Origin of the sequence: Sodalis sp. RH22 (assembly GCF_047324165.1) — a bacterium.
Lineage (GTDB): Bacteria > Pseudomonadota > Gammaproteobacteria > Enterobacterales > Enterobacteriaceae > Acerihabitans.
Genome location: NZ_CP178731.1, coordinates 5,522,482 through 5,580,152, shown reverse-complemented (window position 1 = coordinate 5,580,152; position 57,671 = coordinate 5,522,482). Strand labels below are relative to the sequence as shown.

Annotated in this window: 49 protein-coding genes, 7 tRNA genes, 3 other RNA genes and 1 pseudogene (2 of these 60 only partly in view); 23 read left to right on the top strand and 37 right to left on the bottom strand. The window is 54.0% G+C overall.

What is annotated here, in order from left to right; genetic code table 11:
• From ACL2XN_RS25445 to prmB, 4 genes are all read right to left on the bottom strand, one after another.
• Nucleotides 1–342 carry the start of a sulfite exporter TauE/SafE family protein gene (locus ACL2XN_RS25445; RefSeq protein ID WP_413729729.1) on the bottom strand. It extends 456 nt beyond the left edge of the window, so 342 of the gene's 798 nt are visible here — the first part of the coding sequence; the start codon lies at nt 340–342; its stop codon lies off the left edge, out of view.
• Between the two features lie 101 nt (nt 343–443).
• Complete coding sequence (gene mepA / locus ACL2XN_RS25440; RefSeq protein ID WP_413731028.1) at nt 444–1,274, bottom strand: penicillin-insensitive murein endopeptidase; 831 nt, start codon at nt 1,272–1,274, stop codon at nt 444–446.
• Nucleotides 1,275–1,278: 4 nt separating this feature from the next.
• Nucleotides 1,279–2,364 (bottom strand): chorismate synthase, encoded by a 1,086-nt coding sequence (gene aroC, locus ACL2XN_RS25435; protein WP_410014174.1) that lies wholly within the window; start codon nt 2,362–2,364, stop codon nt 1,279–1,281.
• A 37-nt stretch (nt 2,365–2,401) separates the two neighbouring features.
• Nucleotides 2,402–3,334 carry a 50S ribosomal protein L3 N(5)-glutamine methyltransferase gene (gene prmB, locus ACL2XN_RS25430; protein ID WP_413727931.1) on the bottom strand — a complete coding sequence of 311 codons (933 nt, stop codon included), beginning with the start codon at nt 3,332–3,334 and terminating at the stop codon, nt 2,402–2,404.
• 205 nt (nt 3,335–3,539) lie between these two features.
• On the opposite strand from prmB, the gene smrB reads away from it, so the two are divergent.
• Nucleotides 3,540–4,070, top strand: coding sequence for an endonuclease SmrB (smrB, locus tag ACL2XN_RS25425; protein ID WP_410014172.1), 531 nt, complete (start codon nt 3,540–3,542; stop codon nt 4,068–4,070).
• A gap of 6 nt (nt 4,071–4,076) precedes the next feature.
• Here the strand turns inward: smrB and sixA are convergent, their stop codons facing one another.
• The 12 genes and pseudogenes from sixA to ccmA all read right to left on the bottom strand — a co-directional run bounded on the left by sixA (nt 4,077) and on the right by ccmA (nt 13,384).
• Nucleotides 4,077–4,559 carry a phosphohistidine phosphatase SixA gene (gene sixA / locus ACL2XN_RS25420; RefSeq protein WP_410014171.1) on the bottom strand — a complete coding sequence of 161 codons (483 nt, stop codon included), beginning with the start codon at nt 4,557–4,559 and terminating at the stop codon, nt 4,077–4,079.
• 519 nt (nt 4,560–5,078) lie between these two features.
• Nucleotides 5,079–5,375, bottom strand: a complete 297-nt coding sequence (locus ACL2XN_RS25415) for a YfcZ/YiiS family protein (RefSeq protein ID WP_410014170.1) — start codon at nt 5,373–5,375, stop codon at nt 5,079–5,081.
• A gap of 110 nt (nt 5,376–5,485) precedes the next feature.
• Nucleotides 5,486–6,247, bottom strand: a complete 762-nt coding sequence (gene mlaA, locus ACL2XN_RS25410) for a phospholipid-binding lipoprotein MlaA (protein WP_410016760.1) — start codon at nt 6,245–6,247, stop codon at nt 5,486–5,488.
• Between the two features lie 34 nt (nt 6,248–6,281).
• Complete coding sequence (gene ccmI, locus ACL2XN_RS25405; RefSeq protein ID WP_413729727.1) at nt 6,282–7,496, bottom strand: c-type cytochrome biogenesis protein CcmI; 1,215 nt, start codon at nt 7,494–7,496, stop codon at nt 6,282–6,284.
• On the bottom strand, nt 7,493–7,951 hold the full coding sequence (locus ACL2XN_RS25400; protein WP_413731027.1) for a cytochrome c-type biogenesis protein: 459 nt from the start codon (nt 7,949–7,951) through the stop codon (nt 7,493–7,495). The genes ccmI and ACL2XN_RS25400 overlap by 4 nt, the downstream gene beginning before the upstream one ends.
• An 8-nt stretch (nt 7,952–7,959) precedes the next feature.
• On the bottom strand, nt 7,960–8,511 hold the full coding sequence (locus tag ACL2XN_RS25395) for a DsbE family thiol:disulfide interchange protein (protein WP_413729726.1): 552 nt from the start codon (nt 8,509–8,511) through the stop codon (nt 7,960–7,962).
• Nucleotides 8,508–10,475, bottom strand: a complete 1,968-nt coding sequence (locus tag ACL2XN_RS25390) for a heme lyase CcmF/NrfE family subunit (RefSeq protein ID WP_413729725.1) — start codon at nt 10,473–10,475, stop codon at nt 8,508–8,510. The genes ACL2XN_RS25395 and ACL2XN_RS25390 overlap by 4 nt, the downstream gene beginning before the upstream one ends.
• A 140-nt stretch (nt 10,476–10,615) precedes the next feature.
• Nucleotides 10,616–11,065: pseudogene (gene ccmE / locus ACL2XN_RS25385) on the bottom strand (cytochrome c maturation protein CcmE); the annotation flags it as partial.
• A complete protein-coding gene (gene ccmD, locus ACL2XN_RS25380) occupies nt 11,062–11,295 on the bottom strand; it encodes a heme exporter protein CcmD (RefSeq protein WP_410014166.1) in 234 nt (77 codons plus the stop codon). The gene ccmD and the pseudogene ccmE, both read right to left, overlap by 4 nt.
• Nucleotides 11,292–12,029, bottom strand: a complete 738-nt coding sequence (locus tag ACL2XN_RS25375; RefSeq protein ID WP_410014165.1) for a heme ABC transporter permease — start codon at nt 12,027–12,029, stop codon at nt 11,292–11,294. Before ACL2XN_RS25375 ends, ccmD begins: the two co-directional genes overlap by 4 nt.
• Before the next feature lie 60 nt (nt 12,030–12,089).
• Complete coding sequence (gene ccmB / locus ACL2XN_RS25370) at nt 12,090–12,749, bottom strand: heme exporter protein CcmB (protein ID WP_413729724.1); 660 nt, start codon at nt 12,747–12,749, stop codon at nt 12,090–12,092.
• Nucleotides 12,737–13,384, bottom strand: a complete 648-nt coding sequence (gene ccmA / locus ACL2XN_RS25365) for a cytochrome c biogenesis heme-transporting ATPase CcmA (protein ID WP_413729723.1) — start codon at nt 13,382–13,384, stop codon at nt 12,737–12,739. Before ccmA ends, ccmB begins: the two co-directional genes overlap by 13 nt.
• Before the next feature lie 299 nt (nt 13,385–13,683).
• On the opposite strand from ccmA, the gene ACL2XN_RS25360 reads away from it, so the two are divergent.
• Complete coding sequence (locus tag ACL2XN_RS25360; RefSeq protein ID WP_413729722.1) at nt 13,684–14,625, top strand: formate/nitrite transporter family protein; 942 nt, start codon at nt 13,684–13,686, stop codon at nt 14,623–14,625.
• Between the two features lie 150 nt (nt 14,626–14,775).
• Nucleotides 14,776–14,850, top strand: a tRNA-Arg gene (locus ACL2XN_RS25355).
• 852 nt (nt 14,851–15,702) lie between these two features.
• Here the strand turns inward: ACL2XN_RS25355 and ACL2XN_RS25350 are convergent.
• Nucleotides 15,703–17,889, bottom strand: a complete 2,187-nt coding sequence (locus ACL2XN_RS25350) for a hypothetical protein (protein WP_413729721.1) — start codon at nt 17,887–17,889, stop codon at nt 15,703–15,705.
• A 320-nt stretch (nt 17,890–18,209) separates the two neighbouring features.
• Here ACL2XN_RS25350 and ACL2XN_RS25345 point away from each other — a divergent pair, with 320 nt between their 5' ends.
• A complete protein-coding gene (locus tag ACL2XN_RS25345; RefSeq protein ID WP_413729720.1) occupies nt 18,210–20,261 on the top strand; it encodes a hypothetical protein in 2,052 nt (683 codons plus the stop codon).
• Nucleotides 20,262–20,876: 615 nt separating this feature from the next.
• On the opposite strand, the gene ACL2XN_RS25340 is transcribed toward ACL2XN_RS25345, so the two are convergent.
• Nucleotides 20,877–21,140, bottom strand: coding sequence for a hypothetical protein (locus ACL2XN_RS25340; RefSeq protein WP_413729719.1), 264 nt, complete (start codon nt 21,138–21,140; stop codon nt 20,877–20,879).
• Entirely contained in the window at nt 21,137–23,248 is a 2,112-nt protein-coding gene (locus tag ACL2XN_RS25335; protein ID WP_413729718.1) for a hypothetical protein, read from the bottom strand. Before ACL2XN_RS25335 ends, ACL2XN_RS25340 begins: the two co-directional genes overlap by 4 nt.
• A gap of 318 nt (nt 23,249–23,566) precedes the next feature.
• On the opposite strand from ACL2XN_RS25335, the gene ACL2XN_RS25330 reads away from it, so the two are divergent.
• Entirely contained in the window at nt 23,567–25,390 is a 1,824-nt protein-coding gene (locus ACL2XN_RS25330) for a glycosyl hydrolase family 28 protein (RefSeq protein ID WP_413729717.1), read from the top strand.
• Between the two features lie 374 nt (nt 25,391–25,764).
• On the opposite strand, the gene ACL2XN_RS25325 is transcribed toward ACL2XN_RS25330, so the two are convergent.
• Nucleotides 25,765–27,882, bottom strand: coding sequence for a phage tailspike protein (locus ACL2XN_RS25325; RefSeq protein WP_413729715.1), 2,118 nt, complete (start codon nt 27,880–27,882; stop codon nt 25,765–25,767).
• A gap of 659 nt (nt 27,883–28,541) precedes the next feature.
• On the bottom strand, nt 28,542–29,261 hold the full coding sequence (locus ACL2XN_RS25320; RefSeq protein ID WP_413729714.1) for a LuxR C-terminal-related transcriptional regulator: 720 nt from the start codon (nt 29,259–29,261) through the stop codon (nt 28,542–28,544).
• A 416-nt stretch (nt 29,262–29,677) separates the two neighbouring features.
• Here ACL2XN_RS25320 and ACL2XN_RS25315 point away from each other — a divergent pair, with 416 nt between their 5' ends.
• Nucleotides 29,678–30,385 (top strand): SOS response-associated peptidase family protein, encoded by a 708-nt coding sequence (locus ACL2XN_RS25315; RefSeq protein ID WP_413731026.1) that lies wholly within the window; start codon nt 29,678–29,680, stop codon nt 30,383–30,385.
• Nucleotides 30,386–30,483: 98 nt separating this feature from the next.
• Here the strand turns inward: ACL2XN_RS25315 and ACL2XN_RS25310 are convergent, their stop codons facing one another.
• The gene (locus ACL2XN_RS25310) at nt 30,484–31,110 is read right to left on the bottom strand and encodes a glycoside hydrolase family 19 protein (protein WP_413727922.1); all 627 of its coding nucleotides are present in this window, start codon (nt 31,108–31,110) and stop codon (nt 30,484–30,486) included.
• Between the two features lie 465 nt (nt 31,111–31,575).
• Between ACL2XN_RS25310 and ACL2XN_RS25305 the strand changes: the two genes are divergently transcribed.
• Complete coding sequence (locus ACL2XN_RS25305) at nt 31,576–31,770, top strand: hypothetical protein (RefSeq protein ID WP_413729713.1); 195 nt, start codon at nt 31,576–31,578, stop codon at nt 31,768–31,770.
• Nucleotides 31,771–32,181: 411 nt separating this feature from the next.
• Here the strand turns inward: ACL2XN_RS25305 and iraP are convergent, their stop codons facing one another.
• Entirely contained in the window at nt 32,182–32,484 is a 303-nt protein-coding gene (iraP, locus tag ACL2XN_RS25300; RefSeq protein WP_413723355.1) for an anti-adapter protein IraP, read from the bottom strand.
• Between the two features lie 327 nt (nt 32,485–32,811).
• Nucleotides 32,812–34,044: an alanine transaminase gene (gene alaC, locus ACL2XN_RS25295; RefSeq protein WP_413723356.1), complete on the bottom strand. Its 1,233-nt coding sequence runs from the start codon at nt 34,042–34,044 to the stop codon at nt 32,812–32,814.
• Nucleotides 34,045–34,440: 396 nt separating this feature from the next.
• Between alaC and ACL2XN_RS25290 the strand changes: the two genes are divergently transcribed.
• The gene (locus ACL2XN_RS25290) at nt 34,441–36,120 is read left to right on the top strand and encodes a LytS/YhcK type 5TM receptor domain-containing protein (RefSeq protein WP_413723357.1); all 1,680 of its coding nucleotides are present in this window, start codon (nt 34,441–34,443) and stop codon (nt 36,118–36,120) included.
• A gap of 34 nt (nt 36,121–36,154) precedes the next feature.
• Nucleotides 36,155–36,889 (top strand): LytR/AlgR family response regulator transcription factor, encoded by a 735-nt coding sequence (locus tag ACL2XN_RS25285; RefSeq protein WP_413723358.1) that lies wholly within the window; start codon nt 36,155–36,157, stop codon nt 36,887–36,889.
• A gap of 83 nt (nt 36,890–36,972) precedes the next feature.
• Here ACL2XN_RS25285 and glk read toward each other — a convergent pair whose 3' ends face one another.
• Nucleotides 36,973–37,950, bottom strand: coding sequence for a glucokinase (gene glk / locus ACL2XN_RS25280; protein ID WP_413729711.1), 978 nt, complete (start codon nt 37,948–37,950; stop codon nt 36,973–36,975).
• Between the two features lie 135 nt (nt 37,951–38,085).
• Entirely contained in the window at nt 38,086–38,778 is a 693-nt protein-coding gene (locus ACL2XN_RS25275; RefSeq protein ID WP_413729710.1) for an aspartate/glutamate racemase family protein, read from the bottom strand.
• A gap of 321 nt (nt 38,779–39,099) precedes the next feature.
• Between ACL2XN_RS25275 and mgrA the strand changes: the two genes are divergently transcribed.
• Nucleotides 39,100–40,089, top strand: a complete 990-nt coding sequence (mgrA, locus tag ACL2XN_RS25270) for an L-glyceraldehyde 3-phosphate reductase (RefSeq protein ID WP_413729709.1) — start codon at nt 39,100–39,102, stop codon at nt 40,087–40,089.
• A gap of 177 nt (nt 40,090–40,266) precedes the next feature.
• Here mgrA and ACL2XN_RS25265 read toward each other — a convergent pair whose 3' ends face one another.
• On the bottom strand, nt 40,267–41,505 hold the full coding sequence (locus tag ACL2XN_RS25265; RefSeq protein ID WP_410014144.1) for an Nramp family divalent metal transporter: 1,239 nt from the start codon (nt 41,503–41,505) through the stop codon (nt 40,267–40,269).
• Nucleotides 41,506–41,888: 383 nt separating this feature from the next.
• Between ACL2XN_RS25265 and ACL2XN_RS25260 the strand changes: the two genes are divergently transcribed.
• Nucleotides 41,889–43,073: a NupC/NupG family nucleoside CNT transporter gene (locus ACL2XN_RS25260; RefSeq protein ID WP_410014143.1), complete on the top strand. Its 1,185-nt coding sequence runs from the start codon at nt 41,889–41,891 to the stop codon at nt 43,071–43,073.
• 155 nt (nt 43,074–43,228) lie between these two features.
• On the opposite strand, the gene ACL2XN_RS25255 is transcribed toward ACL2XN_RS25260, so the two are convergent.
• The 3 genes from ACL2XN_RS25255 to gltX form a co-directional block, all read right to left on the bottom strand.
• A tRNA-Ala gene (locus tag ACL2XN_RS25255) sits at nt 43,229–43,304 on the bottom strand.
• 66 nt (nt 43,305–43,370) lie between these two features.
• Nucleotides 43,371–43,446 (bottom strand) — tRNA-Ala (locus ACL2XN_RS25250).
• A gap of 126 nt (nt 43,447–43,572) precedes the next feature.
• Nucleotides 43,573–44,982 (bottom strand): glutamate--tRNA ligase, encoded by a 1,410-nt coding sequence (gltX, locus tag ACL2XN_RS25245; RefSeq protein WP_413723362.1) that lies wholly within the window; start codon nt 44,980–44,982, stop codon nt 43,573–43,575.
• A 247-nt stretch (nt 44,983–45,229) separates the two neighbouring features.
• Here gltX and ACL2XN_RS25240 point away from each other — a divergent pair.
• The 7 genes from ACL2XN_RS25240 (at nt 45,230) to ACL2XN_RS25210 (ending at nt 46,158) form a co-directional block, all read left to right on the top strand.
• Nucleotides 45,230–45,305, top strand: a tRNA-Val gene (locus ACL2XN_RS25240).
• Between the two features lie 56 nt (nt 45,306–45,361).
• Nucleotides 45,362–45,437 (top strand) — tRNA-Val (locus tag ACL2XN_RS25235).
• A gap of 41 nt (nt 45,438–45,478) precedes the next feature.
• Nucleotides 45,479–45,554: transfer RNA gene (locus ACL2XN_RS25230), tRNA-Val, on the top strand.
• 17 nt (nt 45,555–45,571) lie between these two features.
• A tRNA-Lys gene (locus ACL2XN_RS25225) sits at nt 45,572–45,647 on the top strand.
• A 44-nt stretch (nt 45,648–45,691) separates the two neighbouring features.
• Nucleotides 45,692–45,817, top strand: a non-coding RNA gene (locus tag ACL2XN_RS25220) — RtT sRNA.
• Between the two features lie 45 nt (nt 45,818–45,862).
• A non-coding RNA gene (locus ACL2XN_RS25215) (RtT sRNA) lies at nt 45,863–45,988 on the top strand.
• Nucleotides 45,989–46,032: 44 nt separating this feature from the next.
• Nucleotides 46,033–46,158, top strand: a non-coding RNA gene (locus tag ACL2XN_RS25210) — RtT sRNA.
• A 38-nt stretch (nt 46,159–46,196) separates the two neighbouring features.
• Here the strand turns inward: ACL2XN_RS25210 and ACL2XN_RS25205 are convergent.
• A complete protein-coding gene (locus ACL2XN_RS25205; protein WP_413729708.1) occupies nt 46,197–47,099 on the bottom strand; it encodes a LysR substrate-binding domain-containing protein in 903 nt (300 codons plus the stop codon).
• Between the two features lie 117 nt (nt 47,100–47,216).
• Between ACL2XN_RS25205 and ACL2XN_RS25200 the strand changes: the two genes are divergently transcribed.
• From ACL2XN_RS25200 to ACL2XN_RS25185, 4 genes are all read left to right on the top strand, one after another.
• Complete coding sequence (locus ACL2XN_RS25200; RefSeq protein WP_413723364.1) at nt 47,217–48,053, top strand: enoyl-CoA hydratase/isomerase family protein; 837 nt, start codon at nt 47,217–47,219, stop codon at nt 48,051–48,053.
• An 18-nt stretch (nt 48,054–48,071) separates the two neighbouring features.
• Entirely contained in the window at nt 48,072–48,479 is a 408-nt protein-coding gene (locus ACL2XN_RS25195; protein ID WP_413723365.1) for a nuclear transport factor 2 family protein, read from the top strand.
• A gap of 2 nt (nt 48,480–48,481) precedes the next feature.
• On the top strand, nt 48,482–48,895 hold the full coding sequence (locus tag ACL2XN_RS25190) for a carboxymuconolactone decarboxylase family protein (RefSeq protein ID WP_413727914.1): 414 nt from the start codon (nt 48,482–48,484) through the stop codon (nt 48,893–48,895).
• A gap of 622 nt (nt 48,896–49,517) precedes the next feature.
• A complete protein-coding gene (locus ACL2XN_RS25185) occupies nt 49,518–50,486 on the top strand; it encodes an alpha/beta hydrolase (protein ID WP_410016758.1) in 969 nt (322 codons plus the stop codon).
• 63 nt (nt 50,487–50,549) lie between these two features.
• Here the strand turns inward: ACL2XN_RS25185 and ACL2XN_RS25180 are convergent, their stop codons facing one another.
• Nucleotides 50,550–51,374 (bottom strand): SDR family oxidoreductase, encoded by an 825-nt coding sequence (locus ACL2XN_RS25180; protein ID WP_410014141.1) that lies wholly within the window; start codon nt 51,372–51,374, stop codon nt 50,550–50,552.
• 110 nt (nt 51,375–51,484) lie between these two features.
• On the opposite strand from ACL2XN_RS25180, the gene ACL2XN_RS25175 reads away from it, so the two are divergent.
• Complete coding sequence (locus ACL2XN_RS25175) at nt 51,485–52,405, top strand: LysR family transcriptional regulator (protein WP_410014140.1); 921 nt, start codon at nt 51,485–51,487, stop codon at nt 52,403–52,405.
• Nucleotides 52,406–52,423: 18 nt separating this feature from the next.
• Here ACL2XN_RS25175 and ACL2XN_RS25170 read toward each other — a convergent pair whose 3' ends face one another.
• From ACL2XN_RS25170 to ACL2XN_RS25150, 5 genes are all read right to left on the bottom strand, one after another.
• A complete protein-coding gene (locus ACL2XN_RS25170; protein WP_410014139.1) occupies nt 52,424–53,947 on the bottom strand; it encodes a DHA2 family efflux MFS transporter permease subunit in 1,524 nt (507 codons plus the stop codon).
• Between the two features lie 12 nt (nt 53,948–53,959).
• The gene (locus ACL2XN_RS25165) at nt 53,960–55,180 is read right to left on the bottom strand and encodes an efflux RND transporter periplasmic adaptor subunit (RefSeq protein WP_410014138.1); all 1,221 of its coding nucleotides are present in this window, start codon (nt 55,178–55,180) and stop codon (nt 53,960–53,962) included.
• Between the two features lie 10 nt (nt 55,181–55,190).
• Complete coding sequence (locus ACL2XN_RS25160) at nt 55,191–56,654, bottom strand: efflux transporter outer membrane subunit (protein ID WP_410014137.1); 1,464 nt, start codon at nt 56,652–56,654, stop codon at nt 55,191–55,193.
• A gap of 15 nt (nt 56,655–56,669) precedes the next feature.
• Nucleotides 56,670–57,116 carry a MarR family winged helix-turn-helix transcriptional regulator gene (locus tag ACL2XN_RS25155; protein ID WP_410014136.1) on the bottom strand — a complete coding sequence of 149 codons (447 nt, stop codon included), beginning with the start codon at nt 57,114–57,116 and terminating at the stop codon, nt 56,670–56,672.
• Between the two features lie 210 nt (nt 57,117–57,326).
• Nucleotides 57,327–57,671, bottom strand: the final stretch of a protein-coding gene (locus ACL2XN_RS25150; RefSeq protein WP_413723370.1) for a 4'-phosphopantetheinyl transferase family protein. The gene runs 390 nt beyond the window's last position; the window shows 345 of its 735 coding nt (coding positions 391–735); its start codon lies beyond the right edge, outside the window — the gene reads right to left on this strand; the stop codon is at nt 57,327–57,329.

The following is a 57,671-nucleotide window of genomic DNA, read 5'->3' as shown; positions in this document are numbered from 1 at the left end:
TATCACCAGCAGCGGCAATACCTGGCGCAACAGGTCGGCGCGCAGATGCTGGATCAGTATCGCGCCGGTCATCGAGCCGATAAACGTCATGGCGATGGTCAGCTTCTGGTTGCCGATATCCACCGCCCGCTGGCGCACAAAATAAAGACTGGCGGAGAAGGAACCGCCCACCGACTGCAGTTTGTTGGTGCCCAGCGTCTGCGCCGGCGACAATCCCGCCGCCAGCAGCACCGGCAGGGTAATTAACCCGCCGCCGCCGGCAATGGAGTCGATAAACCCCGCCAGCATGCTGACGAAAAACAACAAGGCAAACACCAGCGGGGAAACCGCTAACCAATCCATGAATGAATCCAGTGGTAAAAAACCCATACCCGCCCGGCATGAAGCCGGGCGGCGCCAACCGGCGCCCGTGCCGGACGCTCCCCGGCCCGCGGCGGCATCGGTTATTGCGTGATCAGATGGCGATCCAATAGCGCCTGACAGGATGCCGGCAGCGGCGGCGGCGTTTTTTTCACCGGCGGCACGCCCGGTTTCGGCGGCAGGAACCAGCTGTCGAGCTCGGCGCCGCAGCCGTCGCCGGCGGGCGGCGGCGCCTGCTCACGGCATTCCAGGCTGTCGGCGGGACAGCGCAGGCGCACGTGCATATGGGCGCGATGGCCAAACCACGGGCGTACCTTGGCCAGCCAGCCGCGATCATCGCCCGCCACCCGGCACAGCTGCTTTTTAATCGCCGGGCTGACAAAAATCCGCGTGACCTCGCTGTCTTCGGCGGCCAGTTTGATCAGCATCGCGGTTTGCGGCTGCCATACCGCCGGATTAACATCGCGGCCGTTAGCCGTCACCAGATCCAGGGGCTGCGGTTTGAGCAACTGCTGCGCCGTCCAGCGCTGGCGCGGCAGCTGCAGCCAGATATCCACGTCCAGGCCCGACTGATGGCTGGCGTGGCCGCTGCCGAAACGGCCGCCCGCGGGCATGGCCATATCGCCCACCAGCAGCACGTCGCCCAGGTTGAGATGGCGGATCTGATTGCTCAGGCGCAGGATAAACATCAGCAGATCGGGATGGCCGTAAAAGCGCCGCTGGTCCGGGCGCAAGACCTGGTAGTTGGCCGCCTGCAGCTGCAGCGGCTGCGCGCCGATAATGCAGCCGTTGGCGAACTCGCCGATGGCCTGCGCCGGTCCGGGAACCGGATGATTGATGCTCTGCCACGGCGTTGGCGCCGCAAACACCTGGACGGAGGCCAGGGCCAGTAATCCGACTATCCATTGCCGCATCATATTACCACTGAGGAAGGGTTGAGTTGACATCGCCGCACTGCGCGCGCTGGCGCAGGAAGTGGTCCATTAATACCATCGCCATCATCGCCTCGGCGATGGGCACCGCCCGGATGCCCACGCAGGGGTCATGGCGGCCGCGCGTCACCATTTCCACCTGCTCGCCGGCGCGGTTAATGGTCTGGCCAGGCACCATGATGCTGGAAGTGGGTTTCAGTGCCAGATGGGCGAGTATCGCCTGGCCGCTGCTGATGCCCCCCAATACGCCGCCGGCATGGTTGCTGGTAAATCCCCGCGGCGTGATTTCGTCGCGGTTTTCACTTCCCCGCTTGGCCACCACCGCAAAGCCGTCGCCGATTTCCACGCCCTTCACCGCGTTAATGCTCATGAGGGCATGGGCCAAATCGGCGTCCAGACGGTCGAACACCGGCTCGCCGAGGCCCGCGGGCACATGCTCCGCCACCACCGTGACTTTGGCGCCGATGGAGTCGCCCTCTTTCTTCAGGGCGCGCATCAGTTCGTCCAACGCCTCCAGCCGGTCCGGATCGGGACAGAAAAACGGATTTTGCCCGACCTGGTCCCAATCTTTCAGCTCGCAGGCGATGTCGCCCATCTGCGCCAGGTAGCCGCGCACCGTCACGCCGAATTTTTGCGCCAGGTATTTTTTAGCAATCGCACCCGCCGCCACCCGCATGGCGGTTTCCCGCGCCGACGAGCGGCCGCCGCCGCGATAATCGCGCACGCCGTATTTCACCTCGTAGGTGTAATCGGCATGGCCGGGACGGAAGACATCCTTGATGGCGCTGTAGTCCTGCGAGCGCTGATCGGTGTTTTCAATCAACAGGCCGATGCTGGTGCCGGTCGTCACCCCCTCGAACACGCCGGACAGGATCTTCACCTGATCCGCCTCGCGCCGCTGGGTGGTATAGCGCGAGGTGCCGGGCTTGCGCCGGTCCAGATCCTGCTGCAGGTCTGCCTCGGTCAGGGGCAGGCCCGGCGGCACGCCGTCGACGACGCACCCCAGCGCCACCCCATGGGATTCACCGAAGGTGGTGACGCGAAATAATTGGCCGATACTATTCCCTGCCATCAGGACGCCTCTCTCAATGTGTTAACACGCATACCGGTTAATCCTGGAATATTGTAAAGCAATCGCTGCAGGCCACAAGCTGTTCGCGGGTCAGTGAGAATACCCCCTCGCCGCCGTGGTCAAACGTCAGCCAGTTAAACGGGACGTCGGGGAACTGCTCGATCAGATGCACCATGCTGTTGCCCACTTCGCAGATCAGCACGCCGTCGTCATTCAGGTACTGCGGCGCGCAGGCCAGGATGCGGCGCACCAGCTTCAGGCCGTCGCGGCCCGCCGCCAGCCCCAGCACCGGCTCGGCGTGGAACTCCTGCGGCAGGTCGTTCATATCCTCTTCATCCACATAAGGAGGATTGGTGACAATCAGATCGTAGCGCAGGGCCGGCAGTTCGCGAAACAGATCGGAACGCAGCGGCGTGACCCGTTCGTCGAGTCCATACGCCTGGATATTGTGCTCGGCCACCGCCAGAACGTCGGCGGAAATATCCACCGCGTCCACTTCCGCCTCCGGAAAGGCAAAGGCGCTGGCAATGGCGATACAGCCGCTGCCGGTGCACATATCCAGGATATGGCCGGGCGGATGCGGCAGCAGGTCGCGGTAGCGATCGTCGATAAGCTCGCCGATGGGCGAACGGGGGATCAGCACCCGTTCATCCACATAGAATTCCAGGCCGCAAAACCAGGCTTTGTTGGTAAGGTAAGGCACCGGGATACGTTCATTTATCCGGCGCACCACCCGCTCCACGATGCGGTAGCGCTCGCTGGACGTCAGCCGCGACCCATACATGTCCTTCGGCAGGTCCAGCGGCAGGAACAGGCTGGGCAATACCAGCTGCAACGCCTCGTCCCAGGGATTGTCGGTGCCGTGACCGTAGAAAATCTGCGCGGCGTTAAAACGGCTGACCGTCCAGCGCAGCAGATCCTGAATACTGTGCAGTTCGGCGACGGCCTCATCCACAAAAATTTTGTCCAATTATTTCACCCCAGGGCATGATGCGGTTCTAAGGACATAGTTTGCCATGAAGCGCACGACAAAGCAGCAGGCATCGCCCCGTCATGCCGCGTGATGGCCGACATTTTTTACCGCTGGGGGAAAATGGCGCCGGAAATGGAAAATTTCGCCGGAAAATGACAAGACGGGGTAAACTTGCATAAAAGCAGCAAACGCAGAGCAGGGAATGAAAAAAAGATACCAACTGGCCGATGAAGAACGCCATCTGTTCCGGGAATCCATCGCCGGTACGCGCCCGTTGCGCCAAGATACCGTCAAGCCCCCCAAGCCGCGCCGCAGCAGGGCCGTCCTGCCCGCCCGGCGCTTGATGCAGGAACAGGTGGACGCCAGTTTTTATTTTTCCGATGAGTTCCAGCCGTTGCTGGACAGTGAAGGGCCGGCGCGTTATGTACGCCCGGACGCCAGTCCCTATGAGGTGAAAAAACTGCGGCGCGGGGATTATACCCCCGAGCTGTTCCTCGACCTGCACGGGCTGACCCAGGCGCAGGCCAAAGAGGAACTGGGGGCGTTGATTGCCGCCTGCCGGCGGGAACATGTGCACTGCGCCTGCGTCATGCACGGCCACGGTAAACATATCCTGAAACAGCAAACGCCGTTATGGCTGGCCCAGCACCCCGATGTGCTGGGCTTCCACCAGGCGCCGAAAAACTTCGGCGGCGACGCGGCGCTGCTGGTCCTGATTGAACTTAGCGCATAACGCGCCTTAGACTTTCACCAGCAATTGCGCCGGGCTGACCTGCCACTCCAGTTTGCCCTGGCCGCTTTCGCCCTCCAGGGTGACGCAGGCCACCGCCGAGGTGGCGAACATCGGCGCCTGCTCGTCGGGGCATAAATCAGCGACCAGGTAGCCCACCAGCGGCAGATGGGAAACGATCAGCACCGATCCCAGACCTTCATTCGCCAGCGCCTGCAGATAACAACACACCAGGTCGACGTCGCCGCCCGGCGTGAGTTCGGGCAGGCTTTCCTCGCCGTCCGGCAACACCAGTTCGTCACGCAGCACGTCCAGCGTTTGCCGGGCGCGCAGATAAGGACTGACCAACACACGATCGGTATCGAGGATCCTGGTACTTAACCAACATGCCATCAGGCGTGATTCATCACGACCGCGAACTGTCAGAGGCCTTTCCGCATCACTGGCCGCTTCGAGCTGAGCGTCGCCGTGCCGCATAATTAAAACTTGCATAGTGCACCGTTGTTGTTTGACAAAAACGCGAAAGATAAACGCAACGACCGGGCCTTTGCGCTCGAAATCGCGTAAATAAAACGCTGCTTTTTACATCAATACCCGCCATGGAGTCAACACATGGACGTTAATTGATCCTCCGCCGGGCTTTTCCATAGGGGAAAAACCCGCAGCAGACTGAGGCTATTAGCGTATGACAACTATTACCGGTAAAGGTGCAGGCTAAGTAACATATTTACGAATATCCCCCGGAGAGTGGCCGGAACCGGTAATTCAGCAAGCGGCCACGGGCCAATCCGCTCATAAGCTTAATATTGGCATGACGGCACGAAAAATAAAGCGTAGCGCCAGGGAACACTACGTCTGGAACGACGCCGCGGGCGCCGGCCCAGGGTAAAGTAAGCCATAATTGCGCGCCCGGGCGCGATAACGACAAGGACGGATAGGGTTATGGCGCCGGTATAATCTTGCCCATGGGTCATCAAACGCAGGCCCGGTCACGGGCCTGTCATGAGCGGATTAACGCAAACCGAGCTGGAAAATCAGCGTTTCAGCCTGGCAGCTGAAGGTAAAATCAGCGTTTAGCTCAACGCCGCCCTTAACGGGTTCGATGCGGCTGCTGATGTCGCAGGGATCGGATTCCACCGCGCGCGCTTTTTCCGTCAGCATCGCCAGCATGGCTTCCGCTTCCTGGCGCTGTTCAAACACCTTGCTGAACGACGCCGTGCAGTCTTCGTTATCAATGATAGTGCCGACATCGACACAGCAACAGGCGGCGGTTTCTTCAGCACTGCATTTGTTAATAGAGTGAGTCATTGCAATCTTCTCCACAGGATTTACCTGTTTGACAATAATAAGCCGTTCAAAAGTATCTACGGCTTATCATACTCCTGTACACCCAACGTTGATAGGGCCGGCTCCGCCGGCTATTGCGAATCGATATCCTTCAGATCGCCCTGTATCGCCTGGGCGTTGGGGTTTTCCTGCGGTTTCAGCCGGCCGCCGCTGGCCAGGAAATCATGCCGCTGGAAATAGGCGGCGCGCACCAGCGCATAAGGATCGGCGGAATTGCGCAACAGGCTGTCGGAGTCCAGCAGCTGCGCGCGGGTTTCCACGCCTTCGAATACCCATTTACCGGCGGACATCCACCAGGTGAGATAACTTAACACCGGATAGAAGTTGTCCACCGCCCCGCCCAGATCCTCGCGCGGGGTAAAGCTGCCGTAACCCGGCAGCACTACATAAGGACCGTAGCCGACGCCATAGGTGCCAAGGGTACTGCCGAACCGGCGCGGTTGTTCCTTAGCCAGCTTGGGATTGGCCATGGACGCCACGTCGATCAGGCCGCCCATCCCCAACAGGGTATTGAGGAAAAAACGGTTGAAGTGGATCATGGCTTCATAGGGCTTGCCGATGGCGAAATAGTTGACCATGGAGGCCGGTTCTTCAAGGTTGCTCAGAAAATTACCCAGGCCGTTGCGCGCGGGCTTGGGCACGTAATCGCGCCAGGCCACCGCCACAGGACGCACCACGTACGGATCCAGGACATTGTAGTTAAAATCAAACATCGTACGGTTAAACCCTTCCAGAGGGTCCGAACGCTGCTGTGAAGACGGATCGGTTTTATCGCTGGCGCATCCCAGAAGCAATACGCTGGCCAGCGCCAAACCTGACAGGCGGTAATTCATCATTCAACTCCATTTATTATTGTTATGCCGGCCGCTAGGGCATGTGTTGATCTATGCGCACGGCGATCCGGCCGGTGCCGCTGAAATCCTGCAACGCGCTCTCGCCAAACCAGTCGCCGGGCCTGGCGTCGGCGCCACCGTCACGGGCAATCCTCACCCGTACCTTTACCTGTCGCTGGGCGGAAAGCAAACGCTCCGGCAACATGGCATTGCTGTCATCCAGCGTTAACGATAACGGAAAGCGGCTCAATGGCAAAGTTTTAACCGCAACCGGTACCGGACTTTTTCCGTCGGTGACCGAAATAAACAGCGTTCCCTGTGCCGGCGGTTTATCGTCCAGGGCCGGCGCCAAAGTAACATCCACGGTAAGTTTCGCCGTCTCCTGGCCTGACAACGCGCGCGCCTGGTTAATCACGCGCCTGATGGCGTCGCCATGGGCATCGCCCGCGGGCAGCAGGGTCAATACCTGGCGCCACAGGCTTATCGCCTGCGCGTAGTCGCCTTGTTGATACAGGCCGACCGCCAGCAGGTTAAGCGCCGTGATGTTGCCCGGCTGCCGTTTGAGCAGCGCGCGCAGCAGGCTGTCGCCTTCCTGGTTGTCGCCCGCGTCGGCGGACCGGGTCAATACCCCGGCGTAATCGAGCGTAATCGCGTCATCGTCCGGGGCCAGACGATGGGCGCGTTCAAACGCCTGGGTGGCCATGGCCGCATCATTCATTACCACGCCGATGCGCCCGAGGATCAGCCAATCCTGGGTCTGTTGCGGATGTTCGCGCAGCGAGGCGCGCAGCCCGACCGCAAACCGCGCCAGCTCCTGCGCCGACAGCTGGCTGGCATGCGGGTCCATAATGCGCGCCCGCAGCGCCGGCATCTCCGCCACCGTCTGCTGCCAGCGCCATACCTGGAACGCGCCGCCGGTCCAGGCGTAAAACGCCAGGGTAACCAGCACCAGAGCCGCCGCGCCCGGGATCAGGACCCACGCGCCCAGCGGCGGTCTGGCCGGCGCCGGCGCCACGGGGATATCCGACAACAGGTTTTGCTGCAGCTCCTCAATATGCAGGGTGCGCTCAGCCACCACGCCCTGCGCCTCATCCTGGGCCAGTTCATCCAGCCGGTGCGTAAAAAACGCCTGGTTCAGGCTGTCGCGGGTTATCGCGCCGCCTTGCCGGCGGTAGCGCAGCGCCGGCAGCACAAACAGCGCACAGGCCAGCGTCAGCAGTAGGGTAAAGGTCATGCCGGCTATTATCATGGCTGTTCCCGATTGGTTTTTTCCAGCAACCGCGCCAGACGCTGCCGTTCTTCGCTGGATAGCGGACTGCGCCCGCCACGCCGGGACGCGCGCAGCACCACGGTCAAACCGCCGGCGATCACCACCGCGAGCGGCCCGAGCCACAAAAAAACCGTCAGTGGATTAAGGGGCGGCACATAAGTCACGAAATTACCGTAGCGCGCCACCATGTAAGCGATGATCTGCTCCTTGCTCCTGCCCTGCATCATCAGCTGATAGACCTTGGCGCGCATATCGGCGGCAATAATCGCATTGGAGTCGGCGATACTGTTGTTCTGGCACTTCGGGCAGCGCAGTTGCTGGGTCAGTTCCCGGTATTGCTGCTCCTGCGCCACACTGTTGAACTGCCGGGTATCTATCGCCGCACCGGCGCTAAAACCCAGGCAAAGGCACAGCAACAACATAATGCATTTTATCGCCATGCTCATGTCCCCTTGGCGTATTGCTGGTACAAGGGCAGCACCTCGCGCCGCCAGACGTCGGCATTCAGATCGCCCGCGTGGCGATAGCGTATTATCCCCCGGCCGTCGATGAGAAACGTTTCCGGCGCGCCATAGACGCCCAGGTCCAGCCCCAGCATGCCGTCGCCGTCGTACAGGCTCAGCGTGTAGGGATTACCCAGCGTATTCAGCCAGTTAACCGCTTTGAGGCGATCGTCTTTGTAATTCAGGCCCACCACCCTGACCCCCTGGGCCGCCAGGGTATTGAGGAACTGGTGCTCGGCCCGGCAGGTGGGACACCAGGTGGCCCAGACGTTAAGCAGCATCGGCCGCCCGTCGCGCAGTACCGAGCGATCGTAGGTCCTGGCGGGATCGTCAAGGGACGCCAGCCGGAAATCCGGCACCGGCTTGCCGATCAGCGCCGATTCCAGCAGCGTGGGATCATCGCCATGGGCATTGCGTGACAATTGCACGATAAAGGCGACGGCCAGCAGCAGGAACAACACCAGCGGAATATACAGCAGCTTTTTTTTCATAGTGGCACCCGACGTGCGGCCCGGCGGGCTTTTTTGTCGGCCCGGTAACGGGGGTCGGCCAGGCAGCACAGGCCGCCGGCCACCATAAACAGACCGCCCAGCCATATCCAGCGGACAAAGGGTTTATAATAGAGCCTGACCGCCCAGGCGCCGTCATCCATCTTCTCGCCCAGCGCGGCATACAAGTCGCGGGTCAACCCACCGCTGATGGCCGCCTCGGTCATCACCGTGCGGCTGACGCTGTAAAAGCGCTTTTCCGCCCGGAGCATGGCTTCCGGGTGGTTATGGCGCGTCACGTCAAACACCGCCGCGGCGCCGGTATAATTAGGGCCGCGCAAATCCTCCACGGCGCGGAAGACGAAGTGATACGCCTTGATGTCCACGCTGTCGCCGGTTTTCATGCGCACATCGCGCTCCAGGCTATAGTTCTGGCTGAAGGTGATGCCGATAACCGTCACCGCCACGCCAAGATGGCCGAGCACCATGCCCCAATGGCTACGGGTAAGATGGGCCAGCCCGCGGATAAAGCGGTGGCGATGGGTGGCGCGCTCGTGCACCTCCATCAGCGTCAGGATAATCACCCACAGCGACATCATCAGACCCACCACCGTCATGGCCTCGATCTCATCGCCCATCAGCCGGGGCAGCAGGATGGAAAGCGCCAGCGTGGCCGCCATGGCCAGCGCCAGGCGTTTAATCAGCGTTTTCGCCTCGTCCCGGCGCCAGCGGATTAACGGCCCGATACCGAGCAACAGGGCAAACGGCGCCATCAGCCAGGTAAACATACTGTTGAAAAAAGGCTCGCCGATGGAGATGCTGCCCATGCCGAGCTGTTTATGGATAAGCGGCAGCAACGTGCCGAGCAACACCACCAGCATCGCGGCCATCAGCAGCACGTTGTTGCCCAGCAGGAAGGTCTCGCGGGAGAAAACCTCGTGCTGCGCGCGGCTCCTTACCTTGCCGCCCTTGATGGCGTACAGCAGCAGCGAACCGCCGATCACCAGAATCAGGAACGCCAGGATAAACATGCCGCGCGCCGGGTCCGAGGCAAACGAATGCACCGACACCAATACCCCGGAACGCACCAGAAAGGTCCCCAGCAGGCACAGGGAAAAGGAGGCGATGGCCAGCAGCACCGTCCAGGATTTGAAGGTGCCGCGTTTTTCGGTCACCGCCAGAGAGTGCAGCAGCGCCGTACCGGCAAGCCAGGGCATAAACGAGGCGTTTTCCACCGGATCCCAAAACCACCAGCCGCCCCAGCCCAGTTCATAATAGGCCCAGGCGGACCCCAGCACGATGCCCAGCGTCAGGAAAATCCAGGCCGCCTGGGTCCAGGGACGGGACCAGCGGGCCCAGGCGGTATCCAGCCGGCCGGCAATCAGCGAGGCGATGGCGAACGAGAACGCCACCGAGAAACCCACATACCCCATATACAGCAGCGGCGGATGAAAAATCAGGCCGATATCCTGTAGCACCGGGTTTAAATCATGCCCGTCGATGGGAATATCCGGCAGGGTACGCGCAAACGGGTTGGACGTGAGCAAAATAAACGCCAGAAATCCGCTGTTGATCATGCCCATCACCGACAGCACCCGGGCGACGGCCTCATCAGGCATGCTGCGGCTGAACAGCGCCACCGCCAGCGTCCAGCAACTGAGCAACAGCACCCACAGCAGCAGCGATCCCTCATGGGCGCCCCAGGTGGCGGCGACCCGGTAATACACCGGCAGCGCGGTATTGGAATTATTCACGACATAAGCCACGGAAAAATCATTGACCACGAACGCATAGACCAGACAGGCAAAGGCGCCGGCGATGGACGCAAACACACCGTAGGACAACGGTCTGGCCACCGCCATCAGCCTGGCGTCCTGCCGCGAGGCGCCCCAGAGCGGATACACCGCCAGCAACAGCGCCAGGCCGATAGCCAGGCACAGCAGGAAATTACCGAGTTCCGGCATCATGGCTGTTCCTTAGACGGCGCGGCCCGGGCCGTATCCTGCCCGGGGTAGGGTATTTCGCCGCGCGCCAGGCGTTGCGTCCGGTCCTGGGGTTGGCCAGTCATGCCGGCCTGCACTGCGCCTTCGGCCATGGCGCGTTGACCGGCGGGCCGAGAATGGGTTTTCATCGCATCCTTCACTTCGGGCGGGGTATAGTTTTCATCATGTTTGGCCAGGACTTCACGCGCCTGGACCAGATTGCCCGCGCCCAGCACGCCCTGCGCCACCACGCCCTGCCCTTCGCGAAACAGATCCGGCAAAATGCCGTCATAGGTGACCGGTACGGAGCCGACGGCGTCATAGATCCTGAAGGTGACCTTCAGGGTATGGGCATCGCGCTTTACCGATCCCGGCATGACCATGCCGCCGATGCGCAGGCGCTGCCCGATATGCGGCAACTCCTGCCGCTCGCCCTTGCCCTCGAGGATCTCGCGCGGCGTATAGAACAAATCGATATTGGAACTGAGCGCGTAGAGCACCAGCGTGACTATCAGCGCGGCGCCCATCAGCATCACGACGGCCAGGTAAAGACGGCTTTTACGGCGCGGCGTCATCGGGCATCCCCCCGACGCGCGGACGGATCGGCCGGCGCGCCGCCACGGCGCATACGCAGGGCGCGCGCCTGCTGCCTGCGGATAGCGTCGAGCAGCTGTTGCCGCCGCCACAGGGTATGGGCTATCAATCCGGCCAGCGACGCCAGGGTAACCGCTACCGCCAGCCAGACGTAGAAACCATAGCCGCCCATGGCGAAAAACGCCGTCCAGGAGGTGAAAGCCGGGCTCACGATCGCCGCGCCTTATCAGCCAGCGCCACCGCCCACGGGCGATGACGGTCCTGTTGCAATATCAGGTTGCGTAAACGCATCAGCGTCAGGGTGGCGAAAAACAGCAGGTAACCGAAGATCGCCCAGCGCAGCGGAGTGCGCATGCTGGGATCAATGCTTTGTTGCATATTGGTCGAGCCTTGATGCAGGGTATTCCACCACTGCACAGAGTAATGAATAATCGGGATATTGACCACGCCCACCAGGATCAGGATGCCGGCGGCGCGCCCGGCCAGGCGCCGATCTTCAAACGCGTTGTACAGCGCCATAACGCCGAGGTAGAGAAACAGCAATACCAGCTCCGAGGTCAGCCGGGCGTCCCATACCCACCAGGTACCCCACATGGGTTTGCCCCAGGCGGAGCCGGTAACCAGCGCGATAAAGGTAAACGCCGCCCCCACCGGCGCCATGGCCGCCGCCGCCAAATCGGCCATCTTCATCTGCCAGACCAGGCCGATAAACGCGGCAACGGCCATCGCGGCATAGATACCCATGGACCACATGGCGGCGGGCACATGGATATACATGATGCGGACACTATCGCCCTGCTGATAGTCCGGCGGGGCGAAACCGAATCCCCAGCCCCAGCCGAGCAACAGCGTCGCCGCGCTCGCCAGCGCCAGAACCGGTATCAGCCGGCCGCACAGCTGGTACAGCCGCTCCGGCTTCGCCCACAAATGTAGTGTCTTCCACATTATTGTTTTGCTCACAGTAAAAATACATAACACGGCCTGTTCTTGCCGGCAGGCCGCAGGTTATTGCAGACTCACGCGCAGCGCGGCGGCGGCAGCGAAAGGCGCCAGCAGCGCGCTTCCCGCCAGCAGGGCGCCGAGGATCGCCAGATAGCCGTCAAAGGGCAGCCCCTGCGCGGCGTTATCCAGCGCGGCGGTGGCAAATATCAGTACCGGTATAAATAATGGCAGCAAGAGCAGGCTTAGCAGCACCCCGCCTTTACGCAATCCCAGGGTCAGGCCGGCGCCGATAGCGCCGATCAGGCTCAGGGTGGGCGTTCCCAGTAATAACGACAGCGCCATTGCCTGCCAGGTGTGGCGGTCCAGCGCCAGGAACAGGGCCACCAGCGGCGATAGCAGCAGCAGCGGCAACCCGGTGACCAGCCAATGCGCGCAAACCTTGCCCATTACCACCAGCGGCAGCGGCAGCGGCGACAGCAGCAACTGCTCAAGCGTGCCGTCATGAAAATCATCGCGGAACAACCGCTCCAGCGACAGCAGGCAAGCCAGCAAAGCCGCCACCCAGATGACGCCCGGCGCGATCCGCCGCAACAGCTGCGGTTCCGGCCCCACCCCCAGCGGGAATAACGTAATCACGATCAGGAAAAACCACAGCGGATTCACGATATCGGCGCGGTTGCGCAAGGCCAGCCGCAGCTCGCGGCGCACAATCAGCCAGAACATGGCGCCGCCTCCCCCTGCCCTGCGCCCAGGGCCATTTTGCGCACCCGCGCTTGCGTGTCCGGCAGCGCCTGATGGGTGGTCAGCAGCACGCTGCCCCGCGCGTCGGCGTGCGCGGCAAACAACGACATCAGCTGCGCCACGCCTTGTTGATCGATGGCGGTCAGCGGTTCATCCAGGATCCACAGCATCGCGGAGCTCAGCCACAAACGGGCCAGCGCGATACGGCGCTGCTGGCCCGCGGACAACCCCGTCGCGGGCAGGTCCTCGTAGCCCGACAACCCCACATGCTCCAACGCCCGCCACAGGTCCGCCTCATTGCGTCCGCCGCCGCCCAGCGCCTGGAAGAACGCCAGGTTTTCCAGCGGCGTCAGGGACAAATTAATCCCGGATAGATGGCCGATAAAAAGCATCTCGCGGTGATACAACCCGCGCTCGCGGCGAATCGGTTGCTGCCGCCAGCTGACCTGGCCCTCGTCCGGCTGCGCCAGCCCGGCCAGGATCCGCAGTAAAGAGGTTTTACCGGCGCCGTTGGCGCCCTCGACCTGGACAATGTCGCCGGGGGAAATGCGGAAGCTCAATCCGGAAAACAACACGCGATCATCACGAATACAGGACAGGTTGTTTGCTTCCAGCATCAGAAACCCAATTCATCATTAATTGTATGGCGATCATAGCATAGGCGACTATCGCAGCGCTGTTCATCGCCATTGCATTCTTTTTCGGTCCAAGAAGGATTGTATTAGATCAATAAAACGCAACAAATACCAGCAAAGTTAAAATTTTGTTACGTATTGCCCCCCGCTGGTGACAATTCTACCGGCGACTCCGCCGACCCGGCGGACTTCTTTTAGCGCCGCCGGAACAAAATACCGCTACGCTTATTGATTAACAGCGAATGTATTAATAACCCGACGGATACGGATGAGGAATGCGGATGAGCGAGACCAACAAACATGATGATCCCGGCGTCGCCGTGGAGAGTGACGAGCATGACGCCAATACCGATATCGAGGTGAAAGAACAGAATCTTCCTTCGCGCGCCGCCGCCATACATGAAATGATCCGCGAAGAGGGTGAAAAGGAGCTGGAACGCGACGGCCAGGCGCTGCTGTGGTCGGCGGTGGCCGCCGGCCTGTCGATGGGCGCGTCGCTGATGGCCAAGGGTATCCTGCATGCCCATCTGCCCGAGGGCGCCGCGGGCTTTTTGCTGGAAAACCTGGGCTACACCCTGGGTTTTATTATTGTCATTATGTCGCGCCAGCAGCTGTTCACCGAGAACACCCTGACCGCAGTGCTGCCGATTATGCAAAAGCCCACCGGCCATAATATCCTGATCCTGCTGCGATTGTGGGGCGTGGTGCTGCTGGGCAATCTTGCCGGCACCGCGGTGGTGGCGTTTGCCTTTCTCCATATGCCGATTTTTAATCCGGTCACGCGCGAGGCCTTTGTCGCCCTATCGCAGGCGATCATGGTCAATCCTCCCGGCGATATGTTCGCCAACGGCATTATTGCCGGCTGGATTATCGCCTCCATGGTCTGGATGATGCCTTCCGCGGGCAATGCCAAAATCCTGGTGATTATCCTGATGACCTATCTGGTGGGGATTGGCGATCTTACCCATATTGTCGTGGGTTCGGTGGAAGTGTTCTACCTGGTCTTTAACGGCGATATCCCCTGGCATCACTTTATCTATCCGTTCGCCCTGCCCACCCTTGCCGGCAATATCGTCGGCGGCACCTTTATCTTTGCCCTGCTCAGCCATGCGCAGATCCGCAACGACCTCAGCCGCCAGCGCAAGGAAGCGCTGAAAAAAGACGCCGCCCGCGACGGGCAACGGAAAGACCGCCGCCAGAAGGTGGATACCGGTGAGGAGTAGCACGGCAGGGACTGGCGGCGGAGGCCCTGACTGCCGCGCCGCGCGCGGGCAAACGGATTTTTTTGCCCGCGTTTGTCGAAGGAATGAGCAAACGCGCCGTTAAGTGCTTATTTTCGGTGCATAATCGGGTATAATCATGCCCGCTACAGGGTCCTCGTAGTTAAACGGATATAACAAGCCCCTCCTAAGGGCTAGTTACAGGTTCGATTCCTGTCGGGGACACCAACACCGCCTAAATCCGCGTAAACCCAACTAAACAGATCACCATACGATCCCCGTCACATCTGCGGCCGAGCTAAACCCACCTAAACGGATATAACTTCCAAACAAAGAACAAGTGGGGGTATTATCCGGGGTATCGCAAACTACCCCATTTTAATAAACCCTTAAATCAAATATTATTGCCCTATTTAAAAACGAACGAATATCAAAAATATGATTTTAAAAAATAAAATTGAGAAATGGATAAAAAACAAACCTTCATTTCTTTCCTTCCTGATAGGCCATACGGGTGACCTTTCGATAACCAATATCTCATTGAAGCGATAAGTTTATCCAGCAATGGGCTTAAAATTATATTTTTCGACGGAATAGTCTTGAGCATCACTGGGAATCCAAGGCTTTTGGCAAAAGACGATTAAATGAGGATAATAGATTTTAAAGAACTCTTTTTCTTCGTAAAAGGAAATTTTTTAAAGAAATATACCCATGGAGATGTGACCATCAATGGTTTTTAACAAATTTCCTCATATCGTTCACACACAACGTGATCACGCCTGATATGCTCCCCCCATCCTCCACATCGACCAATTGCACGAAGCCAAAGTAGCCGACCTGCCGAGTTTAGCAAAGACAAAGTGGTGCCTCCAATCCGGGGCACCTAAAATATACTTCAGTAGCTTCCCATGACAGCATTAAAGTCATCCATATTATCGATTTATAGCTTTTTAAGCGCATCTTCATCGGCATTCAATGTCATATGCATACTTCAAAACGTCACCCATGAACCGAGGGTCGGCCTATGCAAGATAAGCGGTGGAGCGAATAACAATCAAATCAAGGCCCCTTTCCTTGCCATTAATAAAACCTCACGCGATAAGTCAAGGTATTAGTGAAAGAAATAACTGGTCTAGAATCTGCCGGCCAAGTAATTGAAAACAAGCCAGCTGTAGATTCAAATACAACAATTGCACCTGTTGCGGGTATGTTTGATGAGGCAGTTTGTTTCCTTATTATATATTCCCCATGACCATTACCATTTGAGCCCTCTATAACTATATGGCAGATGCCATTAATGCCCACCAACCAGTCCGGTATTACAAGAGATTCACCAGACGTCGCTGCATACTCAAATTTGAACTGTTCTGGTTGAGAAAAACTTCCAGCAGAAACATTTAACGGTTGATTTGTACAGTTTATAAAGACGCAGTCAATATATGCCTGTTTCTTATCGATGTCACTAAAGACAACATTTACAAATGTAGTATTCCGGTATTTCAATATATTGGTAGGTGTATTTTGCAACAGACCTGCACCAAATTTTTTTATTACACAATGCTCTATTATCACTCTGCCTTGATTAGTTATTTTCAACATGGGCGAAGTCGTGTCAGCGCCATTGATAGTTTCACCAGTGATAAAGGCTTCCGATGTCACCGAATTTGCACCAAAATTACCCAACGGCCCCTTCGATGTACCACCAATTATTACCGCAAAGTTCCTTCCACCGCCAAATATTAGGGAATCAGCACTTTCTGTAACACGACGTGAGCCGATTATAGATATTTGCTCACGACTGGTCCCAATATAAGCCTGATATAAGGTACTGAAACTACCAAAACCAATTGTTAAAAGTGAAGATGTATCAGCCGCGCTTATCCCACTATAATCACTAAAATCTCTCCTATTACCTGAAAAAACGTCGCCTACAGAGCATCCAAAAGTACCATTATCAATATGGTAGGCACCCATTTGATATTGATCTCCGTTTTCAAATAACATATCAGAATACTGGCAACCAATACTAGATACTAAATTTCTGTTCCACACACCCTTTAGTTGCTGAGCTGTATAGCTATTACCAATTGCAGTCATAATAGCCAACTCTGTGGAAGCAATTGCGACGCCATTGGCATAACATGCATTAAATCCCGTAATAACATTACTCCGCGCTTCCTGTCCTTCTGAATATAAACAGCAGGCACCAGAAGAACGCTCCGCTGCAGTTGGCCCGATAAGAGTATTGCCCACAAAAAAACCATGTGATGCATTATCGCTATCCATCAAGTCACCAAAAAATGCTAGCGTACCGTCTAACGCATGACTATCAACAACACTATTATTGATACGGCAGAAAGTGGAGTAACCACCGGTAAGTAAAGATGCCTTTGCATTTCCGTTCCAATGCCGCTGCCCTCTGACATGTATATTATCGAAACGGCAAGCATATGCTTGGTCCATGTAGGCGCTAAAATCATAACCGCCATTTATATAAACATTACTTATATCAAAGTATTTAGACTGTTCTATTGAAGCAGTTCCATTGCCAGTATTATTCAAGCCTGTGCTATCAAAACCTAATCCCTTGATTTCTCCATATTCAAAACCTCTTGCTCGAACTTGCCAGCCCGTTCCGGTGCTGGTTCCTGTCACCAGATTCAAAATCGATTGGTATTTACCTTGACCCCGCAACTGAAATCTTTTAAAAGCATATTGAATGGCTGGAATTTCTGTATATAAAATTGGATTTTTTGATATAAGTGACCCGTTGGGAATAGCGAGACTTTTATCCGTCATATCAGGATAAGTAGTTGGTATAGCTGTAATCTCATTCGGGTAACCTGGAACAACATCTTTACCTACTTGTGCCGAATCCAGAACATTTTGAACAGTCCTGCCTCTATGATTTACCAATGAACTACCATTTTCCGATGCTAATTCCAATGCCAAATCTGCGGAATCATTAATAACCCAAGCCCCAGCGCGATAGATCTTATTAAGATTACCCGTCGTATTAAAATATTGATCACCCTCATTTGCCGCTTCAGGGTCGACAGCACTTGGAGCCAAGATATGCACTGCCCTTGCCTCATCGGCTGCAAACCGAGCTTCCACTGTGCCAGAAGTAGTTCCAATCAACGTTCCACCACTGGATGATGACATTGCACTGGACAGGGTACCGATAGCGGCTGTCAATTCTTCTTGAGAAACAAGGTCGTTGTATTCTTCGGCTGTAGGGATCACGCCGGTAACCGATGTTGGCATAACCTATCTCCATTGATGCTGATGATAAGAGTAAAGCTTCGAACCAGAAGCTATGTATGCAGACATACATAAACTACTGTATGTATTTACAGGCTATGCTATTACAAAAGATTTGTGAAGACGCAAGGCAGAAAATTGTAGTAGGTGGTTGAGCGGCATGGAGATTTAGTTGCATGGCACAATGATGTGTTTACAAACTCACATGGGCCATTTTTAGCCTTATCATTAAGACATTATCTGATTTTCTCCGATTTCGATCCTATTAACCAAAAAAATAATATCGTTAGATTTCCGAATTATTTAATAAGTAAGGGAAAATCATGCCCAGTAATCCTCTCTTAGATACTAACAATCTGTCTGATGTTGCCAACATTGCGACCGCACGGGAAAATCTGGATGTTGATTCCAGGGATGAAGCACAGGCACGTATTGATGAGTTCAGTACTATATTAGCGGCATCCGATGGAGCAAAGCTTGTAGGCCGATGTGCCGATGTCGCTACTTTACGAACGCTAGTCCCTTCGGAATCGGGGCAGCAAATAGCGCTTCTTTCATACTATCCATTGTGGGAAACAAATAAGACATCACCTGCTGGAGGGGGAAGCCTTACGGCATTAGCCAACACTGACCTTGTTGATGATGGTGGACGTGTATTCAGGGTAAATACTCATTGGGTGTGGCTCCGTGATGAAACGGAAAGGTCTTTAACCGCCTATGATTTTGGTGCTCATGGACAAGGGACGAGTTACGACGATACATCGGCAGTCCAGAATTGGTTGAACTATGCTGCCGCATCAGGTGGTGCATCGATCTCTATAGGCAACCGCGGTTCGTTTAACATCACTTCCCAACTAGAGTTAAATCGTTCGGCGGGGAGCAATCTTTTGGGAAAGTGCCTGGACTTCTCGGGAACGAGGCTGCTGGTAAACTATGGTACGGTCATTGGGAATTGGACTTCATTCGGTGATTGGACTTTAACGGGCGCGACGGTAGTCAATGATACGACAAACAACTTGCTTGCATTTTCATCTGATGGTCTATCTTCTCAGGGCAAGGCCTCGATATCATTAACTGGCCTAACCGTTGGACAAATTTATACCGTTCAGGTCGAGGTTCAAACCTGGACCACTGCTCAAGAGACGACAATAGGTATCTACTGGAACGGTGCAACAATAATACGTCGTCCCGATGCCGGAGTGGGCGTGTATCTGGCTGAGATTGAAGCCACGGCAACGAGCGGAACTTTGCAAATTCAGCAAAATGATGGACAGGCAATATTTTCAGTATCGAGAGTTGATGTTCGCTTAGCCGCCTTTGGCCTGAGGGTATACCAAACGGGGACTAATTCTATCCATCAGTTTATCAATATTCGAGGGGCTCGCTTCGAGGCTGTTAACACAGCATGTCTTGGGGGGATTCGATTAGACGACATTAATGATGGTGTATTTGAGTATTGTAAGTATGTAGGCTTTACCAATGGTCCAGCGATATTACACGATAACCTTACAAACTGGTCTGAAAATAATTTTCACTTAAAGCCTGAATTCGTCAATTGTAAGTATGGGTTTCGATTTTCGAGACCTGTACGAGGCACTACTGACTTATCAAGCTTTGCAAGAATGACCGTTATTGATCCTTTTATCGCAGGCGTAGAATATTTTTCATACATGGATAAGGGTACAGCGGTATATGATAGTGAATTTGGAACCGTTTGCGGAAATATTACTGCAGTGACGAAAGCTATATATCATCTTTCTGGTGATCAGACTGGCACAATTCTTCAAGGAACCCGTGCAGAAGTAAATGCCACGCATCCCGACGGGTTTGGGATGGTGGAATACGGGTATCTCGATCTGAGGCGGGCTGCTTTTTTATTATCAACACCAAAAACAGGCGGGTTTCGCCGCATTAAGGGCTTCACGGCGGGGACCGTTTGGCGCCCAATATACCACGACGGAGGCGATTTCTCTAACAGCCCCGTATGGCTGAAGAAAATAAACTGGCGCCCTGATACAACTCAAAGTCTATTTCCAATCGAACAGGAATGGTCAGAGATAATTCTCGGAGTAGTCGCAGAAACCACCTCCACTGTTAATAATGCGGGCACACTTTCCGTGACACATGGGATTGTCCAGCTTGATATTTCCCTTCGCACTAGTGGTGGTGATACTCTGCAAGGATCACGCCTCTCCATAATTCTTGCAAAAGGTTCAGCGACCTCGTCCACACCAACGACCAACACGCTGATCGCTGTTACTGCAGGTTCAGAAGTGATTGCCGTGTCTTGGGCTGGCGGGTCAAGCCCCACGATTTCATTCTCCGGATCCACAAATACGCGAAGTTTCGCTATTAAAGCACGATGGGTACAATAGTGCCGGTGACAGCATCTTCTGTAGCGCATGCGTCGTTGACTGCGCCAGTGCCATCCCGGTAAGGTTCAGCGATTAATCATGACACAATAAGCCTATAAAGCCGATGATAACGATCGGCTCTATCCACCCAACCGGACTTTTAATCATAGGGGCGAATACTCCCAAGCAACTGAGCTTTCTGGACATGATTACGATGACATAATTATTATCAACTGATATATAACAGTTTATAAATTAACAATGGAAACTGTGTACGCTATTATGAGCACGAACGATATTCATCGCATTACCCGGTTATCCTCTCCATCCCTTCCTATACTTGACCTCCCACTGCAACGAAGACGATCATCATGTGCGCCCGACTTATCCAGATCGAAAACAGAGAACAATATCTCGAATCATAAAGCCAGACGATGAGTTTATCAGCATCCCCGACGGCGAACCGCTCTGATACAACGTCGCAACTGGAACCCGCGTTCTACTGTTGAACCAGCGCGAAAACAATTACACCTCGACCCGGTGATGTGTGAACATCAGCCAGCCTGGGCAGAAGGGCGGACCCTTTTTCGGTTAATCACCGATTCGGGTCCAGCCAGAATGCATAATTAGAAAAAATCAAGTATAATCTTTTATTGAGTTAAGAGATGGGTATGCTATTTTACTTTTACCATTAGCTAATCGATAAGCATTTATTGAATCAACTAATTCATTATACCTCCAGACCCGTCCTAAAAAATCATCTGCAATAAAGCCATCCGTTGTGTCGATTGCGTGAGCTGCTGGGTAGAATTCCGTCATATCAAGCAATAATGCATTTTCGATAATTTTCTTATCGATCCCATATCGAGTTGCTAAAGGATCTATAAAGTCTGTAATCATAAATACCATCCCCATACTTTTAAGCCAACGGCTACCGTATTGCCGGTTACCGTTATTTGCGGTGAGCTATTAGCACCCCAATTGACGCTTAACGAAACATTGTTTACTACTTTTATTATAGGTGCAACTTTTACGACATTGGCATCAGTATCATATACAGCCCCTTTTAGCATTTCGAAAATAGCTGTGGATGCTTGCGCCGCTGAGGCGTCGGCATTTGTTACATGAACCATTAATCGGAGATAACCATGCCTTGGTGATAAAGATGTCGCACCCTGAGGCTGTATGCCATCTACGCTTACGCTGCCACCAATAGCAATATTTTTAAACGTATTAAAAAAAAGAGTTGGACCATATATACTTGATACGGGATCCACAAAGCGTATATTACTGAAAATTTGCGGAGCTTGACTATAATTGACGGTATCTCTTTGCGTCATTTGTGAGACCACACCAAACGCCAGTGATTCCGCTGTAGTATTAGTGCCAAGAGGATTGTGTCGATAAGCAGCACGACGATTATCATTATTACCTAGTTCAAATAAACAACAGGTGGACAGTTTAACTGATTCGGTACGATGGCCCTCAAGTAAGGTGTCGGTCTGATCGCCTGAGAGATGATAAAGCGCTATCGAATCAAGGGTTATATTGCCACTAATTTCACCTAATTTTGAGTCATAGACAGCAGTGCCAAATTCCATATAACTACCATAGGTATTACCAGAAAAAAAATCTCCTTCTGATCTAAATCGAGCAAAGCTACTAAGACCCGATCCCCTTTGTGGCCTAGTAAATCTTCTCATGGTCTCGCAACCAGTTGCCCATGCTTTAATGTCAGTAATATTTTCTGACCAAGCGATTAAGTTACTCAAGAGCAATCGATCGCCATTGGTTAAATTATAGACATTAAGACGTTCCAACGTCGTTCCTCCCATATCATCTAAGCGCACACCCGCCTGCAAACCGGCTTGTGCGATAGCGGTTGGGTATATATTCAAATCAGAAATCAATAGGTTAGTCCAACTTGCACTCGAACCGTTCGCGTAACATCTTAAAGCAGCTCCCCCAGTACGAATACGAACTCTATTAATGGTCATTATCAGCCCGTTGCCACCTTCAGCCTGAATGATAATGCGATGTGATGTTTGGGTTGCTATAAATTCAGCATGATAAATTCCGGGGCCGCGTTCACCACGTCGGAAAATGGCTTTTTGTGCCGCCCCATCTGGATTAGCACAATAAATTCCTGTTACCCCTGTTTGCGTGGTGTTATAGCCACTAATAAAAAAGTCGGCACTATATAACGTGCCCACAGTTAAGTCAGTAAGAGAATAATAAGCAAACGGTGGGACTGTTTGGGCGATCTGTGTGAATACTATATGATTACTACTATCAATAGTTACACTGGGATCTAAAGTCCAGCCGGTTGATAAATTCGTCGTGTCATAAAGGACTGTACCAAAGTCAGGAATCAGGGCGGCACCTTCCCAGCGTAGGCCAAATCCAGATTTTTTATTACCCGCGTGATTATAAGTAAGCTGGCTAGTAATTCGCCATTTTGCTCCGTGTCCTCCTCCAGACCATTGACAGCCTGCTGATAAGTTAACTGCATCTAATGAAAACTGTACAGCACTAGTATCATCAGCCACACCATCCCCAATTCCACCAAACATATAAGGATTTATAGTCGCATGGCTAAGCCAATCATAAAGATTCGTCTGCACAGCATTAGCTAAACCATTCAAATAGCCTAGATAAGCAGGACCGGTACCTGATGCTAACTTTAGTGCCAGAGCCGCAGAATCATCAGCAACCCATGCCCCCGAGCGATATACTTTATAAACCTTATCCGTGGTGTTGAAGTACTGATCCCCCTCGTTTGCCGTCCCAGGGTCGGTGCTGCTTGGCGCCACGATATGTGCTGTTCTGGCTTCATCTGCTGTAAATCGGTCTTCTAATGTACCAGACGCGGTTCCAATTAAGGTTCCGCCACTCGATGATGACAGTTCACCTGACAAAGTACTGATGGCAGATGTCAATTCTTCTTGAGTAACGAGGTCATTGTATTCTTCGGCCGTGGGGATCACGCCCGTGACTGATGTTGGCATAGCCTATCTCCAATGATACTGACGATAAGAGCAAAGCTCCAACCAGAAGCTTTGTATGCAGGCACACACAAAATACTGTATGTATATACAGGCTATTCTATTGAAGATGATTTGGAAATAGGCGAAGCAGTAAAAAATGGTAAGCCATTGAGCACTGGTCAAATTCAGTTGTTTCGGTAACACAAGGGGTTAGGGACTATCCAAACCATTTCGAACATCACACTAAGACATTATCTGATTTTACTTAAAATTTATCTCATAAATCCCAAAAAATAATATCGTTGGATTTCCGAATGGGTGATCAAGTAAGGGAAAAGCATGCCTAGCAATCCTCTTTTAGATATCAATAACCTATCTGATGTAAGCGACGCCGTAACTGCGAGAGAAAATTTGGACGTATATGACAAGGCGGAGGTAGACAATTCCTCTTGGGATGGCCGGCCAGGGGCAACGATAATCGATGATACAACCGAACGCCTTGAACTTAAACTACCGTCAATAGTCAATCCCCTTTCTACTGATGTGAGACGGCTAAGAGATGCCTTTGGTGGCATCGATACATTCGCCGCTACAGTTCTTGATTTTCTGATATTGTTCATTTACCCAGAAAATTTCTATCAGTCCGAGGATGGGGATAATTGGCAACCTGCGCTTACGCGTGCCAATGCATATGCCGTGGCGAATAACCGTATGCTGGTTATTAAGCGTAAATATCAAGTTCTTTCAGCGTGGGAATTAATTAGTAATACCATTATTTACGCCACTGGCGGAGGCGGATTATTTACGTTAACCGACACTCCGATTACGCTAATCAGATCATCCAACGCTACAAATTTACGCATCATTGGCTTGGATATTGATGGGGGCGTTACCGCGGCAATAACATCAAAAAACTCTACCCGTGCGATCCGATTTATTAATGTTAATGGGCTCTCCTTGTCAGGTTGCAGCGCAGGAAATTCAGCTGATTGGTGCCTATCTATCGAGACCTGCGAATCAGTAAGAATCTACGACACCACGATCTATGGGGGCGGCCGAGGGCAGTCAGGTGGCCGCGATGGCATTCATCTGTTGGATAGCTCAGATGTTGTCATTGATCGGGCCGATATTGAGTCTGGCGATGATTGCATTGGCATCACGTCTGAATACGTTGGGACAAAAAATATTACAGTCCGACGCATTGTGGGTAAATCAGATATTGGTTCTGTCGTGATTTACAATGAAGAAAAGCCAGGAGGAACATATGCATCAATGCCATGTAGCAATCTCGATATTAGCGACGTGAAAACTAAAGGTGACGACACCGTTAGAGATGTTGTCAGAGTCATCAAATACGGAGCGAATTCTGTTATAGATGATGTCGCAATCTGCAAAGTCAGAGGTAGCGCCTATAGCCACGCATTATATGTGTCAGGCGTAACTAAGCTACGACATCGTGATATTCAGGTGCACAGCACACAAGCCCATGGCATTTATATAACAAATTGTGAGGATGTTGAAGGTGACGCAGAGGGTAGCTCTGATGTGGCCACAACCACATTCCAAGGTGTGAGCATCTATAACAGTAGTCATATATACGCGAAATATTCAAGTCGCGGTTCGAATGGATTTGGCATGCAATTGAATGGTGTTACCAAATCAGTAATCAAGCCATTCTGCATCAATTGTGGTGCGGGTCTGTTTGCATCAAATTCTGGGGGAGGTGCACGAGTTGTTAACAGCACCGATGTGATTCTCTCCGAAGGAATTCTTGATGGAGACGATGGTATCACTTATGTCGGCTTGAGTACTGGTGGCGGTGGTAACAATAATCTTATCAGGGGCGCTGGATTGATTGTCAAAGGAAGTGCCTTACCCAATTACGGCCTTGCAGATGGTTCTCCCCCAGAAAATGGCATTGACCTAAACATGATATATACAACAACCATTGGTAGAGTTCTGGCAGCTCCAATAAATGCGCCGTTCGATAGTGGGACATGGTTCCTGACAGCAATAGGCTATTATGTTGCAAATAATAATAGTTATCGCACAAGGCAAGTCTTGTACGGTTACGGTACTTCTGGCAGTAATTACGACGCTTTATATTCTCGTGTCTACAATGGAAAATCATGGAGCTTATGGAAACAATTCACTTTAACCTAGCAGCTTGCTATATAAGCGTTATCTTATTTTAAGTAGAGGGCCATCCGTGGCCCTTTTTATAATTTTAAAGTTAGATATTAATCGTGTATTTATCAAAAAAACATCATAAATAAGATATTTATGAACTAACGAATTGGAACCTGTGTATTTCATTATGACGCGCTCAGTTACGGCCAGGATTTGGTGCTCGGTAAAACGGACTTTGCGCATAATGTTCTCCTCGTGGCATATTTATTATGCCGGAAAATCTATATAATTGGATGGAACGATTATGTGGGATACTTGCAAAATCATTACAGCCGTACTGTGTGGCAAAGATTGGAAAACCAAGCCCCGGGGATGGGGCTTGGTTAATCAAATCATCACTGAGCGGCTTAGTTGAATATTCTGATATTAATAGCAATGGCAAAGGGAGAACTGACGCCAGTAACAGCAACTCGCGGCGATGAATTAGCGGGCCAAGTCACAAAAATTCCAGTACCAGAATTTCTATGGTCGCACAGTACAGTATCAGGCGTAGAGACTGAACCATCAACGCCACGCTTACCCAAAACGCACATATACTTACTACCCTCAAAGGCACTACCATCCACAGCGCGAGTTGTGATAATAATTTCCGCTACTCCGTGTGTGATAATAATATCGCCGCCATCAGAAATATCATAAACGGTGCCATTAATAGCATTGGTAATAACTTCGTGCCATTCGTAACCGAATGTCACACCATTAATTTGAGCCGTAGAATAACGTAGCGATTGGACAACCGTTCTATCCCGAGTTAAATCAAAAGCGGTCTGTGGGCGCTCCATCCATGTTCGACCAGCATTCATAGATCCTAGCCTGTATGTTGGAATATTGACACTGGAGCCTATACTACCGATCCATGGCCGAGATAAGTCATTTTGTGCATATTCAATAATACCATTGCCATCTTCATGAGAAGCGCCTCCTTTTTCTGTTCTGATGCCTTCAATCACTGTGTTATTTTGGTCGCCTTCAATATGAAGTATAGCCTTCAATTTTACAGTTGTATTTCCATGAATCTCAGTCCATTTTGAATCATATTGTGATGTACTTTCTTCAAAATATAAAGCATATTCAATATCAGCAATAAACATATTTTGTTCGAATTGCCTAGCGAATGAAGATTGTGCGCCTAGTCCAATAGTCCGGCCATAGCGATGCGCAAACCGGCAATTGACATAGGCAATGTTATAAAACGCATTGTTTTCAGACCAGAACAGCTTATTGTTTGTCAATATTCCTTCACCATTACTAAAGTCTATAAATGAACAATTATGAAATTTAGCCGCCCCACAATCATCCATCCGTAGACCACCAGCCGCAGCACTGTTAGTCCTATTTTCCATCCTCAATCCGCGGACCTCGAAATGCGCATGCATTGCAGCTGTACCAGTTTGATAAAGACGTAGGCCATAAACGGATTCCCGTACATCAACTTTATAAACGAGACCTTGCCATAAAGGATCTGTGGAATCAGATTGCAAACGGAGGGTGTGGGTAGTCGCGGTGGCAATAAATTCTCCACGGGGAACTCCATTACCTTTCCATGCCCGGGTGATGCGCCCTATTTCATCAATATACATTGCGAAAGAGCCTGCGGACACAGCTACGTCATAACCCTTGATATCGGCCATAACTTTATATGTTTTACCAACCGTAAGACCGGTAAGAATAATTCTCGCCATCCCTTGCGAGGCTGAAGCAGCACCCCAGGATAAACCGCCTGTTGATGTGAGTTCAACATTGCCGGTCAATGACCATCCGGAGAAAGTAACGGCGCTACCAGCAATATATTGCGCTATTAATGTGCCCGCGTCGACCAGGATCCGCGCGCCGGAAAAATCCAGCACGTGATCGATGACATTACTGACCGCTGTGCGATTAATTGAAAGCTGCTGAGTTATCAAAAACGTGCCAGAGCTTGTATTAAAATATCCGCCGCCTATAGACGAACAAAAATCAAGCCATGCTTGAATCGCTGCGGTATCATCCGTAACACCATTGCCTATGGCGCCAAAATCATAAGGTGTTATGGTGTGACTCAGCTTATTACCGATTGTTTTTTGGGGATAAGTATTCGTTATATCATAGCCTATCCACCCAGCTGCAGCCGTATCTAACAACTGATCTTTAAACTGATCAGGGTCATATTTCAACACGTTTGGAAAGTAAAATTGCTGGACGCCATCAGCATCAAGGACGGTCATTGACTGCCCTTCAACCGTTACAAATTTTGCTACCTGACCGGCATACACTGGATAGCCTCCGGCATTGATGTTTATAGGTTGAGCTACCGCGGTATAGGTACCCTCCGCACTCTCTACATAAACCTGTATTTGATTTGCAGCCACAGTCGGGTCCGTGTCAATCTGCCCGACATAGACAGAACCATTGGCGCATGCTTGGAAGCTATTGGCAAGGGTGAATAATTGTGATGGCATAGATACAACGATATTAGGTATGGTCATATGTTTAGTACCTCTTTGAATGTGTTAGATAAACCGTTTACTTCATTAGGTTGATATTTAGCAACCTGTTAAATGGACTGAGTAATGTAATGACCAAAAGAGAAGCGGCACAAATTAAACAACGGCATTTTTAACCACATAACAGATAATTATGTAAAAATGCTTCCTGAAATATGTCCATACCAAAAATCGTATCATAGAGAACTGTAAATAAAAACAGTACTTGACTACACCCCCAGCAGGCATTGCTGAGGTTTAAATCGATCATCAGCTATTTCAGCCGGACATTCTCCTTCTCCGGTTGCCATAAGTGTTGCCATCCAGAGGAAGACAGACCAACCACTCGTTTACACCAGGTGTAAAAGTTATATCGGAAATCCCCAGCTTGCCACAAACCGCTGGTACGGGGGTATCCAGTCCAGCCTGTTTGAAATCAAACGCGATCCACGCTTCTGTGTAACGGGACTTTTTGGTCGGCATTACCTCTGTCAAAGGGATAGGTTCATCACGTCGGATTGGCGATTTTGGGTGGGCAGAATTCGGGGTGGGGTCAGTATGAAAGGCTGAACTTGCGAAACGGACATGGCCGGAAAATCGTATGGCACTGAGCGGAAGGGAGATTTACATTCACCCCCGCCCAGAACTGACCAAAGCAAAGATCAGATTATTGAATCGCTGAAATTAATTGCTTCATGAGTTAGAAATCTCTTGGGGAGATAACGATGGTAATTATGTTTCTCGCAAAAATCCCTTAACTCCCCGATCTCTGTTACATGCACTTTATTGTAAATCTTCTGCATATAGTTATTAAATGTATTTAATGAAAGATTTAACCTAGCAGCAGCCTCTTTTGACTTCAAACCTTGCAAGCGATAAAACATTACTTCGCACTCGCGCTCAGTGAAAGTGTCATCCGGCTTATTCAATAATAGTGATCCCGGCATATGCCCTTTTACATAGTCGTTAAGTGTATATACTGTAAGTTGTGTATTATAACCAAGCATACCTATGCATTCGTGCTTATCATTAAAATAAGGAATTTTATGAAATATGAATGGAAAATCCACAGCATGAGGATGTAGCTCCAACGTAGAAAAAGGAGTCTGCGTCTCAAATATACGTTTATATTGTTTAGCAAAATTCTCTATTGATTCCTCGGTATCTAATATAGCGCAATCGAATTCACTGTCGAATTTACCAATGATTTCATTAGGCGACTTTTTGTCTGCGAGTAGAGCAAGCGGCTGATTGCAATAAACCAGCCTGGAGGACAAATCTCTTATCGCTATGGGACTTTTTAATTGGTCAAAAACGTAACGCATGGTGTTTGTAATATTAACTTCAGGAACCACAGTACACTTGCATATGTCATTACTCATAATTACCCCCGGTCATTGATGATATTTAAAAACTGTATCATCGCAAGGAGTGACTAACTACTGGCCTAAAGTACAGCGTAATAAAATAACATCCTTAATTTTACGGCTTAAGGTTTTTAATTAACGAATTTTTTCGCTTTAATAAAAATATAACTAGCCTTGCATTTCAAATAAAAAATTATTGATGAGAAAAGTAATTATTAATAGTGTGAGCCCCGCGGTGCTTTGGCCCATTATGGCCCATTTTTATTAATGATATTATGGAAGCATTAAATTTCGAATTACTGAAAGGATTAATGACGGGAAAATGGTCGGTTTAGTTTTACGGCACAATTTAAATTATTGTCGGGCTGCCACAGTTCTGTCTCTTCTATCCCGTCTATACTTAAGATCTCTCTGCAATATAGATGACGACCATGTGCGGCCGATTTGCTGAATTTAATACCAGAGAACACTATCTCGATTTCCTGCGAAGTGATGTTGCGTTTTCGGGCGCATTGGATGGCGAGCCGATAGGCCGCTACAACGTTGCTCCAGGCAGTCGCGTTCTGCTGCTGAACCAGCGCGACGATACGCTGCATCTGGATCCCGTTATCTGGGGTTATCAGCCCGCCTGGGCCAAAGAAGCAGGCCGCCCTCCCCTGATTAATGCCCGGTTAGAAACTGCCGCCGCCAGCCGCATGTTTAAGCCGCTATGGCACCATGGCCGCGCGCTGGTGATGGCCGACGGTTGGTATGAGTGGAAGAAAGACCCGGACCATACAAAAGTTAAACACCCCTATTTTATCTATCATAAAAATAAGAAGCCGATATACCTGGCCGCGATAGGCAGATTCCATCCCGATGCCCTGGACGCGCCGGAAGATGATGGTTTTGTAATCGTGACGGCGGCCAGTGATAAGGGGTTGGTGGATATCCATGACCGGCGGCCGCTGATCATGACGCGAAAGGCGTCATTAGAATGGATATCGCCGGATACGACGTCGGGGCGCGCCGAGGAGCTGGCCCATGATTGCGCCATGCCGGTGGGGGAGTTTGCGTTTCATCCTGTCAGCAAGACTGTGGGGAATATTCACAATAACAACAGTTCGCTAATTGCAAAAATTGATAATTCGCACTTATAGTCCTCGCGCCGTCGAGGACTATACAGGGATGCCGCCGGGTACCGTGGGTGCCGCACAAACGGTCATATCAGCCGCCAGGACGGCACGCCACGGCATTTTCAGCGCAGCGCATCCACGGCGACTTTATAGCGGGCCTGCCTATCGGCCAAGCCGTTGACGCCGCCGTTAATCCGTCTAGTCAGCCCCACCATATCGCCAATATCGGCAAAAGCGTTACATTTATTGGCCTGCCAAAACCATCCGGCCGAACGTGCGGCATTGATATCCGCCAGGAGCAAATCAGGGTCGGCAAGCAGATCTAAATCGAGCGCTTTACCGCAGGCGGCATAATTAGCATAAAAGGTCACCTGTTTTAAACCTCGCCCGCGATATAACCAGCCGTCTTCCGGTCGCGTATTTCCGTATCTGCCGCCATAAACAATATTGGCTATTTTCTGCTGCCTGTCGATAGGCAGGGTTCTTTCAGAAGGTTGGCGGCCCAACGCCTCGCGCTGTGCCGGCGTTAAGCGATTGCCGAATATCTTGAGTCCGTTTATCGAATAATTAAACGATTCCACTACTGTGGTAAATCCACCTGATTCCGTACCGATTTGCGCAATAAAAGCTGCCTGGCGCAGCGGCGTATTAATACTGAATTCAGCCATAATAGCCGCCATATGCGGAAACCAGCGTGCGGCTAACCCGGCGCTGATATTAGCCGCCTGTTGGAATTGCTCGAGTGTCATATGCTTTGGCCCTTAACCGCCTGGTTTTCCTCCAACCCTTACACAAGGTAAGCCGTCCACGCTGCTAAAGGCTGCCGGCCCGGCGGTGCTGGCCCTTAACCCTGGCGCGTCCCGCCGCAGGGCTGCGCTTGATGAACAATCGTCAGGGCCATCAGTATCATGAACATGCCGGCCTAGCAGGGGAGCTTGATCGATTCCGCGGGTGAGCAATCCGGGCAATTCGGGAAGGAGATCGCCTTTAGCGACCAACGCTGGGTCTGACGGGGCTTAACCATGTTTACCTCACCCAGTCGCTATCTGCGTGACCGCGATGCCAGGTGTGTCCATCATGGGCGGGCAGCGGCCGGGGCGGAGATAAAAGAGCAGCAAGCCATTTTTGCGCTAGAATAATCAGGTAAGCGCGCATTTCCGCTGGTGGGATGTGCTATCACATAATGGAAACATTTTAAAAGGCATGGCATTAACATGAAGAAATTCATCATCGCAATGATGACTGTAGTATTAGCCCTACCCTTTGCCCCCCTTACGTATGCCCATGCCGGGGATGAATATCATCCTAAAACAGTGCAGAAATATCACCGTCACCACCGTGCGGCAAAGCATCATGGCAAAAAGCAGATCTATCGCAAGGCCGAGCCACAGGTGGGACATAACAGATGATGGGGAGTAAATCAGCTTTAACAGCAACAGCGTGGCGAAACCGGGTCGTATTGCGTTGAGATAGGCTGATGGCGTTGATCCGGCAGGACCCGCCATAAAATAGCGGCTTTTTTCATACCAATTAAAAGTGATTACACTTTGACATTATACTAATTAACATAATATTTTGCCGGTATATTTCCTGGGTGTTGTAGGCTTGTTATTATCTTATTGCAGGGGTTATTGTTTTAATTATTGGCTAATGCGCTATTATCAGAGGCAATCAATGAGGATATTGCCGCCGGAACCTGCCCGTCGGCATAGGAAACAGGAAGCCATGCTGATGGGCAGCGCGCCAGCGCTTATTATTTAAACGACAATAACATCAATAAGTTATACTACGATATCACCGCGCCGTTAAGCCACGGGCTATTAATCGTTGTTAACCTTTTCTTCGTCGCCGTTGACTTCAACATACTGCGAGACTGAGATCAACCGGACAAAATGCGCCAATAATAAATCCACATCCGTTTGCAGAATCTCCTCGCTGGCGCCGGAAGCCGATAAAATGGCTTTTTCTATGTTGGTCGCCATAACCGATGAGCTACCCTGCCCGACAGTCAGCACCAGCGCGGCCAGGAGCAGGGACTGGGCTTCAACCTGGGCAGTCAGCTCTTTTGCCGCCGCATCCGCTTTGGCCATTTTTTTCAATATATCAATGACAAGGTTTCTCATAGTTTCCTACCTGGACGAAATCGCGGCCAACAGGTTGCCACGGCACTAAACATAGCCTGCTTATATTACTCTTATTGTGAGTAGGATAACATCTTCTGAACTGTAAGTATTGTGCGCGATGACCGCCACCATGGCGCCCACGCCAGTTGTAGTCCCATTGACGCGTATAGGGCGCTGTTGTGCAGGGATTAATTCATTAGAAATATTTATCAATCAACACAACATTATCCCCACCCACGAAGCAAAACGCCGTATGCGGGGACGAATGCCGTGTTGCCGGAACGGAAGAGAAGACGTTCCCCCTCCGCCGGGCCGGGTAGCCGTTCGCTAGTCCGTGATGGCCTTGGCGCCGGCGGGTTTCAGCACGCCATCGGCACGGAACATGGCCTTGATGCCGCGTACCGCCTGCCGGATACGATCCTGGTTCTCAATCAGCGCGAAACGTACATGGGTATCGCCGTAGTCGCCGAACCCAATGCCCGGCGATACGCAGACCTTGGCGTCCGACAGCAGTTTTTTCGCGAATTCCAGGGAACCGAGATGGGCATAGTGCTCCGGGATCCTGGCCCAGACATACATGGACGCCTTTGGGGTATCTACCATCCATCCCGCCTCGTGCAGGCCGCGCACCAGGACATTGCGGCGCTGATGATATTGTTCGACGATATCCAGTACGCATTGCTGGTCGCCTTCCAGCGCGGCGATGGCGGCCACCTGCAGGGGGGTAAACGTACCGTAGTCATGGTAACTTTTGATACGCGCCAAGGCGTTGACCAGTTCCGGATTACCCACCATAAACCCGATGCGCCAGCCGGCCATGTTATAGCTTTTCGACAGGGTGAAAAATTCCACCGCAATGTCCTTGGCGCCTGGCACCTGCATGATCGACGGCGCTTTCCATCCATCATAAACAATATCGGCATAGGCGAGATCGTGTACTACCAGCACGCCGTACTGCTGGGCCAGGGCCACCACCCGTTCAAAGAAGTCCAGCTCGACGCATTGCGCCGTGGGATTGGACGGGAAGCCGAGAATCATCATTTTCGGCGTGGGAATGCTTTCGCGAATGGCACGCTCAAGCTCGCGGAAAAAATCCACCCCTGCCACCAGCGGCACCGAGCGCACCTGGGCGCCGGCTATCACCGCGCCGTAGATATGTATCGGATAGCTGGGATTCGGCACCAGTACGGTATCGCCATGATCGAGGGTAGCCAGCATCAAATGGGCCAGGCCCTCTTTGGAACCGATGGTGACGATGGCTTCGCTGTCGGGATTGATCTCGACGCCGTAGCGATCGGCATACCAGCCCGAGATCGCGCGCCGCAGCCGGGGAATACCACGGGAGGTGGAATATCCATGGGTATCCTCCCGTTTGGCGACAGTACAAAGCTTTTCAACGATGTGCGGCGGCGTGGGCCCGTCGGGATTACCCATGCTGAAATCAATAATATCCTCTCCGCGCCGGCGCGCGGCCATTTTCAACTCGGCGGTGATATTAAATACATAAGGGGGGAGACGATCGATGCGTGTAAAACGCCGTGGCAAACCGGATGCGGCCATAATATCCTCGTTGTACGTTAGCGCCCGGACCATCCGAGCGACGCCGGCCCATGCGTGGGCTTGTCCATGAAGCTATCTTATATTCGGCATGATTTCAATATCGGCGGCGAACATCGCGGCGGACAAAATAAAAAGGGGAAATCTGAAATTTTATTTATCGATTATTCCCCTTTATTGTGGCAGATATTGGCCTAAAAACCGCGCGGCAGGCGTTTTATGCCGGTAAATGAAATCCCCTTATGTTTACTCAGACTTCCCCGTTTTACGACGCTTCTCGCGTCATGGCGGCCGTGGCCGCCGCGATTTTCGACGGCGGCCGCGGCGGCAAATCTGGAATCTCAGGCGCCCATTGCTTATAGTAACGGCTAAAGGTTGGCCATTTACCGGGATGTCGTGGTGAAAGAAATGTTCGAAATGCTGCTGGCGGTCTATGAACGGGCGGCATTAATGTTGATTTGTCTGTTTTTGTTGACGCGCATCCGCCAGTTCCGCCAGTTATTGCAAAAAGAACAGCACACCCGCCAGGAATTGCTGGCGGTCACCGCCATTTTTTCCCTGTTTGCCATTTTCAGCACCTATTCCGGCATCCATGTGGAAGGCTCGCTGATTAACGTGCGGATTATTGCGGTCATGTCCGGCGGTATTTTATTCGGGCCCTGGGTCGGCATCGCCACCGGGATTATCGCCGGCGTGCACCGCTATCTGATCGATATCGACGGCCCGACCTCGGTGCCTTGCCTTATCAGCAGCGTGGTGGCGGGTTTTGTCTCGGGCTGGATCAAGCTTAGGGTGATAAAAGAGCGCCGCTGGGGCATCGGCATCCTGGGCGGCATGCTGTGCGAGTGCCTGACCATGCTGCTGGTCATTCTCTGGGCGCAGCCGATGTCCCTGGGGCTGGATATCGTGTCCAAAATTGCGCTGCCGATGATCCTCGGCGGGGTCAGCATCGGCATGATCGTGCTGCTGGTGCAGGGGGTCGAGGATGAAAAAGAGGTGATCGCCGCCCGGCAAGCCAAGCTGGCGCTGGATATCGCCAATAAGACCCTGCCCTACTTTCGCCATATCAACAGCGAATCCCTCACCACCATTTGCGATATCATCCGCGCCGATATCAAGGCCGACGCCGTGGCCATCACCAATGAACATCATATCCTGGCTTATGTCGGGGTCGGGGCCGAATTGTACAATATCGGCCATGAGATCATCAGCGATATGACCAGGGAAAGTATTCAAAGCGGCAACATCACCATCAAGAACAATGACGAGGCGGACCGTACGCCGCAAATCCATTCGCTTATCATTATCCCGTTATGGGAAAAAGGCGTGGTCACCGGCACCCTGAAGATCTATTACTGCCACGCCCATCAGATCACCAATTCACTCAAAGTGATGGCCATCGGCCTGTCGCAGATTATTTCGACGCAGATCGAGGTGTCGCGCATCGAACAGCTGAGGGAAATGGCCGACCAGGCGGAACTGCGCGCGTTACAAAGCAAAATTAATCCGCATTTCCTGTTTAATGCGCTTAACGCCATTTCCTCGTCGATCCGCATCAATCCGGATACCGCCCGGCAGCTGATTACCAATCTTTCCCGTTACCTGCGGTACAATCTGGAATTAAACGGCGCGCAAATCGATATCAAAAAAGAGCTTTATCAAATCCAGGATTATATCGCCATCGAGCAGGCGCGTTTCGGCAGCAAGCTGAGCGTTATTTTTGATATCGATGAAGAGTTGTCGTTTCCCCTGCCCAGCCTGCTCATCCAGCCACTGGTGGAAAACGCTATTGTGCACGGCATCCAGCCTTGCCGCGGTAAAGGCGTGGTGGTGATTTCCGTGCGGGAGGATACCGGCGGACGTATCCGTATTGCGGTAAAAGATACCGGCGGGGGCATCAGCGCAGAAGTCATCGAGCAGGTTAAACGCAATGAACTGCCGGCCGGGAAAATCGGCCTGCTGAATGTTCATCACCGGGTATTGCTGTTATATGGCGAAGGGCTGCATATCCGCCGTCTTGAACCGGGCACCGAGATCTGGTTTTACATTACCCCCCAGCCCCACAAGCTGGCGGCATGACGTCCATGGAGGACATGTTTAACCGCGAGGCACCATGAAAGCCATAATTGTCGAAGACGAATTCCTCGCCCAGGAAGAATTACGCTACCTTATCCATAAGCACAGCGGCCTGACTATCGAGGCCACGTTCGACGATGGACTGGATGTCCTGCGCTACCTGCAGCATCATGAGGTGGATGTGATTTTTCTCGATATCAATATCCCCTCCCTGGACGGCGTGTTGCTGGCGCAGAATATCAGTAAATTCAGCCATAAGCCGGAAATAGTCTTTATTACCGCCTATAAAGAACATGCGGTGGAGGCGTTTGAGCTGGAAGCCTTTGACTATATCCTGAAGCCTTATCAGGAATCGCGCATCGTCACCATGCTGCAAAAGCTGGAGGCGCAGCATCAGGCCGCCCCGGCGCCGGCTGCGGGTGCGGCGCCAGGGCGGCGGAATCAACACGCCATTAATTTGATCAAAGACGAGCGCATTATCGTTACAGATATCAGCAATATCTATTATGCGGCGGCGCAGGAAAAGGTGACCCTGGTCTATACGCGGCGCGAGGAATTTGTCATGCCGATGGTCATCACGGAATTCTGCAGCCGGTTGCCCGAGGAGTTTTTTTTCCGTTGCCATCGGTCGTATGTGGTGAACCTGGGAAAAATTCGTGAAATTGTGCCCTGGTTTAATAATACCTATCTGCTGCGCCTGAGCGATCTGGATTTTGAAGTGCCGGTCAGCCGCAGCAAGGTCAGGGCCTTCCGGCAATTGATGCGGCTGTAGCCGGGGGTTGGCTACAGAACCGTGTCCACGGGCATGCAGGGCAAGAGGGTAAAGGCGCCGGCAACAGCCGGCGTCCGGTCAGATCAGACCGAAACCTGGAGTTGAAGACCCATTAGCTGGCGCATATGCGCGCCGGCGCCGAGCAGGCCCGGTTGTTCGTGCCTGATCAGAAACACCGGGATATCGCGTACGTAATCGTTAAAGCGGCCTTTATCCTCGAACGCCGCGCGAAAACCGGAGGCGCGGAAAAATTCCAGGAAGCGCGGCACCAGGCCGCCGGCGATATAAACGCCGCCAAACGTGCCCATGTTCAGCGCCAGATTGCCGCCAAAACGCCCCATCAGCACGCAGAACAGCGACAGCGCGCGCCGGCAATCGTCATTGCTGCCGTCGACGGCCTGTTCCGTGACCTGTTGCGGCTCCAGTGAATCCGGAACGCGGCCATCGATGGTGACGAGGCTGCGGTACAAATTAACCAGCCCGGGGCCGGATAATACGCGTTCGGCCGACACATGGCCGAACTCGCCGCGCAGCACCGCCAGGACATCGGCTTCCTCTTTGCTGTTAGGCGCGAAGTCGACATGGCCGCCTTCGCCCGGCAGGCTTATCCAACGCTGGTCCAGATGCAACAGATGGCACACGCCAAGGCCGGTGCCGGCGCCGTACACGGCAATCGGCCCCTGGGCCTGCGCCTGCGTGCCGCCAAACTGCACCACATCGCCGGCGGCGAGCATCGGCACCGCCATCGAGACGGCGGTAAAATCATTGATGACCTCCAGGCGCGCTAATCCCAGGCTGTCCTTCATGGCCTTGATGGAAAATGCCCAGGTGCTGTTGGTCATGTCCACCCAGTCATCGGTTATCGGACAGGCGATAGCGATACAGGCCTCCGTGGCCTCGACCTTTTGCGCGGTCAGGTAGTGACGGATCACCGCTTCAAGGGTGGCGTAATCTTTACCGGAATAGGTGTGGATATGGGAAATCGCGCCATTGTCCATATCGCATAACGCCAGGCGGGCATTGGTTCCCCCAACGTCACCGACCAGGGCATATTTTGTCATTATGTAAGGCTCCGCTAACTCTTCTACTTGCCGTCGGAGGGTTACCGGCAGCAAACATAAACAATTTATTAATATAATAATAATACCAGTTATATTGGCCAATGCTATAAATTGAGTTTGCTTTCGGATTCGCCTTTATCCCAGGGCAAAGGCCACCGCGGCGGCGGCGTGGAGGGTGGTGGTGTCGAACAGCGGCACCGTTGCGTCGTCTTCGCCGATCAGCAGGCCGATTTCGGTGCAGCCGAGGATCAGTCCCTCGATGCCCTGGCCCTCCAGCGAAGCAATAATGCGCCGGAAGGTGTGGCGCGATTCATCGCGGATCTTGCCCAGGCATAACTCCTCGAAAATGATGTTATGAATCGCGTCCATTTCCGCAGCGCCCGGAACGGTGATTTCGATGCCGTGCGGATGCTCGAACCGCCGGCGATAAAAATCCTGCTGCATGGTAAAGCGGGTGCCCAATAGCCCGACCCGCCGCAGGCCACGGGCATTGATTTCCCGGGCGGTGGCATCGGCGATATGCAACAGCGGCAGTGGACAGGCCCATTCAATGGTGTCCGCCACCTTATGCATGGTGTTAGTGCAAAGGACGATGGCCTCGGCACCGGCTTTTTGCAGCAATACCGCCTTGGCCGCCAGCAGATCGCCCGCCCGTTGCCAATCACCCTCGGCCTGCATGCGGGCGATTTGGGCGAAATCGACGCTGTACAGCACCAGATCCGCCGAATGCAACCCGCCCAATGCGCCGCTAATGCCTTGGTTAATCAAGCGGTAATAAGGTAAAGTGGATTCCCAGCTCATGCCGCCTAAAAGCCCTAGTGTTTTCACTGTGTGATCCTCGTGCGTCTTCGGCCGGGTCAATGCCGCGGCAACCGTAGCGCTTGTATTGTTTGTCAGGGAAGGGTTATTTTTAACTGAGTTTGATGATAAAACGGTGCTTGCCCATCACACCCGCGACAAGCTCGCGCGCGTTTGTTTGTCAGTAGTCTGAGTTATTTTTAATGGAATTTATCGCTTAACTGATGCTAAGCGCAATATATTATCCGACCAGGATAATTCACCGTTGCCGGTAAGCCTATGCCGTCGCTTGCCCGGCGAATTTAGCGGTAACCGATTCCTACCGTGATAGTAATGATAAAAGGATACTTTATGGTTTATCTGGCCAATCCAATGCGTTACGACGATATGTTATATCGCCGCTGCGGTAATAGCGGTCTTCAACTGCCGGCGGTGTCGCTCGGCCTGTGGCATAATTTCGGCGACGTCACGTTGCTGGAAAACAGCCGCGCCATGGTGCGCCGCGCCTTTGACTTAGGCATTACCCATTTTGACCTGGCCAATAACTACGGGCCGCCCCCGGGATCCGCCGAAGCCAATTTCGGCCGGTTGCTGCGCGAGGATTTGCTCCCCTACCGTGACGAGCTGATTATTTCCACCAAGGCGGGCTATACCATGTGGCCCGGGCCTTACGGCGACTGGGGCTCGAAAAAATACCTGGTGTCCAGCCTGGATCAGAGCCTGCGCCGTCTGGGCCTGGACTACGTGGATATCTTTTATCATCATCGTCCGGACCCCGCTACGCCGCTTGCCGAAACCATGAGCGCGCTGGATCTGCTGGTACGCCAGGGCAAGGCGCTCTACATCGGCCTGTCCAACTACCCCGCCGCGCTCGCCAGGCAGGCGTTGGCGCTATTAAACGACCTCGGCACTCCCTGCGTGATTCATCAACCCAAATATTCCATGTTTGAACGGTGGGTGGAACCTGAACTGCTTGATGTGCTGGCTGAGAACGGCGTGGGGTCGATAGCCTTTTCGCCGCTGGCCGGCGGTCAACTGACGGACCGTTACCTGAACGGCATACCGCAGGATTCGCGGGCGGCCAGACCGGGTCTGACCCTGACGCCGGAACAGCTTACCGCGCAGAAAATGGATAAGGTACGGCGCCTGAACGATATTGCCCTGGAACGCGGCCAGAAGCTGGCGCAAATGGCGCTGGCCTGGGTGCTGCGCGGCGATCGGGTAACGTCGGTGCTGATTGGCGCCAGCAAAACCTCGCAAATAGACGACGCGGTGGGGATGCTGGCCAATCGCGAATTCACCGCCGACGAATTGGCGCGTATCGAAGCGATACTGGCATAAGGCCGCGCCGGCCCGCAATTTCCGCCCGGTATTGGCGGGCCCGGCGTGCCACGGAGCCTCGGTCGGGCGCATAAACCGCGCCCGGCCAACCCCATAGACACGCATTGCCCTTAACGCGCCGGGTACGGCCTCTGCGGTAGGGTGGCGTATCGGATAGCCGGAGAAGATAAAGTCCGGTTACAGGCCGAACGCGGTGCCCACCATCAAATAGCCATTCAGCGTTACCACCACCGCCACGATAACCCACCCCAACGTCTGGATCAGGCGCGAGTTCACCATGTCGCCCATCAGGACGCGGTTGCCGGTAAAGGTCAGCAGCGGCACCAGCGCCAGCGCAATGCCGAAGCTGAGCAGGACCTGGCTTAATACCAGGATACGGGTCGGGTCCAGCCCCATCATGATAACCACAAAGGACGGCAGCATCGTGACCACCCGCCTTACCAGCAGCGGTATGCGAAAACGCACAAATCCCTGCATCACCACCTGCCCGGCCATGGTGCCCACCACGGTGGAGGACAGGCCCGCCGCCACCAGGCTTAAACCGAATACCGTCGCCGCCGTATGGTTCAGCAGCGGCGCCAAGGTCAGGTAGGCCTCATCCAGATCGGCGATGCCGGTATGCCCGCTGAAGTGAAATGCCGCCGCCGCGGTGGCCATCATGGCCAGATTGACAAAACCGGCGGTGGTCATGGCGATGGCCACATCCAGTTTAGTCGAGGAGTAGCGTTGGGCGCGGTTGCCGTGCAGTCCGTTTTGCGTCAAGGAAGAATGCAGGTAAATCACATGCGGCATAATGGTGGCGCCCAGCACCCCGGCGGCCAGGAAAACCGCGTCGCCGTTCGGCAGGCTGGGCAGCAGCATGCCTTTACCCAGTTCCGCCATATTCGGTTGCGAAAAAAACAGCTCCGCGATATAGGCGGCGGCGACAAACAGCAGCAGCCCGCCAATGACCAATTCCAGTGGTTTTTGACCCCGCTGTTGCAACATGAGGATCAAGAATGTGGCGATGCCGGTAATGATTGCGCCTTGCAGCAGCGAGCAGCCCAGCAGCATTTTAAAACCGATGGCCGCGCCGACGAATTCCGCCAAATCGGTGGCCATGGCAATGATTTCAGCTTGTATCCAGTAGGCCCACACCGCCGGGCGCGGGAAGCGATCGCGGATATGCTCCGCCAGGTTCTTGCCGGTGGCGATACCCAGCTTTGCCGACAACAGCTGGATGAGCATGGCCATAAAGTTGGCCCACACCACCACCCAGAGCAATCGGTACCCGAAGCTGGCGCCCGCCTGGATATTGGTGGCGAAATTACCGGGGTCGATATAGCCAATCGCCGCGATAAACGCCGGGCCAAGCAATGAGAGCTTTACCTTGCGTGATGCGCGATTGACACCGTCCGCAGTTCGGCTATTCAGCATATCAGTGACCCTTATGATCCATCGAATTAGCTTCATCCTATCCAAACGATAATAATTATCAAGCGCATTTAGGACGTTTCGGGTTATCTCTGCGATAGATGACGATGATGATGAGCATAAAGGGGGCAAAACCCAGCCTAATGACAGTTTCATCCCTAATTGGACCGGCTTAGAAGCGCCAATGGGTTACTAAATTACATTAGCACACTATTAACATAATTGGATATAAATTTAACTTTTTTCGCGACTTATCTGTGACCGCCTCGCTATCCTCATCTTCTGCTAGAGGATTTTTATATATTTGCAACTTATAACTCGTTTTTAGTTCGACCGTTACATAGAATGAGCGGCAAATTATTGCCTGCCTCATAACTGGAGCAACTATGTCCCGGATTTTTCATTTTGTCCTCGCTCTTGCCGTAGTGGCAATCCTGGCGTTATTGGTCAGCCACGATCGTAAAAAAATCAGGCTGCGCTTTATTGTTCAACTATTAGTCATTGAAGTCCTGCTTGCTTATTTTTTCCTCAACTCGCAGATTGGATTGGGTTTTGTGCAGGGATTCTCGGCGCTGTTTGATAAGTTGCTAGGATTTGCCGCCGAAGGGACAGGATTTGTTTTCGGTAATATGAATAAACAGGGCCTGGCATTCTTTTTCCTGAATGTGTTATGTCCGATTGTATTTATCTCGGCCCTGATAGGTATTTTACAGCATATCCGGGTGCTCCCTTTTATTATCCGCATCATCGGTACCCTGCTGTCGAAAATTAACGGTATGGGCAAGCTGGAGTCGTTTAACGCCGTCAGTTCGCTGATCCTGGGGCAATCGGAAAACTTCATCGCCTATAAGGATATCCTGGGCAAGATGTCCGAACGCCGGATGTACACCATGGCGGCCACGGCGATGTCGACGGTATCGATGTCCATCGTCGGCGCCTATATGACCATGCTGGAACCGCGCTATGTGGTGGCCGCTCTGGTATTGAATATGTTCAGCACCTTTATTGTGCTGTCATTGATCAATCCCTACCAGGTCGGCAAGGAAGAAGAGCTGCAGATGAGTAATCTGCATGAAGGACAGAGCTTTTTCGAAATGCTGGGTGAATATATCCTGGCGGGCTTCCGGGTGGCCATTATCGTCGCGGCCATGCTGATTGGCTTCATTGCCATTATCGCCGCCATAAACGCCTTGTTCAGCCTGGTGTTCGGCATCAGCTTCCAGGGCATACTGGGGTATATATTTTATCCCTTTGCCCGGGTCATCGGCATCCAGGGCGACGAGGCGCTGCGGGTCGGCAGCATCATGGCCACCAAGCTGGTCTCCAATGAGTTTGTCGCCATGATGGATTTGCAAAAGGTTGCCGGCCAACTGTCCGCGCATTCCGTCGGCATCCTGTCGGTATTCCTGGTGTCGTTTGCCAACTTTTCATCCATCGGCATCGTGGCCGGCGCGATTAAAGGCCTGAACGAACACCAGGGCAACGTGGTATCCCGCTTCGGCCTGAAGCTGGTGTACGGCTCGACGCTGGTCAGCCTGCTGTCCGCCGCCATCACCGGTTTGGTAATTTAAACCGCCGTCCATCTTGCCGTCATAACGACGGTGCGGTTGGGGCCGGGGAAACCCGGCCTTTTTTATAGGATTGACGCGATAAATCGAGGCGGCGCCAGGCATGCACGCACAAGATATAAAAACAAAAAACCGGCCAGAAGCCGGTTTTTTTAATGTGGTGGAGCTAAGCGGGATCGAACCGCTGACCTCTTGCATGCCATGCAAGCGCTCTCCCAGCTGAGCTATAGCCCCAACGTACTTCCTGGGTAACACGAACACCGTCGTAACACATCATCATATCAGGCCAATCGAGGTGATTGGTGGAGCTAAGCGGGATCGAACCGCTGACCTCTTGCATGCCATGCAAGCGCTCTCCCAGCTGAGCTATAGCCCCGTACCCGACACATCATGTCTGGTGGACGGGGCGCATGATATGAAACCCGGCAAACAGTGTCAACGGCTAATTGAAATTAACGCATCAAACGCTGAAAAAGCCGTCAAATCCTCGATAACGAACGGTTTATCCGGCGCGCTGGGCGATATAGTCCAGCGCCTTATCGATACGGGCCAACGAACGTGACTGTCCGACGGCATGGACGGTGACATCCAGCGCCGGCGACTGGCCCGCGCCGGTGACCGCCACGCGCAGCGGCATCCCTACCTTGCCCATGCCCACGTTGAGCTCCGCCGCCGTCTCCTCGATAGCGTTATGCACGTGTTCAGGCGACCACGACGTCAGGGCGGCCAGTTTGGCGCGCGCCAGCACCAACGGCTCGCGGGCCACCAGGCGCAGATGTTTTTTGGCCGCGTCGGCATCGAACTGCTCGAAATCCTCATAGAAATAATGGCATGAGGCCGCCATTTCTTTCAGGGTCTTGCAGCGATCGCCGAGTAATGTCACCAGCTCCGCCAGTTGCGGCCCATTGCGGGTATCAATGCCCGCTTGTTCCATATGCCATACCAGGTGGGTGGCGACGTATTCCGGCGGCAGATGATTAATGTAGTGGTGATTAAGCCACAGCAGCTTTTCGGTGTTAAAGGCGCTGGCCGATTTGCTGATATCGTCCAGGGTAAACAGCCGCTTCATTTCTTCGATGGAGAAAATTTCCTGATCACCATGGGACCAGCCCAGGCGCACCAGGTAATTCAGCAGGGCCTCAGGCAGAAAACCGTCGTCGCGGTACTGCATTACGCCCACCGCGCCGTGGCGTTTGGACAGCTTCTTGCCGTCGTCGCCCAGGATCATCGAGACGTGGGCATATTCGGGCACCGGCGCGCCCAGGGCCTTGAGAATATTGATCTGGCGCGGCGTGTTGTTGATATGATCCTCACCGCGGATAACATGGGTGATTGCCATATCCCAGTCGTCAATCACCACGCAGAAATTATAGGTGGGCGAGCCGTCGGTACGGCGGATAATCAGGTCGTCAAGCTCTTGGTTGCTAAATTCAATCGGGCCGCGAATATTATCATTAAAGATAACCGAGCCGTCCTGGGGATTGGCGAAACGCACCACGCAAGGCTCGGCATCGTCATGCTGTTCATGGCTGTGGCGGCAGCGGCCGTCGTAACGCGGTTTCTCGCCGTTGGCCATTTGCTGCTCGCGCAGGGCTTCCAGGCGCTCCCTGGAGCAATAGCATTTATAGGCGGTGCCCTGCACCAGCATGTCGTCGATCACCGCGTTATAACGGTCGAAACGTTTGGTCTGGTAGTAAGGACCTTCATCCCAATCCAGGTTCAGCCAGTTCATTCCGTCCATAATGGCGTTGATAGCTTCCTGGGTGGAGCGCTCAAGATCGGTATCCTCGATACGCAGCACGAACTCCCCGCCCTGGCTACGGGCAAACAGCCATGAATATAAAGCGGTACGGGCGCCGCCGACATGAAGATAGCCGGTGGGGCTGGGCGCAAAACGGGTTTTAATTTTCATCAGGAACACTGCCTTATTACGCATGGCTGACAGTCGGGAGCAATGCTCCCGGCCGGTTATAAAAAGTGGACAATATTCTACCACTCCAGCCCGATTCCTCAACGCTGTTCCACTTTTGCTGCTCCTTTTGCAGAGATTAAAGGCGCAAACCCGTTCATCTTGACTAATTTTACGACGAACACACTTTTTACTTTCAAAAATCGTTGACTCACTTGGCAGTATCCCTATAATGCGACTCCACACGGCGGGGTGATTAGCTCAGCTGGGAGAGCATCTCCCTTACAAGGAGAGGGTCGGCGGTTCGATCCCGTCATCACCCACCACTTAATTTTCTAAGTGGCTCCGCTGTGAGAAATAGAAGTAATACGCGGTAAGAAGTGGGTGATTAGCTCAGCTGGGAGAGCATCTCCCTTACAAGGAGAGGGTCGGCGGTTCGATCCCGTCATCACCCACCACTTCTTAAGTCGGTATTGTTTTGATGTTCGTTTACAGAAATGGGTGATTAGCTCAGCTGGGAGAGCATCTCCCTTACAAGGAGAGGGTCGGCGGTTCGATCCCGTCATCACCCACCATTTCTGTCCTTTTAAGTGGGTCGTTAGCTCAGTTGGTAGAGCAGTTGACTTTTAATCAATTGGTCGCAGGTTCGAATCCTGCACGACCCACCACTTTCAAGAATACCCCCCAAACTTCAAACCAAGCCAATACCTCAATATTTCGCGTGTCGTGCGGATTTGAACCTGCGCAGGTTCGAGTCGAGCGCAGCGAGACAGCGTTGCCGCCAGGCGACGACCCGAAGGGCGAGGCCAGCGGCCGAGTCATCCTGCACGACCCACCACTTTCAAGAATACCCCCCCAATCTTCAAACCAAGCCAATACTACAATATTTCGCGCGTCGTGCGGATTTGAACCTGCGCAGGTTCGAGTCGAGCGCAGCGAGACAGCGTTGCCGCCAGGCGACGACCCGAAGGGCGAGGCCAGCGGCCGAGTCATCCTGCACGACCCACCACTTTCAAGAATACCCCTCAAACTTCAAACCAGGCCAATACCTCAATATTTCGCGCGTCGTGCGGATTTGAACCTGCGCAGGTTCGGGTCGAGCGCAGCGAGACAGCGTTGCCGCCAGGCGACGACCCGAAGGGCGAGGCCAGCGGCCGAGTCATCCTGCACGACCCAACAGCTTTCGTTCCGGGGTGACACTGGCCCGATAACTTCAGCTATACCGCCGCGGTTTTGCTGCGTAAAAAATCGAGCACGGCTCTGGTTGCTGCGCTGATGTGCTTATCACGGTAATAGTAGGCCCAGAAGCCCTGATAGACAGGACACCACTCCTGCAACAAAGGCACCAGCTTCCCGCTATCAATCTCTTCCTGTAAATGGTGCTCGACCCACATGGCAATACCCAGACCCTCTGTTGCGGCCCGTACCGCTGCACGCCGATCATTGATGGTCAGTGGCCCCTGTACTGCAAGGGTGATTTTCTCGCTGCCTTTACTGAACTCCCAGTTATAAGGCGAGGCATCAGGCTGCTGCCGCCAGTTAATACATCGATGGCGAGCCAGGTCTCTGGGGTGTTCTGGTGTTCCATTGGTCGCAAGGTAATCGGGGGAAGCCACCGGAATTTGTCGTAGTGCAGGGCCAACCGGAAAGGCGACCGTTTCCGGGTGTATGTATTCACCTAAGCGAAAACCAATGTCATATCCCTCACTGACGATGTCGATCCAGGCATCGTCCAGACGAACTTCCAGAGTGATTTCCGGGTATGAGGTATGAAATGTCGCAAGACGAGGGGCGATCAGATCATTCCAGGCAACGCGCGGCATAACGAGCCTGACATTCCCGACCGGGTGTTCACGTTGCCAGGATAGTTCCCGGGTTGCGGCTTCAATTTCCTGAAACGCCAGGCTCAGGCGTGCCAACAGTTGTGCCCCCTGATCGGTTGTGGACACACTTCGAGTGGTACGATGAAAAAGCTGGACCCCGGTCCGCTCCTCCAGGCGACGAATGATCTGGCTCATCGCTGAAGGGCTAATCTCCAGCAGACGAGCCCCGCCATTAAAGCTACCGGCTGTCGCAACAGCGATGAACGCTTCGTAGTCTTTAAATAGAGTCGATTTCATAGAGGTGTAAATTATATATCCTAACTGACATAGTTAATTGAAAATAACGGCGATTATCATTTTATTTATAATATGTATGCTTGTCGACACACTAGACACACTAATAGGAGAACCTTGATGCCTGACAAGCGATATTCCACCCTGCGTAAGCAACTGGATGATGGCGTGGCCACTGTCACGTTTGACAATCCTCCCCTCAATCTCGTCACCCCTGAAGTGATCGGGGAACTGACACTACTGCTTGAGGAATTGCGAACGGATGATAGGGTACGCACCATTGTGTTCGACAGTGCTGACCCCGATTTTTTTATCGGACATGCGGATCTCAACCTCTTTCTCGGCCCCCGTGATCGGGTGCCGCCGAAAGGCAACACACTCAACCCACTGCAAACCCTTCTGGAAACACTGCGAACGCTGCCTAAGGCCACTATCGCTATGCTTGACGGGCGTGCAGTCGGGATTGGGCCGGAGTTTCTTACCTCCTGTGATATGGCTTTTGCCTCTGATCGCTCGGTCCTGATGCAATTCGAGGTGGCTATGGGCGTGCTGCCTGGTGCAACGGGGTCACAGCGCCTGCCACGCCTACTGGGACGTATGCGGGCACTTGAAGTGATTCTGGGATGCGATGAAATCGCCGCTGATGTGGCTGAACGTTATGGCTTTATCAACCGTGCGATGCCAGTGGCCGAGCTCAAACCCTTTGTGAAGAGGCTAGCCCACCGGATTGCAACTTTCCCGGCGCAGGCTATCGCACTCACCAAAGTGGCGGTGGATGCTGCCGATCATCTGCCGATCCATCTCGGCCTGCTCGAAGAGAGTCATACCCTTAATCAGACGCTGGTGAGTGGCGAAGCTCAACGCCGGATGAAATCGTTTCTCGCTATGGGAGCGCAGACGGTGGAGTTTGAGAAAAACGACTTCGCCAGTTCGCTCGACAAGCTGCAATCTTCCTAATCGGAAAGGAGATATCACATGATCCACTTAACACCCAGGGCAGCGATGCAAAAGCTTGTCGATGATATTTCGAGTGATAACTGGCACGAACTGCACATGCTGTATGCACCTGACGCAGTTGTCCGCCATCCCATCGCACGTGATGAGCGCTCGTTGCTGCAAGGACGTAAAGGCCTAAAACAGCATTTTGAACGTTTTTTCGCCACAGGAGTGAAATTGCGTGCGACACCGATTCATTTCATTGATACCACGGACCCCGAACTGGTGATCGGTTCCTTCACCTACCACGGTGAAAAGGGTTTCGGGATGGAACATTTTGATCTGGAAGCGTGTTTCATCTGGCGGGTCCGTGATGGATTGATTCTTGACACGACCGATTACCTCAGCCCTCCGGTGCCGCCCCGTGACCAAACACAGGAGAAATAAACATGACACAATCCGCTATTAACCTCAGCCAGACCACCACTGAACGTCGTCAGCGAGGTGAGGAAATCATACGTCTACTGACCAATGGCGCACCGCAGCCTGCTTCACTGGATGCACTGGAACGTGACTTCCCGTTTCTTTCAAATGCCGTGAGTGCATTCGCGGTTGGTGAAATTTTCGATCGCACCGGCGTGTTGGACATTCGCACGCGTCAGATTGCGCTTTGTACGGCTTTCGCAGCGCTGGGTCTGACGGATTTTTTGAAGATTCATGCCGGTTATGCCCTCAATCACGGTGCCAGCGAAGAAGAAATTAAGGAAATCGCCAATATCGTGATTATTCCGGGTGGTTTCCCCCGGGCCATAATGGCTTCGCAGGCAATTTCAGCGTTACTTGCGGAGCGCAGAAAGGACTGACGACCAGACGCCCATGCAGAACGCACTACCATCAGGCTGTGCGTTATTTTTTGGGAAATATGTTTCCCCCGACTCATGGCTTTTGAACTTAATTGAGGGATGTCATAACCATCTTCTGGCCCGGCGGTACCTTACAGTAAAACCCACTGCGGGAGGCGATATATTTTGTCATCGGGCCAGAAACAGGCTGGCATAGCTGTCGGATGTGTATACTGCTTTCAGCGAACACAGACCGAAAATTAATCTGATTAAATGTTTTTTAAACATGTACCTATCCCACAAGCGGCGCCGTCAATCGGCTCGCGGGGAACGCGAGCGGCTGGGGTGGCTAAAAAAAACTTATTAAATAGCTTGCTATTTAATATCGAGTTAACTAAATTACCTCCAGGGAACTTAGCAAGGCCGGAAAGACCCAGTTAACCTACAAGACACCGCACCTGTGCTAACGTTTTCAGGACAGAGTTACAACCAATTAAATAGTGTGCTATATATTATTTCACTATTTAATGATGTGTGTAGCATAACCGTCACCATCGCCCCCGGCGATACCTTTTATCACACAAGGAAATTTATCATGAACAAATTAACCACCCTGTTTACCGCTTCACTGTTGACGCTCGGCATGAGCAGCGCGTTTGCCGCGGCCCAGACCTCCGCCGCCGATCGCCAGGTCCAGGCGTTCCTGAACGCGTTAAACAGCCAGGGCGGCAAACCCATGGAGCAGCTTTCGCCGCAAGATGCACGCCAGGTATTGGTTGATGCGCAAGCCAACGCCAAGCTGCCGCCGGCCGATGTCAGCGAAAAAACCATTAACGTCGACGGGAAGGATATCTCCCTGACCATCGTCAAACCTGCCGGCGCCAGCGGCACGCTGCCGGTATTTATGTTCTTCCACGGCGGCGGCTGGATCCTGGGCGACTTCCCCACCCATGAACGCCTGGTGCGTGATTTGGTCGTGGAATCCGGAGCGGCGGCGGTATTTGTAAATTACACGCCTTCCCCAGAAGCGCATTATCCGGTGGCCATCAACCAGGCCTATGACGCAACGCGCTGGGTAGCCGAACATGGAGCGGAAATCGGCGTCGACGGCTCACGTCTCGCCGTGGCCGGCAACAGCGTCGGCGGCAATATGGCGACGGTGGTGGCGCTGATGGCAAAAGAAAAAGGCGCGCCGAAAATCCGTTTCGAAGCCCTGATGTGGCCGGTGACCAACGCGAATTTCGATACTGTTTCCTATAAAACCTACGCCAACGGCCATTTCCTAACGCGTAATATGATGAAATGGTTCTGGGATGCTTATACCAAGGATGTCGCGCAGCGCAAGGATATTCACGCCTCGCCGCTGATGGCAACCCCGGCCCAGTTGAAAGGCCTGCCGCCGACGCTTATCCAAACCGCCGAGCTGGACGTACTGCGCGATGAGGGTGAAGCCTATGGCCGCAAACTGGATGCCGCCGGCGTAGACGTTACCATCACCCGTTATAACGGCATGATCCATGACTTCGGCTTGTTAAACCCGTTAAGCCAGGTGCCGGCGGTGCGTTCCCAAGTCCTGCAGGCCGCGACCGAACTGAAAACCCATCTGCAATAAGCACTCCGTTGATGACCACCCGGGAGCCTGATGGCTCCCTTTGCGTTATCCGCAGCCGGGCTGTCAGCAAAATCTTTCCCGCATAAAAGCAATATACTCATCCTCGGGCAATTCGCGCCGGGCGCGGATAAATCCCCGGCTATCGTCCCCGATCAGATAACGCAAACGATCCGACCCATCGGTGGCCGCCTCATGGATAACCTTGGCCACATCCAGCGCACTGATGGTCCTGGCCGCGCCCAGCGCGGCAAATGCCCGCTGCGTCTTGGCGATAAAAAGCGCGTAATCGGTTAATCCTTTATCCTGGGCTTGATATTCGCCCTGGCGCTCGACAAACCGGGTTTCCGTCACGCCGCCGTGCGGGATAACCAGTTTTACGCCGATGCCCACCGCCGCCAGCTCATAGGCCAGCGCTTCGCTAAACCCCTCCAGGGCAAATTTACTGGCGCAATAAAGCGAAATCATCGGCAGGGTGAACAGGCCGGCGCCGGAACTGAGATTGATAATAGTGCCGCTGCCCTGGCGGCGAAAATGCGGCAGCAGCGCCCGTGTCACCGCCATGACCCCGAAAACGTTGACGGCGAACTGCCGCTGGATCTGGGCCTCGGTCACGGCCTCAAACAGTCCGAACTGGCCGAAGCCGGCGTTATTGACCAGCGCGTCGATAGCGCCAAAGCGTTGCATGCCGGCGTCGATGGCGTCGCCGATGCTGTGCGCATCCTCCACATCCAGCCTGGTCAGCAAGATATTATCGCGCCCGGCCAGCGGGGATTCCGGCTGCGGGTGGCGTAGCGTGGCGACCACGTTCCAGCCTTGATCGGCAAAATAGCCGGCGGCGGCCAGGCCGATGCCTGAAGAGGTGCCGGTGATGAGCAGGGTTTTTGCCATGGGTGACAGACTCCGTTGGAAAGGCGTGAATGCCTGCGGCCAGCATAAATCCGTTGAAAGCATGCAACAATAGGCCTAATTTGACATGATTTGATGCAGGAAATAGCACAATGAAGAATACGGCATTGTTCGAACTGCAGGCTATAGACGCGGTGGCGTCGGCCGGCAGTTTCCGTCAGGCCGCCAGCCAGCTCGGCATTTCACCGTCGGCGCTTAGCCACCGGGTGGCGACGCTGGAAAGCCGTCTGGGGGTGCGTCTGTTTAACCGCACCACCCGCAGCGTTTCATTATCCCAGGCTGGCGAACAATTGCTAAACCGGGTGCGCCCGGCGCTCAATGAAATCGATGCGGCCATGGAGGGCGTCAACCGGTTTCGCCTGACGCCGTCCGGGCGCCTGCGGCTCAATACCGCCGAAGCGGCGGCCAGGATGATCCTGCGGCCGATCGTGCTGGAATTTTTGCGCCGTTATCCCGATATGACGGTGGAGATCGTGGCCGACGGCCGGCTGGTGGATATCGTCGCCGAGGGCTTCGACGCCGGCATCCGGCTGGCGGAAAGCGTGCCGCTGGATATGATTGCCGTGCCCTGCTCGCCGCCGCTGCGTTTTCTGGTGGTGGGCGCGCCGGCGTATTTTGCCTTATACGGCCGTGCGCAGGAGCCGGGCGAACTTGTCCGGCACCGCTGCCTGCGCAGCCTGCTGCCCAGCGGCGCGCCGCTGCATTGGCAATTTGAACGACGGGGCGAAAAGCGGGTGGTGAATGTGAGCGGCCCGCTGACGCTGGATAACCAGCCGCTGATGATCGACGCAGCCCTGGCGGGCGCCGGTCTGGCCTGGGTGAGTGAATCGGCGGCGGCGCCCTATCTGTTGTCCGGCGCGCTGTCGCCGGTACTGGAAGACTGGTGTCCGCGGTTTGCGGGGCTGCGCCTGTATTATCCGGGACACCGGCTGGTGCCGGCCGGTTTACGCATGTTTATCGATCTTATCCGTGAAGTCATGGATAGTCATGGCGACGCCCGGACGCCGCCATGAAGAATGCGCGCAATGACGTTAGTGTGCCCCGCCCCCGCCGCCCTGGGCGCTGAACGGCGGTTTCGCCAGCCAGATAACCAGGATCAGGGCAAAAAACATCCAGCCCAGCAGGGTAAAGTAGTCAATGGTGGAGAGCATATACGCCTGGCTTTCCACCAGCTTATCCAGTTGCGCCATGGCAGTCTGGCTGGCGCCCCCCAGCCCGGCGATGTACTCCTGGGTGTTGGCGCTGTAGGGCGTGATGTTTTCCGTCAACTGCGCATGGTGGAAAATTTCACGCCGTTGCCAAATCCAGGTGGTTAACGAAGAGGCAAAACTGCCGCCCAATACGCGCAGGAAGGTTGCCAGTCCCGATCCGTCGGCAATCTCCCTTGGCGACAGGCTCGAGAGCAGGATACTGGTGGTCGGCATAAAAAACAGCGCCACGCCGATCCCCATAAAGCCCTGGATCATCGCAATATGATAATAATCCACCTGGGTGGTGAAATCAGCGCGCATAAAGCAGCTGACGCCGATCACCAGGAAGGAGCCGCCCGCCAGCAGCCTGAGGTCGAACTTATGGGCATAGCGCCCCACCAACGGCGACATGAATACCGGCAGTATGCCGATCGGCGCCGCCGCCAGCCCCGCCCAAACCGGTGTGTAGCCTAATTGGGTTTGCAGCCACTGCGGCAGTAACAGATTGATGCCGAAAAAGCCCGAATACCCCAATACCAGCGCCAGGGTGCCGAATGAAAAGTTGCGGTAGCGGAACAGTCGCAGATTAACGATGGGATGTTTATCGGTAAACTCCCAAATCACCAGGGCTGTCAGCGAGATAGCGGCAATCAGCGCGCCGATGATAATAAAGTTGGACCCAAACCAGTCCAGGTCGTTTCCTTTATCCAGCACCACCTGCAGCAGGCCGACGCCCACCACCAGCAGGCCCAGGCCGATATAATCTATAGGCTGGTGCTCCTGCTCCTCCGGGCGCCCCTTTAACTGGGCGAACACCAGCATGGCGGCAAATATACCTATGGGTACGTTGATAAAGAAGATCCACGGCCAGGTGTAGTTATCGGTAATCCAGCCGCCCGCCAGCGGACCGACAATGGGCGCCACCACCGTCACCATGGCCAGCAGCGACAGCGCCATCCCCCGCTTGGCGGCGGGATAAATCGACAGCAGCAGGGTCTGCGCCATGGGATACAGCGGACCGGCGAAGAACCCCTGCAAGGCGCGGAAAATGACCAATTGCGTCATGCTTTGCGAAATACCGCACAAAAACGAGGTGATGATAAACAGCAGCACCGACGCCAGGAACAGTTTGGTCTGGCCGAAGCGCCGCGACATCCAGCCGGTCAACGGCAGGGCGATGGCGTTGGAGACCGCGAACGAGGTAATAACCCAGGTCCCCTGCTCCGAGCTGACGCCCAGATTGCCGGAAATGGTCGGCAACGCCACGTTGGCAATCGTGGTATCCAGTACCTGCATAAATGTCGCCAGCGACAGTCCGATGGTGGCCAAGACCAGGCTGGGCGGACGAAACGATTGTTCACTCATGGCGACTCCGCATTAATTTTTACCCTGGCCGGCGGCCATGGCCTGCTCGCCATTTTCATGGATGATGCGGGCCACCAGCTTATCGGCTTCCACCAGTTGATGGTCGTAGACATCGGTGGCGAAACGCGGCTGCTCTTGCGGATTAACCGCCAACACGGGGCCGTCCTGGTTGTGCAGGTTCACGGTCACGTTGGTGGACAGCCCTATGCGCAGCGGGAATTTATCCAGATGATCGGGCTCCAGGCGAATGCGCACCGGTAAACGCTGGACAATCTTGATCCAGTTGCCGCTGGCGTTTTGCGCCGGCAGCAGCGAGAAGGCGCTGCCGGTGCCGACGCCCAGGCTTTCGACCTTGCCGCGATAGGCGACATCGCCGCCGTAAAGGTCGGCATCAATTTCCACGGGCTGGCCGATGCGCATTTTCACCAGCTGTGTTTCCTTGAAATTGGCGTCGATCCAGATTTGATCCAGCGGCACCACCGCCATCAGGGCGCTGCCCGGCTGCACGCGGCTGCCGACCTGCACGGAACGCTTGGCCACATAACCGCTGACCGGCGCCACCATGGTGCTGCGCACATGATCCAGATAGGCCTTGCGCAGCTGGGCGGCCGCGGCCTTCACATCGGGATGGGAACTGATGGTGGTGTCGTCCACCAGGGCAAACGTGGTGCTTAACTGCTGCTGGGCCGACGTGAGCGAGGTTTCCGCCGAGGTCAGCGCGTCGCGTGAATGCGACAGCTCTTCCTGGGATATCGCCCCGTCGCGCGCCAGGTTGGCCCGCCGCTGGTAGTCGTCCCGGGCGCGCTGCAGCTGGATTTTGCTCGCCGCCACCATGGCCTTGTAATTATCCACATTGCTGTATAATCCCCGCACCTGGCGCACGACCTTGGCCAGATTGGCCTCGGCGCTTTCCTGGTTGACGATGGTATCGCTGGGATCCAGGCGCACCAATACCTGGCCCTGGCGGACAAAGTCGCCGTCATCGGCGGCGATGGCGGTAACCGTACCCGACACCTGCGGCGTAATCTGCACCAGATTGCCGGAGACATAAGCATCATCGGTGGATTCAAAAAAACGGGCGTGCAGCCAATAATAAAGGCCAAAAGCAATAGCGGCCACAATAATTATCGCCATTAAAATCAACAACATCAGTCTGCGCTTACCCGACTTCGCCGGCGGATTGACCGGCGCGGCGTTGTTATCTGTTGGAGCGTTGGTGGAATTCTCAGCCATAAAATAGTTCTCAGTGTGCTTGATTCATGGCCACGTTTTGCGCGGCATTGGAAGAAACGGAAGAATGAAAGCCGCCGCCCAGCGCCTGCATCAGCAAGATGGCGGTGTCGGTACGATCGGCACTCAACGCGGCCAGCTGACGCTCGGCCTGGATAAGCTGTTGTTCTACGCTCAGGGCATCAAGATAGTTGCCGACGCCCGCGCTGTAGCGCTGCATGGCATTGCCCCATGAATCATTGGCGATATCCCGCGCGCGCATTTGCTGCTGGATTTGGATATCCAGTGAATTCAGACGGGTAATGGCATCGCCAATATCCCCCAGCGCCGACACCAGCGACTGGTTGTATTGCGCCACCGCCAGATCGTAATCGGCATTGCTGCCGGCCAGATCGGCGCGACGGCGGCCGCCGTCGAAGATGGGCAGCGACAGGGCCGGTCCAATGCTGAAATAACGTTCTGGCGCGCCAAAGAACGCGTCTCCCACCAGCGATTTGGTGCCGGCGGCGGCGGTCAGGTTAATGTTGGGGTAAAAGGCGGTACGGCTGACCTTGATATCCTTGGTTGCCGCCTCGACCCGCCAGCGCGCGGCCACCAGATCCGGCCGGCGGCCGAGCAGCTCGGCCGGAAGCGTGGGCGGCAGGCTGACGACGGACGGCGCAATCAGCTTCGGCCGCGGCAGGCCGGCGGCGCGATCCGGGCCCTGCCCCAGCAAGACCGCCAGACGGATGCCGGCGGCGCGCACCTGCTGCTGGGTGTCGGTCAGGCTGGCTTCGGCCGAGGCCTCGAGGCTTTCGGTCTGTTGATACTGGAATTTACTGTCCAGCCCGGCGTTAAGACGCTTGGAGGCCAGATTCAGCATGGTGCGGGTGCGCTCCAGATCTTTTTGCGCCAGATCCTGCATCGCCCAGGCCTGGCCCAGGGTGTTGTAGGCGCGCGCCACGTCCGCGGACAACGTCAGCCTGGCCGCCTGGCGATCGACCTCCGAGGCGTTGGCCCGACCGACCGCGGCTTCCCAGGCGGCACGCTGCCCGCCCCATAAATCGAAGCTGTAATCGAAGTTCGCCGACAGGGTGCGCAGCGTGGCATATCTTTTACCTTGCCCGGTGGGATCGTCCACCGCGGACATGCGTTCGCGCGTGATGCCGGCGTTAGCATCAAGCGTCGGCATGCGATCGGCCTCGGCGGCCAGGACCGTGGCGCTGGCCTGGCGCGCGCGCGCGTCCGCCACCTGCAGATCGGGGCTGGAACGCAAGGCTTGCTGGATGAGCAGGTTAAGCTGCGGGTCGCCAAGGCTGTTCCACCAGTCGGCAGCCGGCCAGCCGGCGCTGGACAGGGTATTGGCCTTCAGCGTGTTTTCACTGTGCAGGCTGGCGACATCAAGCGTCCGGCCTTCGGTATGTAAACCATTTGGCAGGGCGCACCCCGCCAGGATCAGCGAGCAGAGCAACGGTAATAAACGAATGCGCAACGGCATAGTAAAATTTACTCCTTAAATACCGGCAGGGATCGCCAGCTTCTTCAGCAGGCGATCGAATTCATTAAGTTCTGAGGGTGTCAGGGGCGCCAGTAAATCATTAAAGGACTTGAGCGCTATCTGCGGGATCTGCCGGCAAAACGCATGCCCCTGCTCGGTCAGCGCCAGATGGAATTGACGTCGATCGGTGGTGCTGCGCACCCGCATGATCATCTTTTTATTCTGCAGCCGGTCCAGCATGCGCGACATGGCGCCGCTATCGAGGGAGATGCAGCGGCATAGCTCCGCCGACGTGGTTAAACCGTCCCGGTTCATCATCAACATGACCTTGAACTGGGCGGCGGTAATCTCGTAGGGTTCCAGATAGCGTTCAAGAATACGATCCTTGCACAGGTTCAACCGGTGGATTTGCCGTCCCCAGGCATAGACCTTATCAATATCGTCAGCGGAAAAATGGTCCATAATAATCTTTGCCTAGGCAGCTATTAGGCGGGGGACTATACTGCGGCTAAAGTACGTAAACAACCGTCAGTTTTGTAACCAAATATTTACACATGGAGAAATCGGCCGGCGCGGGCTTTTCCACATGGAGAAAAGCGCACTATTTGGTAAACCGACCAGCCTCGTTGGTAAACCGGCCAGCCTCGCCGGGCCAGCAGCAGCCGCAGGATCTCAGTCGTTGCCGATCGCCAGCACCGTCAGCACATCCTCCTCCCTGACGGCATAACCGCATTCAAACAGCATGCCCACCGGCAGCGCGGGCGTCAGTTCGACCTGCAGCTCCAGGGTGATGCGGTTGCCGGCCAGGCGGACCACGCGCGCGTCGAGAAAATCGAAGTAACGCTTGACCGAGGGATACAGCGCCTTGAACAGGCTCTCCTTGGCGGAAAACGCCAGGGTCAGGGCGACGGCGAAAGGCAGTTCCAGGGTGGCGAAATACTCGCGCTCCCAGGCGCTGATGATACCGGGCCACAGTTCCAGCGCGCGGGGACCGTTAATCAGTGTTTCGATATCTAC

Excerpts from the sequence above, each read along its gene's own strand:
- mepA (WP_413731028.1), bottom strand. The coding sequence starts at position 1,274 with ATGCGGCAATGGATAGTCGGATTACTGGCCCTGGCCTCCGTCCAGGTG.
- aroC (WP_410014174.1), bottom strand. The coding sequence starts at position 2,364 with ATGGCAGGGAATAGTATCGGCCAATTATTTCGCGTCACCACCTTCGGT.
- smrB (WP_410014172.1), top strand. The coding sequence starts at position 3,540 with ATGAAAAAAAGATACCAACTGGCCGATGAAGAACGCCATCTGTTCCGG.
- sixA (WP_410014171.1), bottom strand. The coding sequence starts at position 4,559 with ATGCAAGTTTTAATTATGCGGCACGGCGACGCTCAGCTCGAAGCGGCC.
- ACL2XN_RS25415 (WP_410014170.1), bottom strand. The coding sequence starts at position 5,375 with ATGACTCACTCTATTAACAAATGCAGTGCTGAAGAAACCGCCGCCTGT.
- mlaA (WP_410016760.1), bottom strand. The coding sequence starts at position 6,247 with ATGAATTACCGCCTGTCAGGTTTGGCGCTGGCCAGCGTATTGCTTCTG.
- ccmI (WP_413729727.1), bottom strand. The coding sequence starts at position 7,496 with ATGATAATAGCCGGCATGACCTTTACCCTACTGCTGACGCTGGCCTGT.
- ACL2XN_RS25395 (WP_413729726.1), bottom strand. The coding sequence starts at position 8,511 with ATGAAAAAAAAGCTGCTGTATATTCCGCTGGTGTTGTTCCTGCTGCTG.
- ACL2XN_RS25390 (WP_413729725.1), bottom strand. The coding sequence starts at position 10,475 with ATGATGCCGGAACTCGGTAATTTCCTGCTGTGCCTGGCTATCGGCCTG.
- ACL2XN_RS25375 (WP_410014165.1), bottom strand. The coding sequence starts at position 12,029 with ATGTGGAAGACACTACATTTGTGGGCGAAGCCGGAGCGGCTGTACCAG.
- ccmB (WP_413729724.1), bottom strand. The coding sequence starts at position 12,749 with ATGTTCTGGCTGATTGTGCGCCGCGAGCTGCGGCTGGCCTTGCGCAAC.
- ccmA (WP_413729723.1), bottom strand. The coding sequence starts at position 13,384 with ATGCTGGAAGCAAACAACCTGTCCTGTATTCGTGATGATCGCGTGTTG.
- ACL2XN_RS25360 (WP_413729722.1), top strand. The coding sequence starts at position 13,684 with ATGAGCGAGACCAACAAACATGATGATCCCGGCGTCGCCGTGGAGAGT.
- ACL2XN_RS25350 (WP_413729721.1), bottom strand. The coding sequence starts at position 17,889 with ATGCCAACATCGGTTACCGGCGTGATCCCTACAGCCGAAGAATACAAC.
- ACL2XN_RS25345 (WP_413729720.1), top strand. The coding sequence starts at position 18,210 with ATGCCCAGTAATCCTCTCTTAGATACTAACAATCTGTCTGATGTTGCC.
- ACL2XN_RS25340 (WP_413729719.1), bottom strand. The coding sequence starts at position 21,140 with ATGATTACAGACTTTATAGATCCTTTAGCAACTCGATATGGGATCGAT.
- ACL2XN_RS25335 (WP_413729718.1), bottom strand. The coding sequence starts at position 23,248 with ATGCCAACATCAGTCACGGGCGTGATCCCCACGGCCGAAGAATACAAT.
- ACL2XN_RS25330 (WP_413729717.1), top strand. The coding sequence starts at position 23,567 with ATGCCTAGCAATCCTCTTTTAGATATCAATAACCTATCTGATGTAAGC.
- ACL2XN_RS25325 (WP_413729715.1), bottom strand. The coding sequence starts at position 27,882 with ATGACCATACCTAATATCGTTGTATCTATGCCATCACAATTATTCACC.
- ACL2XN_RS25320 (WP_413729714.1), bottom strand. The coding sequence starts at position 29,261 with ATGAGTAATGACATATGCAAGTGTACTGTGGTTCCTGAAGTTAATATT.
- ACL2XN_RS25315 (WP_413731026.1), top strand. The coding sequence starts at position 29,678 with ATGTGCGGCCGATTTGCTGAATTTAATACCAGAGAACACTATCTCGAT.
- ACL2XN_RS25310 (WP_413727922.1), bottom strand. The coding sequence starts at position 31,110 with ATGACACTCGAGCAATTCCAACAGGCGGCTAATATCAGCGCCGGGTTA.
- ACL2XN_RS25305 (WP_413729713.1), top strand. The coding sequence starts at position 31,576 with ATGAAGAAATTCATCATCGCAATGATGACTGTAGTATTAGCCCTACCC.
- iraP (WP_413723355.1), bottom strand. The coding sequence starts at position 32,484 with ATGAGAAACCTTGTCATTGATATATTGAAAAAAATGGCCAAAGCGGAT.
- alaC (WP_413723356.1), bottom strand. The coding sequence starts at position 34,044 with ATGGCCGCATCCGGTTTGCCACGGCGTTTTACACGCATCGATCGTCTC.
- ACL2XN_RS25285 (WP_413723358.1), top strand. The coding sequence starts at position 36,155 with ATGAAAGCCATAATTGTCGAAGACGAATTCCTCGCCCAGGAAGAATTA.
- glk (WP_413729711.1), bottom strand. The coding sequence starts at position 37,950 with ATGACAAAATATGCCCTGGTCGGTGACGTTGGGGGAACCAATGCCCGC.
- mgrA (WP_413729709.1), top strand. The coding sequence starts at position 39,100 with ATGGTTTATCTGGCCAATCCAATGCGTTACGACGATATGTTATATCGC.
- ACL2XN_RS25265 (WP_410014144.1), bottom strand. The coding sequence starts at position 41,505 with ATGCTGAATAGCCGAACTGCGGACGGTGTCAATCGCGCATCACGCAAG.
- ACL2XN_RS25260 (WP_410014143.1), top strand. The coding sequence starts at position 41,889 with ATGTCCCGGATTTTTCATTTTGTCCTCGCTCTTGCCGTAGTGGCAATC.
- gltX (WP_413723362.1), bottom strand. The coding sequence starts at position 44,982 with ATGAAAATTAAAACCCGTTTTGCGCCCAGCCCCACCGGCTATCTTCAT.
- ACL2XN_RS25205 (WP_413729708.1), bottom strand. The coding sequence starts at position 47,099 with ATGAAATCGACTCTATTTAAAGACTACGAAGCGTTCATCGCTGTTGCG.
- ACL2XN_RS25200 (WP_413723364.1), top strand. The coding sequence starts at position 47,217 with ATGCCTGACAAGCGATATTCCACCCTGCGTAAGCAACTGGATGATGGC.
- ACL2XN_RS25195 (WP_413723365.1), top strand. The coding sequence starts at position 48,072 with ATGATCCACTTAACACCCAGGGCAGCGATGCAAAAGCTTGTCGATGAT.
- ACL2XN_RS25190 (WP_413727914.1), top strand. The coding sequence starts at position 48,482 with ATGACACAATCCGCTATTAACCTCAGCCAGACCACCACTGAACGTCGT.
- ACL2XN_RS25185 (WP_410016758.1), top strand. The coding sequence starts at position 49,518 with ATGAGCAGCGCGTTTGCCGCGGCCCAGACCTCCGCCGCCGATCGCCAG.
- ACL2XN_RS25180 (WP_410014141.1), bottom strand. The coding sequence starts at position 51,374 with ATGGCAAAAACCCTGCTCATCACCGGCACCTCTTCAGGCATCGGCCTG.
- ACL2XN_RS25175 (WP_410014140.1), top strand. The coding sequence starts at position 51,485 with ATGAAGAATACGGCATTGTTCGAACTGCAGGCTATAGACGCGGTGGCG.
- ACL2XN_RS25170 (WP_410014139.1), bottom strand. The coding sequence starts at position 53,947 with ATGAGTGAACAATCGTTTCGTCCGCCCAGCCTGGTCTTGGCCACCATC.
- ACL2XN_RS25165 (WP_410014138.1), bottom strand. The coding sequence starts at position 55,180 with ATGGCTGAGAATTCCACCAACGCTCCAACAGATAACAACGCCGCGCCG.
- ACL2XN_RS25160 (WP_410014137.1), bottom strand. The coding sequence starts at position 56,654 with ATGCCGTTGCGCATTCGTTTATTACCGTTGCTCTGCTCGCTGATCCTG.
- ACL2XN_RS25155 (WP_410014136.1), bottom strand. The coding sequence starts at position 57,116 with ATGGACCATTTTTCCGCTGACGATATTGATAAGGTCTATGCCTGGGGA.